The sequence below is a fragment of the Streptococcus ferus DSM 20646 genome (assembly GCF_000372425.1).
GTDB lineage: Bacteria > Bacillota > Bacilli > Lactobacillales > Streptococcaceae > Streptococcus > Streptococcus ferus.
Map to the genome: position 1 here is coordinate 172861 of NZ_AQVD01000003.1, position 57191 is coordinate 230051.

At 42.9% G+C, this 57191-nt stretch carries 60 protein-coding genes and 1 other RNA gene (2 of these 61 only partly in view); 55 read left to right on the forward strand and 6 right to left on the reverse strand.

What is annotated here, in order from left to right:
- Nucleotides 1-285: the 3' end of an adenylosuccinate synthase gene (locus A3GY_RS0106160; protein ID WP_026161956.1), read on the forward strand. 1008 nt of this gene lie to the left of the window's left edge; the window shows 285 of its 1293 coding nt (coding positions 1009-1293); the start codon falls outside the window, past its left edge; its stop codon occupies nucleotides 283-285.
- A gap of 69 nt (nucleotides 286-354) precedes the next feature.
- Here A3GY_RS0106160 and mprF read toward each other — a convergent pair whose 3' ends face one another.
- Nucleotides 355-2901 (reverse strand): bifunctional lysylphosphatidylglycerol flippase/synthetase MprF, encoded by a 2547-nt coding sequence (mprF, locus tag A3GY_RS0106165; protein ID WP_018030543.1) that lies wholly within the window; start codon nucleotides 2899-2901, stop codon nucleotides 355-357.
- A gap of 334 nt (nucleotides 2902-3235) precedes the next feature.
- Here mprF and A3GY_RS0106170 point away from each other — a divergent pair, with 334 nt between their 5' ends.
- From A3GY_RS0106170 to A3GY_RS0106395, 45 genes are all read left to right on the forward strand, one after another.
- A complete protein-coding gene (locus A3GY_RS0106170; protein ID WP_018030544.1) occupies nucleotides 3236-4810 on the forward strand; it encodes a PTS sugar transporter subunit IIC in 1575 nt (524 codons plus the stop codon).
- Nucleotides 4811-4850: 40 nt separating this feature from the next.
- Nucleotides 4851-5129, forward strand: coding sequence for a PTS sugar transporter subunit IIB (locus A3GY_RS0106175; protein ID WP_018030545.1), 279 nt, complete (start codon nucleotides 4851-4853; stop codon nucleotides 5127-5129).
- Between the two features lie 66 nt (nucleotides 5130-5195).
- Nucleotides 5196-5681: a PTS sugar transporter subunit IIA gene (locus tag A3GY_RS0106180; protein ID WP_018030546.1), complete on the forward strand. Its 486-nt coding sequence runs from the start codon at nucleotides 5196-5198 to the stop codon at nucleotides 5679-5681.
- Between the two features lie 35 nt (nucleotides 5682-5716).
- Nucleotides 5717-6382, forward strand: a complete 666-nt coding sequence (locus A3GY_RS0106185; RefSeq protein ID WP_018030547.1) for a 3-keto-L-gulonate-6-phosphate decarboxylase UlaD — start codon at nucleotides 5717-5719, stop codon at nucleotides 6380-6382.
- A gap of 3 nt (nucleotides 6383-6385) precedes the next feature.
- Nucleotides 6386-7249, forward strand: a complete 864-nt coding sequence (locus tag A3GY_RS0106190; protein ID WP_018030548.1) for an L-ribulose-5-phosphate 3-epimerase — start codon at nucleotides 6386-6388, stop codon at nucleotides 7247-7249.
- A 2-nt stretch (nucleotides 7250-7251) separates the two neighbouring features.
- Entirely contained in the window at nucleotides 7252-7968 is a 717-nt protein-coding gene (locus tag A3GY_RS0106195) for an L-ribulose-5-phosphate 4-epimerase (RefSeq protein WP_018030549.1), read from the forward strand.
- An 87-nt stretch (nucleotides 7969-8055) separates the two neighbouring features.
- The gene (locus A3GY_RS0106200) at nucleotides 8056-9744 is read left to right on the forward strand and encodes a BglG family transcription antiterminator (protein ID WP_018030550.1); all 1689 of its coding nucleotides are present in this window, start codon (nucleotides 8056-8058) and stop codon (nucleotides 9742-9744) included.
- A gap of 129 nt (nucleotides 9745-9873) precedes the next feature.
- Nucleotides 9874-10965, forward strand: a complete 1092-nt coding sequence (gene ulaG / locus A3GY_RS0106205) for an L-ascorbate 6-phosphate lactonase (protein ID WP_018030551.1) — start codon at nucleotides 9874-9876, stop codon at nucleotides 10963-10965.
- 203 nt (nucleotides 10966-11168) lie between these two features.
- Nucleotides 11169-13145 (forward strand): transketolase, encoded by a 1977-nt coding sequence (gene tkt / locus A3GY_RS0106210; protein ID WP_018030552.1) that lies wholly within the window; start codon nucleotides 11169-11171, stop codon nucleotides 13143-13145.
- Nucleotides 13146-13292: 147 nt separating this feature from the next.
- The gene (locus A3GY_RS0106215; protein WP_018030553.1) at nucleotides 13293-13784 is read left to right on the forward strand and encodes an FMN-binding protein; all 492 of its coding nucleotides are present in this window, start codon (nucleotides 13293-13295) and stop codon (nucleotides 13782-13784) included.
- Nucleotides 13781-14548 (forward strand): FAD:protein FMN transferase, encoded by a 768-nt coding sequence (locus A3GY_RS0106220; protein WP_018030554.1) that lies wholly within the window; start codon nucleotides 13781-13783, stop codon nucleotides 14546-14548. Before A3GY_RS0106215 ends, A3GY_RS0106220 begins: the two co-directional genes overlap by 4 nt.
- Nucleotides 14548-15831 carry a ferric reductase-like transmembrane domain-containing protein gene (locus tag A3GY_RS0106225; protein WP_018030555.1) on the forward strand — a complete coding sequence of 428 codons (1284 nt, stop codon included), beginning with the start codon at nucleotides 14548-14550 and terminating at the stop codon, nucleotides 15829-15831. The genes A3GY_RS0106220 and A3GY_RS0106225 overlap by 1 nt, the downstream gene beginning before the upstream one ends.
- Nucleotides 15832-15918: 87 nt before the next feature.
- The gene (polA, locus tag A3GY_RS0106230; RefSeq protein WP_026161957.1) at nucleotides 15919-18555 is read left to right on the forward strand and encodes a DNA polymerase I; all 2637 of its coding nucleotides are present in this window, start codon (nucleotides 15919-15921) and stop codon (nucleotides 18553-18555) included.
- 183 nt (nucleotides 18556-18738) lie between these two features.
- Entirely contained in the window at nucleotides 18739-19449 is a 711-nt protein-coding gene (gene deoC / locus A3GY_RS0106235; protein WP_018030557.1) for a deoxyribose-phosphate aldolase, read from the forward strand.
- Nucleotides 19450-19460: 11 nt separating this feature from the next.
- Nucleotides 19461-19901: a CoA-binding protein gene (locus A3GY_RS0106240; RefSeq protein WP_018030558.1), complete on the forward strand. Its 441-nt coding sequence runs from the start codon at nucleotides 19461-19463 to the stop codon at nucleotides 19899-19901.
- Between the two features lie 118 nt (nucleotides 19902-20019).
- A complete protein-coding gene (gene tgt / locus A3GY_RS0106245) occupies nucleotides 20020-21162 on the forward strand; it encodes a tRNA guanosine(34) transglycosylase Tgt (protein ID WP_018030559.1) in 1143 nt (380 codons plus the stop codon).
- A complete protein-coding gene (locus A3GY_RS0106250) occupies nucleotides 21162-21722 on the forward strand; it encodes a nucleotidyltransferase family protein (protein WP_018030560.1) in 561 nt (186 codons plus the stop codon). The genes tgt and A3GY_RS0106250 overlap by 1 nt, the downstream gene beginning before the upstream one ends.
- Before the next feature lie 93 nt (nucleotides 21723-21815).
- A complete protein-coding gene (locus A3GY_RS0106255) occupies nucleotides 21816-22592 on the forward strand; it encodes an MBL fold metallo-hydrolase (RefSeq protein ID WP_018030561.1) in 777 nt (258 codons plus the stop codon).
- Nucleotides 22592-23062, forward strand: a complete 471-nt coding sequence (gene tadA / locus A3GY_RS0106260) for a tRNA adenosine(34) deaminase TadA (RefSeq protein WP_018030562.1) — start codon at nucleotides 22592-22594, stop codon at nucleotides 23060-23062. Before A3GY_RS0106255 ends, tadA begins: the two co-directional genes overlap by 1 nt.
- A 117-nt stretch (nucleotides 23063-23179) precedes the next feature.
- An RNA gene (ffs, locus tag A3GY_RS10085) (signal recognition particle sRNA small type) lies at nucleotides 23180-23265 on the forward strand.
- 119 nt (nucleotides 23266-23384) lie between these two features.
- Nucleotides 23385-24281, forward strand: coding sequence for a helix-turn-helix domain-containing protein (locus tag A3GY_RS0106270; protein ID WP_018030564.1), 897 nt, complete (start codon nucleotides 23385-23387; stop codon nucleotides 24279-24281).
- A 350-nt stretch (nucleotides 24282-24631) separates the two neighbouring features.
- Nucleotides 24632-25477, forward strand: a complete 846-nt coding sequence (locus A3GY_RS0106275) for an ABC transporter ATP-binding protein (RefSeq protein WP_018030565.1) — start codon at nucleotides 24632-24634, stop codon at nucleotides 25475-25477.
- Nucleotides 25470-26183, forward strand: coding sequence for an ABC transporter permease (locus A3GY_RS0106280; RefSeq protein WP_018030566.1), 714 nt, complete (start codon nucleotides 25470-25472; stop codon nucleotides 26181-26183). Before A3GY_RS0106275 ends, A3GY_RS0106280 begins: the two co-directional genes overlap by 8 nt.
- A 265-nt stretch (nucleotides 26184-26448) precedes the next feature.
- A complete protein-coding gene (locus tag A3GY_RS0106285) occupies nucleotides 26449-27594 on the forward strand; it encodes a hypothetical protein (RefSeq protein WP_018030567.1) in 1146 nt (381 codons plus the stop codon).
- Nucleotides 27587-28327: a methyltransferase domain-containing protein gene (locus A3GY_RS0106290; RefSeq protein WP_018030568.1), complete on the forward strand. Its 741-nt coding sequence runs from the start codon at nucleotides 27587-27589 to the stop codon at nucleotides 28325-28327. The genes A3GY_RS0106285 and A3GY_RS0106290 overlap by 8 nt, the downstream gene beginning before the upstream one ends.
- The gene (locus tag A3GY_RS0106295; RefSeq protein ID WP_018030569.1) at nucleotides 28317-29024 is read left to right on the forward strand and encodes an SDR family NAD(P)-dependent oxidoreductase; all 708 of its coding nucleotides are present in this window, start codon (nucleotides 28317-28319) and stop codon (nucleotides 29022-29024) included. Before A3GY_RS0106290 ends, A3GY_RS0106295 begins: the two co-directional genes overlap by 11 nt.
- Nucleotides 29025-29036: 12 nt before the next feature.
- Nucleotides 29037-29945, forward strand: a complete 909-nt coding sequence (locus A3GY_RS0106300; protein WP_018030570.1) for a hypothetical protein — start codon at nucleotides 29037-29039, stop codon at nucleotides 29943-29945.
- A 13-nt stretch (nucleotides 29946-29958) separates the two neighbouring features.
- Complete coding sequence (locus A3GY_RS0106305; protein ID WP_018030571.1) at nucleotides 29959-31191, forward strand: aminotransferase class III-fold pyridoxal phosphate-dependent enzyme; 1233 nt, start codon at nucleotides 29959-29961, stop codon at nucleotides 31189-31191.
- Between the two features lie 367 nt (nucleotides 31192-31558).
- The gene (locus A3GY_RS0106315; protein ID WP_018030573.1) at nucleotides 31559-31756 is read left to right on the forward strand and encodes a hypothetical protein; all 198 of its coding nucleotides are present in this window, start codon (nucleotides 31559-31561) and stop codon (nucleotides 31754-31756) included.
- 34 nt (nucleotides 31757-31790) lie between these two features.
- Nucleotides 31791-31934 carry a hypothetical protein gene (locus tag A3GY_RS10380; RefSeq protein ID WP_018030574.1) on the forward strand — a complete coding sequence of 48 codons (144 nt, stop codon included), beginning with the start codon at nucleotides 31791-31793 and terminating at the stop codon, nucleotides 31932-31934.
- A gap of 12 nt (nucleotides 31935-31946) precedes the next feature.
- The gene (locus A3GY_RS10385) at nucleotides 31947-32096 is read left to right on the forward strand and encodes a hypothetical protein (RefSeq protein WP_018030575.1); all 150 of its coding nucleotides are present in this window, start codon (nucleotides 31947-31949) and stop codon (nucleotides 32094-32096) included.
- Nucleotides 32097-32108: 12 nt separating this feature from the next.
- On the forward strand, nucleotides 32109-32255 hold the full coding sequence (locus A3GY_RS10390) for a hypothetical protein (RefSeq protein ID WP_018030576.1): 147 nt from the start codon (nucleotides 32109-32111) through the stop codon (nucleotides 32253-32255).
- Between the two features lie 2 nt (nucleotides 32256-32257).
- Nucleotides 32258-32482: a helix-turn-helix transcriptional regulator gene (locus A3GY_RS10090; protein WP_026161959.1), complete on the forward strand. Its 225-nt coding sequence runs from the start codon at nucleotides 32258-32260 to the stop codon at nucleotides 32480-32482.
- Between the two features lie 262 nt (nucleotides 32483-32744).
- The gene (locus A3GY_RS0106340; protein WP_026161960.1) at nucleotides 32745-34094 is read left to right on the forward strand and encodes a glucose-6-phosphate isomerase; all 1350 of its coding nucleotides are present in this window, start codon (nucleotides 32745-32747) and stop codon (nucleotides 34092-34094) included.
- A gap of 185 nt (nucleotides 34095-34279) precedes the next feature.
- Nucleotides 34280-35080 carry an SDR family oxidoreductase gene (locus tag A3GY_RS0106345; RefSeq protein WP_018030578.1) on the forward strand — a complete coding sequence of 267 codons (801 nt, stop codon included), beginning with the start codon at nucleotides 34280-34282 and terminating at the stop codon, nucleotides 35078-35080.
- An 18-nt stretch (nucleotides 35081-35098) separates the two neighbouring features.
- On the forward strand, nucleotides 35099-36964 hold the full coding sequence (locus tag A3GY_RS0106350) for a BglG family transcription antiterminator (protein WP_018030579.1): 1866 nt from the start codon (nucleotides 35099-35101) through the stop codon (nucleotides 36962-36964).
- A complete protein-coding gene (locus A3GY_RS0106355; RefSeq protein WP_018030580.1) occupies nucleotides 36961-37455 on the forward strand; it encodes a transcriptional regulator GutM in 495 nt (164 codons plus the stop codon). Before A3GY_RS0106350 ends, A3GY_RS0106355 begins: the two co-directional genes overlap by 4 nt.
- On the forward strand, nucleotides 37452-37994 hold the full coding sequence (gene srlA / locus A3GY_RS0106360) for a PTS glucitol/sorbitol transporter subunit IIC (protein WP_018030581.1): 543 nt from the start codon (nucleotides 37452-37454) through the stop codon (nucleotides 37992-37994). Before A3GY_RS0106355 ends, srlA begins: the two co-directional genes overlap by 4 nt.
- A 13-nt stretch (nucleotides 37995-38007) precedes the next feature.
- Complete coding sequence (srlE, locus tag A3GY_RS0106365) at nucleotides 38008-39000, forward strand: PTS glucitol/sorbitol transporter subunit IIB (RefSeq protein ID WP_018030582.1); 993 nt, start codon at nucleotides 38008-38010, stop codon at nucleotides 38998-39000.
- A gap of 14 nt (nucleotides 39001-39014) precedes the next feature.
- Nucleotides 39015-39380 carry a PTS glucitol/sorbitol transporter subunit IIA gene (locus A3GY_RS0106370; protein ID WP_018030583.1) on the forward strand — a complete coding sequence of 122 codons (366 nt, stop codon included), beginning with the start codon at nucleotides 39015-39017 and terminating at the stop codon, nucleotides 39378-39380.
- A 134-nt stretch (nucleotides 39381-39514) separates the two neighbouring features.
- On the forward strand, nucleotides 39515-40213 hold the full coding sequence (dapD, locus tag A3GY_RS0106375) for a 2,3,4,5-tetrahydropyridine-2,6-dicarboxylate N-acetyltransferase (protein ID WP_018030584.1): 699 nt from the start codon (nucleotides 39515-39517) through the stop codon (nucleotides 40211-40213).
- An 82-nt stretch (nucleotides 40214-40295) separates the two neighbouring features.
- Complete coding sequence (locus A3GY_RS0106380; RefSeq protein WP_026161961.1) at nucleotides 40296-41426, forward strand: N-acetyldiaminopimelate deacetylase; 1131 nt, start codon at nucleotides 40296-40298, stop codon at nucleotides 41424-41426.
- A 96-nt stretch (nucleotides 41427-41522) separates the two neighbouring features.
- Complete coding sequence (locus tag A3GY_RS0106385) at nucleotides 41523-41936, forward strand: cupin domain-containing protein (protein WP_018030586.1); 414 nt, start codon at nucleotides 41523-41525, stop codon at nucleotides 41934-41936.
- Between the two features lie 441 nt (nucleotides 41937-42377).
- Nucleotides 42378-42905, forward strand: a complete 528-nt coding sequence (locus A3GY_RS0106390) for a 5-formyltetrahydrofolate cyclo-ligase (protein WP_018030587.1) — start codon at nucleotides 42378-42380, stop codon at nucleotides 42903-42905.
- Entirely contained in the window at nucleotides 42898-43569 is a 672-nt protein-coding gene (locus A3GY_RS0106395) for a rhomboid family intramembrane serine protease (protein ID WP_018030588.1), read from the forward strand. The genes A3GY_RS0106390 and A3GY_RS0106395 overlap by 8 nt, the downstream gene beginning before the upstream one ends.
- 30 nt (nucleotides 43570-43599) lie before the next feature.
- Here the strand turns inward: A3GY_RS0106395 and galU are convergent, their stop codons facing one another.
- Nucleotides 43600-44505, reverse strand: a complete 906-nt coding sequence (galU, locus tag A3GY_RS0106400) for a UTP--glucose-1-phosphate uridylyltransferase GalU (protein ID WP_018030589.1) — start codon at nucleotides 44503-44505, stop codon at nucleotides 43600-43602.
- Entirely contained in the window at nucleotides 44495-45526 is a 1032-nt protein-coding gene (locus A3GY_RS0106405; RefSeq protein WP_018030590.1) for an NAD(P)H-dependent glycerol-3-phosphate dehydrogenase, read from the reverse strand. The genes galU and A3GY_RS0106405 overlap by 11 nt, the downstream gene beginning before the upstream one ends.
- Nucleotides 45527-45704: 178 nt before the next feature.
- Between A3GY_RS0106405 and A3GY_RS0106410 the strand changes: the two genes are divergently transcribed.
- Together A3GY_RS0106410 and A3GY_RS0106415 are read left to right on the forward strand one after the other, a co-directional pair.
- Complete coding sequence (locus A3GY_RS0106410; protein ID WP_018030591.1) at nucleotides 45705-47411, forward strand: ABC transporter ATP-binding protein; 1707 nt, start codon at nucleotides 45705-45707, stop codon at nucleotides 47409-47411.
- Between the two features lie 4 nt (nucleotides 47412-47415).
- The gene (locus tag A3GY_RS0106415) at nucleotides 47416-49212 is read left to right on the forward strand and encodes an ABC transporter ATP-binding protein (protein WP_018030592.1); all 1797 of its coding nucleotides are present in this window, start codon (nucleotides 47416-47418) and stop codon (nucleotides 49210-49212) included.
- A gap of 69 nt (nucleotides 49213-49281) precedes the next feature.
- Here the strand turns inward: A3GY_RS0106415 and A3GY_RS0106420 are convergent, their stop codons facing one another.
- The 3 genes from A3GY_RS0106420 to A3GY_RS0106430 all read right to left on the reverse strand — a co-directional run bounded on the left by A3GY_RS0106420 (nucleotide 49282) and on the right by A3GY_RS0106430 (nucleotide 51988).
- Nucleotides 49282-50073, reverse strand: coding sequence for a formate/nitrite transporter family protein (locus A3GY_RS0106420; protein WP_018030593.1), 792 nt, complete (start codon nucleotides 50071-50073; stop codon nucleotides 49282-49284).
- A 71-nt stretch (nucleotides 50074-50144) separates the two neighbouring features.
- A complete protein-coding gene (locus tag A3GY_RS0106425) occupies nucleotides 50145-51371 on the reverse strand; it encodes an NAD(P)H-dependent oxidoreductase (protein ID WP_018030594.1) in 1227 nt (408 codons plus the stop codon).
- A gap of 11 nt (nucleotides 51372-51382) precedes the next feature.
- Nucleotides 51383-51988 carry an NADPH-dependent FMN reductase gene (locus A3GY_RS0106430; protein WP_018030595.1) on the reverse strand — a complete coding sequence of 202 codons (606 nt, stop codon included), beginning with the start codon at nucleotides 51986-51988 and terminating at the stop codon, nucleotides 51383-51385.
- A 167-nt stretch (nucleotides 51989-52155) separates the two neighbouring features.
- On the opposite strand from A3GY_RS0106430, the gene A3GY_RS0106435 reads away from it, so the two are divergent.
- The 7 genes from A3GY_RS0106435 to A3GY_RS0106465 all read left to right on the forward strand — a co-directional run.
- Nucleotides 52156-52515, forward strand: coding sequence for a YbaN family protein (locus A3GY_RS0106435; protein ID WP_018030596.1), 360 nt, complete (start codon nucleotides 52156-52158; stop codon nucleotides 52513-52515).
- Between the two features lie 62 nt (nucleotides 52516-52577).
- Entirely contained in the window at nucleotides 52578-53024 is a 447-nt protein-coding gene (locus tag A3GY_RS0106440) for a dUTP diphosphatase (RefSeq protein ID WP_018030597.1), read from the forward strand.
- A 6-nt stretch (nucleotides 53025-53030) separates the two neighbouring features.
- Nucleotides 53031-53525: an isochorismatase family protein gene (locus A3GY_RS0106445; protein WP_018030598.1), complete on the forward strand. Its 495-nt coding sequence runs from the start codon at nucleotides 53031-53033 to the stop codon at nucleotides 53523-53525.
- Nucleotides 53498-54667, forward strand: coding sequence for a macrolide family glycosyltransferase (locus A3GY_RS0106450; protein ID WP_040803918.1), 1170 nt, complete (start codon nucleotides 53498-53500; stop codon nucleotides 54665-54667). Before A3GY_RS0106445 ends, A3GY_RS0106450 begins: the two co-directional genes overlap by 28 nt.
- Before the next feature lie 11 nt (nucleotides 54668-54678).
- A complete protein-coding gene (gene radA / locus A3GY_RS0106455; RefSeq protein ID WP_051048381.1) occupies nucleotides 54679-56043 on the forward strand; it encodes a DNA repair protein RadA in 1365 nt (454 codons plus the stop codon).
- 90 nt (nucleotides 56044-56133) lie between these two features.
- Entirely contained in the window at nucleotides 56134-56628 is a 495-nt protein-coding gene (locus tag A3GY_RS0106460) for a beta-class carbonic anhydrase (protein ID WP_018030601.1), read from the forward strand.
- Nucleotides 56629-56723: 95 nt separating this feature from the next.
- Nucleotides 56724-57191, forward strand: the 5' portion of a protein-coding gene (locus A3GY_RS0106465) for a TIGR00266 family protein (protein WP_018030602.1). It continues 240 nt past the right edge of the window; the window shows 468 of its 708 coding nt (coding positions 1-468); it begins with the start codon at nucleotides 56724-56726; the stop codon falls past the right edge of the window.

Below are 57191 nucleotides of genomic sequence, written 5' to 3' on the forward strand. Positions count from 1 at the left end.
CTTGACACGGTTAAAATCTGTGTGGCCTACGATTTAGATGGGAAAAGGATAGACCATTACCCAGCCAGCCTTGAGCAGCTTAAGCGCTGTAAGCCGATTTATGAAGAATTACCAGGTTGGCAGGAAGATATTACAGGAGTACGCAGCCTAGATGCTCTTCCAGAAAATGCTCGCAACTATGTTCGTCGGATTGGTGAACTGGTTGGGGTTCGCATTTCCACCTTCTCAGTAGGACCCGGCCGTGATCAGACCAATATCTTAGAGTCTGTCTGGGCCAATAGTTAAAACATTTTAAAACAGACCGTCAGCTGACGGTCTGTTTTTTGTGATAAGAGAAATTGACTGCAGCCTCTTCTAAGAGGATCTTCTTTTTTTGTTAAACAGTTTGGTATCCAGTAAGAAAATGCCCAAGATGGCGTAGAGCAGCCAAGAGGATTTGGCAACAGAGACATAGCGTTCCTCCCAAATCGGGTTGAATTTCTTTTTGTACTGGTGCAGTCCTTCAAAGGAATAAAAATGGGTTCCGAAATTGTAGAGCAGATAGGCCAGCCGTTCGTGGAGGAAACTTTCCTTGACTTGCCCAACCCCCCACAAGGGTGCCATTCCAAGGTCAAAGTAGGCCAGTCCTTCTTCCTTAAAATGGATAAAAAGAGATAAGAAGAGGTAGTCCATGACCCCATTTGGAATTTTTTTGGCATCGTAGCGCATCAAGTCGATGGAGACGATACCGTTCTGGTGATTGGGCATAATATTGGCAAAGGCAACAATTTCCTGTTCCTTATTTTTAACCAGCGCCAGCGGTGCCTCTTGGAAATAGTCTCTATCAAAGAAACCGAGTGAGAATCTTTTTTCCTGTCTTTTTTCCAGCCATTTGTTTGAAATAGTCTCTAGTTCATCTAATAAGACTTTCGAGTGAGGCTGAGGACTTATTTCAAAGGTGAATCCTTCTTTTTGAACACGGTTGAGAGCGTTTCGGAAAGGCTTGTATTTATTACCTTTAAGATGGAAGCTATCTAAATCAACTAGGGCATTTTCCCCCACTTTCATGAATTCAAAGCCATATTCATGCAAAAAGAGGGTCATATCTTTGCCGATACTGTAAAAGACGAGGTCATAATTGAGGCGATCAGCAGCTTCAATGAAGGCTCTTGTAGCATTTTTAAAGGTTTCCGGATTTCCAGCCGGCTCTCCCATGACAACAGCCTTGTTATTGATAGTTGAAAATTGGAAGGCTGCCTTGTCAAGTCCCTCCTCCTGATACCAGAAGAGACGCTTGTTTTTTATAAAGGCGAGTCCGCTGTCGGCGCTGCCGCCATATTCGCTCAATAAACGCTGGTAGCGATCGTGCTCAAAAGTCTCACCCAATAAAGTTTTACCACCGTAGAGATACCTAACCAGACAGGCATAGGCTAGGGTGACCAAGCTGGTCGCCAGCAGGATATGTTTCCACGTCAAAAAGTAACGAGAGAAGCCAAGGTGCTGATTCATTTCATAGGCTCGGTATGGGAAAATCAGACTGGCAAGGGTGAATAAGATAAAGAGCATGGAGGAAATCAAGATGATATCTTTGGTGCGTCCTTCCCAGGAATAGATAAATTGGGCTTTATAGAGGTGTGTTCGGATAAGGACAGTCCCCAATCCAAGTAAGACAATAGCGAGTGACCATTGCCAACTGATAGATCCAGTATTAATGTACACAAGGGTTGCTGCCAGACCCAAAAACATAAGAGAATAAGCCCTCTTAACCCCATTAGCAATGGCTCTGGCCAGCAGGATAAAGCAAACCCCGATTAAAAGCCCTGGGAATTGCCAGATAAGCTGTTTTTGTAAGGGACCAAAACCGTCTAGCCAGCTGAGATGAGAGATCTTTTCAAAAAAGAGGGTTGAAAAGACAAGTGAGATTCCCAGCCACCTAACAGCGTGTATCATGACACTGTGTAGACTGCTTGAGAGGAGCTCCCTAGGAGCCCCTTGATACCTTTGATTAATCTGATGTCCAAGATGGCGGACAAAGAAATAAATACCGGCAAAGAATGGCAGAATATAATAAGCCAGACGATAGAGTAAGAGCCAGGCAACGACTGTTTCTTTGGGCAAGCCTTCGGCAGCAAAGCCGGTAAACAAGACCAGTTCAAAACTTCCCAACCCGCCAGGGATTAGTGACACAATCCCTGCAGCACAGGCGATACTAAAGAGGGGTAGCGTTTTATAGAAGGGCAAATCAATTCCCATCAGATAGCCAATGATGATAAAAGCAAGCGCCGCACAAGTCCATTCAAAGAGGGAGACAAGACCAAGCTGCAGCCGGATTTTTGCGGGCATATTGCCAAAGTAGTGATTGTTTTTTCTGCCGGAAAACCAATAAATCAGAGGGAAATAAAGGGTTGATGCCAAAAGGATGATATCGTAAAAACGGACACTCCTTGTGACGGGAAAGATCGAAACCAATCCTAGGGAAACAAGGCTGATAAAGGACAGCCCTGAAATAAGATAGGGCAGAAAACGGGTAACTTCCTGCAATTCCCTTTCTTCCTCGCCTTTTTTGCCGTAAAAGGCAAGTCGCAGGCCAATGTCAATAATTCCCCCAAAACCAGTCAGATTATTAAAGGTATTGATACACCAGCTGGTCTGCAGAATATAGGATTTGCTGTGGTTGGTTTTTAGAATCCTGTTGACAATGAAATCATATCCTGTGGTTGGAAAGACGGCCAGCGTGCCGACTAAAAAAATCAGAAAGATATTAAGCCAAGAAATACCTTGCAGCACCTGCCCCAACTCTTTGACCGATATGGTTTGTTTCAGGTGCATTAACTCAACAATGATTAAGACCACGATTGAGGTGAAAAAAATGACCTTAATGATAGGCATAAAAGCCTTCAGTTTCTCAATAATCGTTTTCAAAATAGCCTCCTTATCAAAGAATAAATTCGAAAAATAGAGTGCTAAACGGTTAATCTGCGCACTATCCGTTTTTCAGCTCTTTTTTCCTAAAATCTTGAAAATGATTGAGCTGTTTTTCAGAACAATGCTATTATACCTAAAAATGCAACCGTTTGCCATAATTGTTTTAAAGTTTCATTAAACAAGGGCGACGGAGAATTTTGAACAGATCCTAAAGGATAGTCCAATAGTGAACACTCTTCTGTGTGATTATTGGTCTTTTTGTTCCCTCTTAGGGGGCTTATAATGAATTTGTAGTGAAACCATTCAAATTTTTAAGAAAAGAGGGAAACAAATGAACATTCTTCTCAATGTGCTTAATTGGTTCTCGCAAAATATTTTGCAGAAACCAGCTTTTTTCGTCGGCTTAATTGTGCTGATAGGGTATCTTCTGCTCAAAAAACCTCTGCACGATGTTTTTGCCGGCTTTATCAAAGCAACCGTCGGCTATATGATTTTAGATGTTGCTTCAGCCGGTTTGGTCAATACTTTTCGTCCGGTACTGGTAGCCCTCAATTACAAGTTTAAGGTTGGAGCAGCAGTTATTGATCCTTACTTTGGACTGACGGCAGCCAACACTAAAATTGCAGAGAAATTTCCGGATTTCATCAGTGTAGCGACCTCTGCTCTGCTTGTTGGTTTCTTTGTCAATATCCTACTAGTAGCTCTTCGAAAGGTAACCAAAATTCGGACTTTGTTTATTACCGGTCATATTATGGTACAGCAAGCTGCTACCGTTAGTTTGATGGTAATTGCCTTGATACCTTTTTTCCGGATGTCGCTTTTAAGCGGTATTCTTGCCGTTGGCATTATTTGTGGACTCTACTGGGCAGTCAGTTCAAATATGACGGTGGAACCAACGCAGAGGCTGACGGGCGGTGGCGGTTTTGCAATCGGCCATCAACAGCAGTTCGCCATCTGGTTTGCGGATAAGATTGCTCCAAAACTTGGTAAAAAAGAGGAAAATCTCGACAATATTAAATTACCAGCTTTCTTAAATATTTTTCACGATACAGTTGTTGCATCAGCAACCCTGATGTTAATCTTCTTTGGTGCTATCCTAGCTATTCTAGGGCCAGATATTATGGCAATGAAGCAATTCCTCTTTGATGGTTCTGGGAATCCTCTCCCAGTTGCCGGCGCTGTTATTGATGCCGTTAAGGGGACTCTGACGCTTGAATCAGGGGAGGTTTTTAACAAGGGTTACTATAGCGTTATTGCCAATGGCGCGATCTTTGATGCAACGAAACAGGCTTTTCCAATGTATGTCCTCCAGACGGCTTTAACTTTCTCTGTTTACCTCTTTATTTTGATGCAGGGGGTACGGATGTTCGTCGCTGAGCTGACAAATGCCTTCCAAGGGATCTCTAATAAGTTACTGCCAGGTTCATTTCCAGCGGTGGATGTGGCAGCATCCTACGGTTTTGGCTCCCCCAGTGCGGTCCTCTTCGGGTTTGCAGCAGGTCTTATCGGTCAGTTAATCACGATTGTTTTACTGATTGTTTTCAAAAATCCGGTGCTTATTATTACAGGATTTGTGCCTGTCTTCTTTGACAATGCTGCTATTGCGGTTTATGCCGATAAACGGGGAGGCTGGAAAGCTGCTTTGCTTCTCTCCTTCCTTTCAGGGATTCTTCAAGTTGCGCTAGGAGCTGTAGCAGTCAGTCTTTTAGGTCTGGCCAACTATGGTGGTTATCATGGCAATATTGATTTTGAGTTTCCATGGGTACCGTTTGCTTATTTATTCAAGTATCTTGGTGTTATTGGCTATGGCTTAGTGGCGGTCTTCTTACTGGCTATTCCTCAGATTCAGTTTGCTAAAGCAAAAGACAAAGAAGCCTACTATCGAGGAGAAGTTCAGTCTGATTAATTTGAGTGATTAAAATCTTTTAAAACAGGAGGAAATTAAAATGGTTAAAGTACTTACAGCTTGCGGTAACGGTATGGGTTCGTCAATGGTAATCAAAATGAAAGTGGAAAATGCCCTCCGCCAATTGGGAGTGGCAAATATCGAGTCTGCTTCCTGTTCAGTTGGTGAAGCGAAGGGACTGGCTTCGGGATATGATATTGTTGTTGCTTCAAAGCATCTTATCCCAGAATTAGAGGGCAGAACAACTGGTCATTTGGTTGGTCTTGATAATCTGATGGATGATAATGAAATCAAAACAAAATTGCAGGCAATTTTATAAGGAAAAGTGGGTGCTTTCAAAACCTTGAAGGCGCTCGCTCTTTAAGATAGGAAAGGATAAGACATAATGAACCTAGCAAGAGCTTTTAAAGAAAATCACTCGATCCGTCTTGGCCTGACGGCTAGGGATTGGAAAGAAGCTATCAAATTATCGGTTGTTCCCTTAATTGAGTCAGGGGCAGTTAAAGAAGTGTATTATGATGCGATCATTGAATCAACAGAAGAATATGGACCTTATTATATTCTCATGCCTGGAATGGCTATGCCACACGCACGCCCAGAGGCAGGTGTCCTGAGAGATGCTTTTTCTTTAGTAACCTTGACAGAGCCTGTGATTTTTCCTGATGGAAAAGAAGTGAGTGTTCTGCTTGCTTTGGCCGCAACCAGCGCAGATATTCATACCTCTGTCGCTATTCCGCAAATTATTGCCCTTTTCGAGTTGGAAAATATTATCCAGCGCTTAGTGAAAGCTGAAAACGAAGAAGCTGTCATGGCCCTAGTTGAAGAATCTAAAAGCAGCCCTTACTTGGAGGGCTTGGATTTAGACAGTTAATGGATTGCAGAGATACAGAAAGAAGGAAAGATAAGATGGCAAAACATGTACCAAATCTACAAGTTGCACTAGATCATTCAGATTTAAAAGGTGCTGTATCGGCAGCTGTTTCAGTAGGCAAGGAGGTTGATGTGATTGAAGCTGGGACAGTCTGCCTGCTGCAAGTCGGCAGCGAATTGGTCGAGGTCCTTCGCAGCCTTTTCCCAGATAAAATTATTGTGGCAGACACGAAATGTGCTGATGCTGGGGGGACGGTTGCTAAGAACAATGCGAGCCGTGGCGCTGACTGGATGACCTGTATCTGCTGTGCTACGATTCCAACCATGGCGGCAGCCCGCAAGGCTATCGAAGAAGTGCGCGGAGACCGCGGTGAAGTTCAAATTGAACTCTACGGTGACTGGACTTACGAACAAGCACAGCAGTGGCTGGATGCCGGTATTTCACAAGCCATCTACCATCAATCACGTGATGCCCTTCTTGCGGGGGAGACGTGGGGAGAAAAAGACCTTAACAAGGTTAGAAAATTGATTGAGATGGGCTTTCGTGTGTCTGTAACAGGCGGGCTCAGTGTTGAGACGTTAAAACTCTTTGAAGGAGTGGATGTTTTTACCTTTATTGCTGGCCGCGGTATCACAGAAGCTGCTGATCCAGCTGCAGCAGCGCGTGCATTTAAAGACGAAATTAGACGCATTTGGGGGTAGGCTATGACTCGTCCAATTGGTATCTATGAAAAGGCAACACCCAAACATTTCACATGGTTAGAACGTCTCAACTTTGCCAAAGACATGGGCTTTGATTTTGTGGAATTGTCTATTGATGAGAGCGATGAGCGTTTGGCGCGTTTGGAGTGGTCTAAGGCAGAACGTTTGGAACTGGTCAAGGCTATTTTTGAGACAGGTGTGCGCATTCCGACCATCACCTTTAGTGGGCATCGTCGTTACCCGATGGGCTCCAATGATTCTGTGAAAGAGGCCAGAGCGCTGGACATGATGGAAAAATGTATTGAATTTGCGCAGGATATCGGTGTCCGCAACATCCAGTTGGCTGGCTATGACGTTTATTATGAAGAAAAATCACCGGAAACACGTGCCCGTTTTATTAAAAATTTACGCCAGGCCTGTACTTGGGCTGAGGAGGCGCAGGTGATTTTATCGGTTGAGATCATGGATGATCCTTTTATCAATTCTATTGAGAAATACTTGGCTATTGAAAAAGAAATTGACTCTCCTTATCTCTTTGTCTATCCAGATACGGGAAATATTTCCGCTTGGGGCAATGACCTCTGGAGTGAATTTTATATTGGACACAAGTCGATTGCAGCGCTGCATTTAAAAGACACTTATGCGGTGACAGAAAAGTGTCGCGGTCAATTTCGCGATGTTCCCTTTGGTCAGGGTTGTGTGGATTGGGAAGCCATGTTTGGTGTTCTCAAGAAAACGCATTATAATGGGCCATTCTTAATTGAAATGTGGTCCGAAAATTGTCAAACAGTAGAAGAAACAAGGGCTGCTATCAAAGAAGCGCAAGATTTCCTCTACCCTTTAATTGAGAAAGCGGGGTTGAATTAAACATGGTAAAGTCATTAACAGAAATGCGCAGGCGTGTCTGTGATGCCAATAAATCACTTCCAGCATATGGACTCGTCAAATTTACTTGGGGGAATGTCTCCGAGGTAGATCGTGAAGCAGGACTTCTTGTGATTAAACCGTCCGGTGTTGACTATGATCAATTAACCCCTGAAAATATGGTGGTGACCGATCTTGACGGCAATATTGTTGAGGGTGAGCTTAACCCGTCATCTGATCTGCCAACCCACGTTGAACTTTATAAGGCTTGGCCAGAAATTGGCGGTATTGTTCATACGCACTCCACAGAGGCTGTTGGCTGGGCACAGGCTGGTCGAGATATTCCTTTCTATGGAACAACGCATGCGGATTATTTTTATGGGCCGGTACCCTGTGCCCGCTCATTGACAGCGGATGAAGTTAATGCTGCTTACGAAAAAGAAACTGGTACGGTAATCATTGAAGAATTTACCAACCGCGGTCTTGATCCAGTAGCTGTTCCTGCTATTGTTGTCCGTAATCATGGTCCATTTACTTGGGGTAAAGATCCAGCACAGGCAGTTTACCACGCGGTTGTGCTTGAAGAAGTGGCAAAAATGAATCGTTTTACGGAACAAATTAACCCACGGGTTGATTCAGCGCCTAAGTACATTATGGATAAACACTATCTTCGTAAACATGGTCCAAATGCTTACTATGGTCAGAAAGGCAGCGACCATTAACATCAAAAAAGAGGGTGCGGCTGGCATCCTTTTTTGGCAGAAGTCTGTGCTATAATGGGAGGACACCCACATTTCAAAGGAGAAAAAATGATTATTCTCGATCGAAATAGTTATGATTTGCTTTCTTACGTGATTAAACTAGATAAACCAGAGACGGTTATGGCCATTTCGAGAGTTTTAGGACAGTCAAGGCGAAAGGTTTACTACCATTTGGATAAAATTAATGAAGCACTCCCAGCAAAGGTGCCTAAAATTATCAGCTATCCTAGAGTTGGTATTCTGTTGTCTGACTGTCAAAAAGAAGCTTGTCGAGATTTGCTGGCTGATTTGGATGATTATTCGTATGTCATGAGCGTGGCTGAACGGATGTTGCTGTCTGTACTCTATATCGCCATTTCAGACAAGCGGGTGACCATCGAAAAGTTAATGAAACTAAATGATGTTTCTCGCAATACCATCCTAAATGATCTCAATGATATTCGTCAGTCTTTGGATGAAGAACCTCTCAATATTACGCTTCAAGTTACTAAATCGCGCGGCTATTATCTGGAGTGCCATCCGCTGACGAAAATACAATTTTTAAATAAGCTGCTTCATGACACTTACCGCAATCATACAACTAATTTTGTGCTGCTCATTCGAAGCAAATTGGCGCAGTTTGCAGATACGTCTCTCTATTTTTCAGAGGCTTTGCTTGATTTTCTCACCCAACAACTGCAAAGTTCCCCAAAAATCCTCGGGAAGAAAATCAACCCTAAAGATATTCAGTTAATGGCAGAAACCTTACCCTATCATCTCTTGGGTTACCGCAATTTACACCTATCTGAGACAGAAAAAATGGACTTGCGGCGAGAATTTTATTTAATTCGTCAGCGAAAAGAGTTTGAATTTGCTCAAGATATTGTGGCTAAACTTGAGAAAAAGTTTACGTTTGTCTTAGATGATATTGAAACGTCTTTAATGACAGTGCTGCTCTTATCTTACCGTAAAGATAAGGACAGTCACTTAGAGAGCCATGATTATGATGAGATGCGAAAGACGATCAAAACGTTTGTTTCTTACTTGGAGACCACTTATCAAATTCGCTTTAAACACAGACAAAGTTTGCTTAACCAGCTCCTTACCCATTGCAAAGCGCTGATTTTTCGAAAAACCTTTGGGATTTTGGCAAACAATCCCTTGACCGAACAGATTAAAGAGAAATATGCTGCTATTTTTAATATGATGAAATCTTCCGTTGGCATTCTGGAGGAAGCTTGGTATATCAAGATGAATGACGACGATATTGCTTACCTTGCCGTTCATATTGGGGGAGAACTGCGACACAATGAAGGTAAACCAACGGCACCGGCAAAGCTTGTTTTGGTAAGCGATGACGGTATAGGAATGCAAAAACTCTTAATCCAGCAATGTCAGAAATATCTGCCTCATAGTAACATTGAAGCAGTGCTGACAACGGAACAGTTTTTAAGTGTTCGAGATATCCTTGATGCCAATCTCATTCTGTCAACCAATGACCACTTAGAGACAGACTTCCCTGCCCTTTTTGTGCATTCTATTTTGACGGATGATGATATCATCAAACTTATCCGCTTCGCGAAACAACACAGCCAATCTGGCCATGATGACTTTACGCAGAAACTAGAACACTTTATTCACCAGTATGTCAAAGATGAAAAGGACTGCTATGTTCTTAAAAATAAAATTGAACGCCTTATTAATGAAGAACTTTTGTATGATAGAGAGTTAGGGGTGGATGATGGTGCTGCTGGATAGGTTTCAATAGATCCCCCTAACAGCCCAACTGTGAACACAGGGATGTGTTTTATTTGGTCTTTTCTATTCGTATACCTGCTATTATACTGATAATGTAAACGATTATCAAAATAGCAGGAGGATAGCTGAATGGCAACTATTAAAGACATCACCCGTGAATCTTGGATTCTGTCAACTTTCCCAGAATGGGGAACTTGGCTAAATGAGGAAATTGAAGAGACCCGAGTTCCAGAAAATAATTTTTCCATGTGGTGGTTAGGCAACTGTGGTATTTGGATTAAAACGCCAGGCGGTGCCAATGTGGTTATGGATCTTTGGTCCAGCCGTGGAAAATCCACCAAAAAAGTCAAAGACATGGTTCGCGGCCATCAGATGGCCAATATGGCTGGTGTCCGTAAGCTACAGCCTAACTTGCGTGTCCAGCCGATGGTGATTGATCCATTTGCGATTAAGGAATTAGACTACTATCTTGTGTCCCACTTTCATAGCGATCATATTGATATCAATACGGCTGCTGCCATTATCAATAATCCAGAACTGGAGCATGTGAAATTTGTCGGCCCTTATGAATGTGGAGAAATTTGGAAGAAATGGGGAGTTCCTGAAGACAGGATTATCGTGATTCAGCCTGGGGAGTCTTTTGCCTTTAAAGACATTAAAGTAACAGCTGTTGAGTCCTTTGACCGTACCTGCTTGGTGACCCTTCCTGTTCAAGGTGCTGAGGATCAAGAGGGTGAATTAAAAGGACTTGCTGTGACAGATGAAGAGATGGCGCGTAAAGCGGTGAATTATATCTTTGAGACACCAGGGGGAACGGTTTATCATGGCGCCGATTCTCATTTTTCAAATTATTTTGCCAAGCACGGTAAGGACTTCGATATTGATGTAGCCATTAATAATTACGGAGATAACCCAGTCGGTATCCAAGATAAAATGACGTCTATTGATCTTCTTCGGATGGCAGAAAATCTCCGTGCCAAAGTGATTATCCCTGTTCATTATGATATTTGGTCGAATTTTATGGCGTCAACAGATGAAATCCTTACTCTGTGGAAAATGCGCAAGGAGCGTCTTCAATATCAATTCCATCCGTTCATCTGGGAGGTTGGAGGCCAGTATACTTATCCGCAAGACAAGGATAGAATAGAGTATCATCATCCTCGCGGGTTTGAGGATTGTTTTGATCACGATTCCAATATTCAGTTTAAAGCTCTGCTCTAGCCACCAGAGGAAAAATCCCTGTTTTGGTACTGACCAGTCGATATCCGCATGTCTTTTTCTGAGCTGCGGATATTTTTAAAACATTTTCGGCGCTGATTAGCAAATGAGCAAGCTGCAGTTGAAAGGAATGCTTTCTGCCTGTCTTCTGGAACAAGCCCGTCTTTTATGCTAAAATAGAACTAGTAACTAAAAAGGAGAAAAATATGTCAGAGTTGTCCATTAATGCCATTCGTTTCCTAGGTGTGGATGCCATTGAAAAATCAAAATCAGGTCATCCTGGGATTGTTATGGGGGCAGCCCCAATGGCTTATAGTCTCTATAGCCAGCATCTCAGGATCAATCCTAAAGATCCTCATTGGATTAACCGCGACCGCTTTATTTTATCGGCAGGTCACGGGTCTATGTTGCTTTATGCCCTTCTGCATTTATCTGGTTTTGAAGAGATGACCCTTGATGAGATTAAGAATTTCCGTCAATGGGGCTCTAAAACACCAGGACATCCCGAGTTTGGCCATACAGCCGGTGTTGATGGAACAACAGGACCCTTGGGTCAGGGGATTTCAACGGCTGTTGGTTTTGCGCAGGCAGAGCGCTATCTAGCGGCAAAATACAATAAGGAAAACTTCACGATTTTTGACCACTATACCTATGTTATCTGTGGTGACGGCGATTTGATGGAGGGAGTCTCCGGTGAAGCAGCTTCTTATGCTGGCCAGCAAAAACTGGACAAGTTAATCGTTCTTTATGATTCAAATGACATTAACCTAGATGGTCCAACGTCTGAAACCTTTACAGAAAATGTACGTGCGCGCTACGAGGCCTACGGCTGGCAAACACAATTGGTTGAAGACGGTACCGATGTGGCTGCCATTTCTAGAGCTATCGAAGCAGCAAAACAGTCAGGCCAGCCATCCCTGATTGAGGTTAAAACCGTCATTGGTTTTGGTTCGCCTAATAAGGCAGGGTCAAATGCAGCGCATGGAGCCCCGCTTGGTCCAGACGAAGCAGCTGCAACTCGGAAGGCGCTTGGCTGGGATTACGCACCTTTTGAAATTCCGCAAGCGGTCTACGACGATTTTAGAGAGCAGGTGGCTGATCGTGGTCAGTCTGCCTATGCGTCTTGGCAGCAGCTTGTTGCAGACTATCAAGCTGCTTACCCAGAGCTGGCCCGTGAGGTAGATGCGATCATTGCAAGTCGTGATGCCGTTGAGATTAAGGAAGCGGACTTTCCTGTCTATGACAATGGCTTTTCACAAGCAACACGCAATTCAAGTCAAGATGCTATCAATGCGGCAGCAGCTGTTCTACCGAACTTTTTAGGCGGTTCTGCCGACTTGGCGCATTCTAACATGACTTTGATTAAGGAGGATGGCCTGCAAGATGCGGAGCATCCGCTGAATCGTAATATCCAATTCGGTGTCCGCGAGTTTGCCATGGGAGCGATTTTAAACGGTATGGCTCTTCATGGAGGACTTCGCGTTTACGGCGGTACTTTCTTTGTTTTCTCTGATTATCTGAAAGCAGCTATCCGCCTGTCTGCCCTCCAAGGTTTGCCAGTAACTTATGTCTTTACACATGATTCCATTGCGGTTGGTGAAGACGGTCCAACTCATGAGCCAATCGAACACTTGGCTGGTTTGCGGGCAATCCCGAACCTGACAGTGATTCGTCCGGCAGATGCGCGTGAGACGCAGGCGGCTTGGTATGAGGCGCTGACCAGCAAGGACCGTCCGACAGCTCTTGTTTTGACCCGCCAAAATCTTGAGGTTGAAGAAGGCTCTAGCTTTACAGCAGTTTCCAAAGGAGCTTACGTGACTTATGAGACCGGTCCAGATTTTGATACGATTCTATTAGCTTCCGGATCAGAAGTTAATCTGGCGGTCAAGGCAGCTAAGGCTTTGGCTCAAAAAGGCGGAAAAATCCGAGTTGTCTCTGTACCATCAACAGAACTCTTTGACCAGCAAGAAGAAAGCTACAAAGAAGAAATCTTACCGAATAAAATTCGCCGCCGTTTAGCAATTGAAATGGCAGCCAGTCAGCCGTGGTATAAGTATGTCGGTCTTGATGGCAAGGTGATGGGCATTGACCGTTTTGGTGCATCGGCACCCGCTGCGGAAGTCATTGACAATTACGGCTTTACGGTTGATCAAATCATACAGTTGGTAGACAGTTTATCATGATTTCCTGAAAAAGGATTGCTTGAGCAATCCTTTTTTTCTATGGACTGCTAAATGCCAGCTAAATCAGTTGTCTGCCAAAAAGTTTTAAGTTAATATTAAGCTAGCTCAATTATCCTAAGCTTAGTAAAAAAGAAATGAGAGATGATTATGAAGCGCAAAAAAATAGTAGGCTTGTTAATTGCCTTTGTAGCAGCAATGGCGGCCTTAATCAATGGCTATCTTCTGTTTTTCAGAAACAACAGTCAAAAGGAGGTTTCAACCAATACCAGTCAAGAGAGCAGCAGTTCTAGTTCGAGCACCACGGCAGCTTCTAGTACAAGGTCTGACAGCTCCTCGTCTGATTTAAAAGACGGAACGTATACCGGAGCTTCCACCAGTACCAAGTGGGGAGATGTGCAGGTACAAATTACTGTTAAATCTGGTAAAATTACGGCTATTGATGTCCTAAAATCGCCCGATACTGAGAATAAATCCATAATGATCAATGAAGAGGCGTTGCCAACTTATAAAAGTGAGGCACTTGCGGCTCAAAGTGCTGAGATCGATCAAGTATCAGGCGCAACGGAGACCTATAATGGCTTTACGGGCTCTCTTCAAAGTGCCATTACACAGGCAGAGACAGGAACTAGCACTTCATGACCGATCATCATAAACAGCACCGCCTGATTAAGGCAATGACCTTACCATTTACAGTTTCGCTGGCGATTACAGATAAGGAGCTGGGAAATCGTCTTTTAGATCAGCAGACCCCCTTGATTGAGCAGGAGTTGAAACGGATCGAAGAGGACTATTCTGCCTTTAAAGAAACCTCATTGGTTTCCCGTTTTCAGACTGGTGATAAATCGCCTTTGCTGACTAATCCTGAGTTTCAGTCGATTTACGCCAGTGTCAGTGCTGCTAAATTAGAGACAGGCGGTCTTTTTGACCCCTATTATCAGGGAGTTTATGACCCGACAGGCTATGTCAAGGGCTGGGCTGTTGAGAAGTGTTTCAAAGACTACCTGACGCCTCTTCTGAGATATGAGGAGGTCTTAGGGATTTGTCTCAACGGCGGTGGGGATATGCAGTTTGCTTCTAAGGCGTTCAGTGATTTTTACTGGACGATTGGGATTGAGCACCCCGATCAGTTGGATAGCCTCTGTGCTCGTTTTGAAATAGCGAATGGTGCGGTCGCAACCTCTGGTTTCAGCAAGCGCGGCCGCCATGTCTTGCAAAGGAAGGACAGCCAACTGAAGCAGGTCAGTATCATAGGACAGGACCTTTCCGTTGCCGATGTTTGGGCAACAGCGGGATTGGCTGCAAGAGCTCAGGAACTGAATCAGCTGATCAAGATGCACTCGCTTAGCGGTGTTTACGTTACAGATGCTGAAACCGTATTTTTTGAACATGGAGAATTAAAATAATGTTAAAGAAACATTCCTATGCCCTAGGTCTGGTGTGGCTGGTTGCCATTTTTGTGCTGCCCATGCCTTTCCTTTATACATTAAGCAGTGGCTTGCCAGCTATCTACAACAGGATGGCCTTGCCCATTATGCTAGGTGTTATTGCTTATGTCTGGATGCTGTTAGTTATCTATATTGGAACTAAGCCCAAATGGTTAGACCGCTTAATTGGTCTTCCTCATGCTTATATGCTGCATGGCATCTTGAGTTTGGCAGCTCTTGTTCTTGCTTTTTTTCATAAGGAAGGCAGCCCTTCTTCCGGTTTAATTAAGCTAACCGGAGATTATGCCTTTAATCTCTTTTTGGGACTGGCTCTTTATTCAATGATTTTTATGGCCGGCTGGCTGACCAGTCGGGTGCCATTCTTGGAACGTCTTAAAAAACGTCTGGAGCGCCTATTTAAGCATGAAATTTCGGTGTGGCTGCACCGCCTTAATCTTTTGGCAACACTTTTAATCTTTATTCATGTTCAGCTGATTGATTACATTGTCGCCATTAAGCCGTTTATGCTGCTGTTTTGGCTGGCTAGTGTCGGAGTCGTAGCTTCTTATTTGTGGGCGAAATTCAAACCGAAATCGGAAGGTATCCGAGCACGGCTGGTTGGAAACCATGCCATTGCTGAAAATATTCGTGAATTGGTTATTCGTTTGCCTGAGAAAGCCAAGCTCCAGCTCAGATCAGGTGACTATGTCTTTATCTCCTTTCCGCATCTGAAAGGAATGGGAGAGCCCCATCCTTTCTCACTGGTTAATAGCCCAAAGACGGGAGATCCGCTGATTCTGGCCATTAGGGGAGACGGGGATTTTACCCGCGCCTTAGCCAATATTCAGCAGCCGACAGATGTGTATGTGGATGGTGGCTTTGGTCTTTATCAGTCAGTCATTGACGATAATCAGGCCAAAGAGTTGATGATTGTGGGCGGAGGAATTGGTGTTGTCCCGCTCCTGTCAGTGGTTGAAGGCAATCCGGATTTAAAAACGCAGTTTTTCTACACCATCAAAGAGGGCTCATCCTTTATCTATGCCGATAAATTCAGAGAATGGGATAAGCGGCCACAATTTACGTCCCATCGTCAGGTTGGTCGGTTTAGTGATGCCTATATCCTGGAACATCTTCCTGAAGAAAGAGAAAACTTGGTCGTTCTTCTGGGAGGGCCAATCAGTATGGGCCGGCATTGGCAAAAGATTTTCAAGGAAGCCGGTTTAAGGTCGGATCAAATTTACTTTGAAGAATTTTCTTGGTAGGAAGCGTGAGTAAGCTGGAGAGATCTCTCCGGCTTTTTCTTAGCCTTTCCCAAGAGCTTTTTAGGCAGCCTGTGTTATAATAGTCTCATGACAAACAAGAAGAAATTATTATTGATTGACGGTTCTTCCGTTGCTTTCCGTGCCTTTTTTGCGCTTTACCAGCAGCTTGATCGCTTTAAAAATAAGTCAGGGCTCCATACCAATGCTATTTATGGTTTCCACCTGATGTTGGATCATATTATGAAACGCGTTGAGCCTACTCATATTTTAGTAGCTTTTGATGCGGGCAAGACCACCTTCCGAACAGAAATGTTTAAGGATTACAAGGCAGGCCGCGCTAAAACACCTGATGAATTTCGAGAGCAGCTGCCTCACATTCGTGAGATGCTGACGGCTCTTGGAGTGCCTTTCTATGATTTAGAGAATTATGAGGCAGATGACATCATCGGTACTTTGGACAAGATGGCTGAGGACGGCGACCAGTACGAGGTGACCATTGTCAGCGGCGACAAAGATTTGATTCAGCTGACGGACAGCAATACAGTCGTTGAAATCTCTAAAAAAGGTGTGGCAGAATTTGAAGAATTTACCCCTACCTATCTCATGGAAAAAATGGGGCTGACACCAGAGCAGTTTATTGATTTAAAGGCTTTGATGGGAGATAAGTCGGATAATATTCCTGGGGTCACTAAAATTGGGGAAAAAACAGGCCTAAAACTGCTGCACGAGTACGGCAGTCTTCAAGGAATTTACGATCATATTGACAGCTTTAAGGCTTCCAAGATGAAAGAAAATCTCATCAATGACCGAGAGCAGGCTTTCTTATCCAAAACCTTGGCGACCATCAACACTCAGGCGCCGATTACTATCGGTCTGGATGATATTGTTTATCACGGGCCTCAACTGGAAACATTGGCGCAGTTCTATGATGAGATGGATTTCAAACAGCTCCGTTCTCAGATGGATATGCCGAAAGAAAGCCAGTCCTTTGAGGTCAGTTATCAGGAAGTTGAACAAGTCACACCGGCTATGTTTACAGAGGATGACTTTTTCTACTTTGAAATCCTCAATGACAACTACCATGTGGCGCCGATTATTGGTTTTGCCTGGGGAAACAGCGACACCATCTACGCCAGCACAGATTTAAGTCTGTTGAAACAAGAGGCGTTCAAAGAGGCCTTGACCAAGCCAATCAAAACCTATGATTTTAAGCGGACCAAAGTGTTATTGAGCCATCTGAATCAGGAGCTCCCATCAGCCCGATTTGACAGCCGTCTGGCAAAATACTTGCTGTCAACCGTTGAGAACAATGAACTATCGACGATTGCCAGACTTTATACCGACCTGCCTCTTCCAGCAGATGATGAGGTGTATGGCAAGGGCGCTAAGCGGGCAATTCCGGATAAGGATACCTTGCTGGCCCATCTGGCGAAAAAGGTCAGTGTCCTTTTAGCCAGTGAAGAGCCGATGAGAGAGGCCCTGTCTGCCAATAATCAGGATGCGCTTCTTTTTGAAATGGAGCTGCCTTTGGCCAATGTCTTAGCCAAGATGGAAATTGCAGGCATTTCGGTTCAAAAAGAAAGTCTCAAGGAGATGCAGTCGGAAAATGAAGCTGTTCTGGAGCGGCTGACCAAGGACATCTACGAACTGGCAGGTGAAAGTTTTAACATCAATTCCCCCAAGCAACTAGGCCAGATTCTTTTCGAAAAACTCCAGCTGCCTTTATGGGCCACGAAAAAAACGAAAACAGGCTATTCAACAGCTGTCGATGTGTTGGAAAAACTGGCGCCCATATCGCCTCTGGTGTCTAAAATTTTGGAATACCGCCAGATTGCTAAATTGCAGTCAACCTATGTAATTGGCCTGCAGGATTATATTCTGGATGACGGCAAAATCCATACCCGCTACGTTCAGGATTTGACTCAGACAGGGCGCCTGTCAAGTATTGACCCGAACTTGCAGAATATCCCAGTCCGTCTGGAACAGGGACGCTTGATTCGCAAAGCTTTTGTTCCAGAATGGCAAGACAGTCTGCTCTTAAGTTCCGATTATTCACAAATCGAACTGCGGGTTCTAGCTCATATCTCAGGAGATCAACACCTGATTGCTGCTTTCAGAGAAGGTGCCGATATTCATACCTCAACTGCCATGCGTGTTTTTGGGATTGACAAGCCAGAAGAGGTCACGCCCAATGACCGCCGTAATGCTAAGGCAGTCAACTTTGGAATTGTCTATGGCATTTCGGACTACGGTCTCTCGAATAATCTAGGGATTACGCGCAAACAGGCCAAAACCTATATTGATACTTACTTTGAACGCTATCCGGGCATCAAAAATTATATGGAAAGCGTTGTGCGTGAAGCAAGGGATAAGGGATATGTAGAGACCCTCTTTCATCGCCGCCGTGAATTGCCGGATATCAATTCCCGTAATTTCAATATTCGCTCCTTTGCTGAGCGGACTGCTATCAACTCCCCAATCCAGGGAAGTGCTGCTGATATTTTAAAAGTTGCCATGATTAATCTCGATAAGGCACTGACGAAAGAAGGTCTTCGAGCACGGATGCTGCTGCAAGTGCACGACGAGATTGTTCTTGAAGTACCGGAGGCAGAACTTGAACAAGTCAAAGCCCTCGTGACGAAAACCATGGAAAATGCTATTGAGTTAGCGGTGCCTTTAGTGGCAGATGAAAATGCCGGAGCGACTTGGTACGAAGCGAAATAAGAGAGGCATTCGAAACAAAGGTGTCAGGCGACTATTCGTTGATCGGGTCACTTATAGAAGCCGGCTGCTAATACAGGCCTATCCAATTGAGGAGGCGGGACAAGATCGACGGTCTAGAACATCATCGATTGTCTCCCTCTTTTTTGTTATAATAAGGGTGATGACGACTAAGGAGGAATTGTCATGGCAGCTTATACGATTGACCAGCTGGCTCAGCTAATTGACCATACAAATCTTAAAGCAGATACAAAGCCTGAAGCCATTAAACAACTTTGTCAGGAGGCCAAAGACTACCATTTTAAGATGGTGGCCGTCAACCAGGTCCAATCAGAACTTTGCGCTCAGGAATTAGCTGATACGGATATTCATGTGGGAGCAGCTATTGCCTTTCCCTTAGGGCAAACTTCTATCGCGGCCAAAGTATTTGAGACGCAGGATGCTATCGCCAAGGGAGCTCAGGAAATTGATTATGTCATCAATCTGACGCAGGCCAAGGCAGGAAATTTGGCCTACATCAAAGAAGAGATGGCAGCTCTTGTTTCAGTCTGCCGTCAAGCGCAGGTGATTTGTAAGGTTATCTTTGAGACGGCCTATCTGGAAAAAGAAGAAATCATCGCCATCGCGACAATTGCCAAAGAAGTAAAGCCTGATTTTATCAAGACCTCAACAGGTTTTGCGGCGACCGGTGCAAGAGCAGAAGATGTACGACTGATGAAAGAAACGGTCGGTGATGCCGTAAAAGTCAAGGCAGCTGGCGGCATCCGAGACTTAGAAACGCTGATAACCATGGTTCAAAACGGTGCAGAACGTATCGGAACTAGTGCAGGAATAGCGATTATTGAAGAGGCCAGATTTTATTTGACCAGACATAGGACAAATCAGATAAAGATATAAAGGAGACTGTGATGACCTATCATTTTCAAAATCCAGACCAGGAAACCCTTTTTAACTACATTAGAGACAGCAAGACTATTGCGGTTGTCGGTCTGTCTCAAAGAGAAGAAACGGCAGCCTATCGGGTCAGCCAAGTCATGCAGGAAGCCGGCTATACGATTATTCCGGTAAACCCTAAGCTCGCTGGAGAGAGGGTTCTTGGACAAAAAGTCTATGCTTCCTTGCAAGATATTTCGGTTCCGATTGATATTGTGGATGTTTTTCGGCGCAGTGAGTTTTTACCGGATGTGGCCCGAGATTTTATTGAGACAGATGCCCGTATTTTTTGGGCGCAGCTAGGTCTTGAAAATGCAGAGGCAGAGGCAATTTTAAGAGAGGCCGGGCGTCAGCAGATTGTGATGGATAAGTGTCTCAAAGTTGAATATCAAAAGCTGCAGACATTAAATCGCTGATGCTCATGCGCCTACTGGAGTGTTGAGCTTTGGGGCTTGTCAGAGATGACAAGCCCGATTTTTTTTGGTAGACTGGATAAGCATTACCCACGATTTAACGTGTGATAAGGAGAAAATCATGACCGATTCGCCGATTCAGTATCGATTAATCAAAAAAGAAAAACACACAGGAGCCCGCTTGGGAGAAATCATCACCCCTCACGGGACCTTCCCAACACCAATGTTCATGCCGGTTGGCACCCAAGCAACAGTCAAAACTCAGTCCCCCGAAGAGCTCAAGGAGATGGGATCAGGGATTATCTTAGCCAATACCTACCATCTTTGGCTGCGGCCAGGAGATGACTTGGTGGCTAAAGCGGGAGGGCTTCACCAGTTTATGAACTGGGATCAGCCTATTTTGACGGATTCGGGTGGATTTCAGGTCTATTCTCTGGCTGAAAAACGCAATATTACGGAAGAGGGAGTTACCTTTAAAAATCATCTGAACGGTGCCAAGATGTTTCTGACACCAGAAAAAGCCATCTCAATTCAGAACAATCTGGGATCCGACATTATGATGTCCTTTGACGAATGTCCACAGTTTTACCAGCCTTATGACTATGTGAAAAAGTCTATTGAAAGGACCAGCCGCTGGGCAGAACGCGGTCTTAAAGCCCATCGCCGCCCGCATGATCAAGGCCTTTTTGGGATTGTTCAAGGGGCTGGGTTTGAAGATTTGCGTCGGCAGTCAGCTCGAGATCTGGTTGGTATGGATTTTCCAGGTTACTCTATCGGCGGCTTAGCGGTCGGCGAAAGCCATGAGGAAATGAATGCTGTTTTGGATTTTACAACGCCTTTACTGCCAGAAGATAAACCGCGTTACCTGATGGGGGTTGGTGCCCCAGACAGTCTGATTGATGGGGTTATCCGCGGTATTGATATGTTTGACTGTGTTCTGCCGACACGGATTGCCCGCAATGGAACCTGTATGACCAGCGAAGGCCGTTTGGTTGTTAAAAATGCACAGTACGAAGAAGACTTTAGCCCCTTGGATCATGACTGTGACTGTTATACCTGCCGCAACTACACCCGTGCCTATATCCGCCATCTGATTAAGGCTGACGAAACCTTTGGTCTGCGTTTGACCAGCTATCACAACCTTTATTTCTTAATCAATCTCATGAAAAAGGTTCGTCAAGCGATTATGGATGACAATCTTTTAGAATTCCGTGAGGATTTCTTAGAGCGATACGGATACAACCGAACTAACAGGAATTTCTGATGAACGAAGCGCAATTGAAAGCCTTATTGTTGGCAGATGAGGACATCTATCAGATTTTAAGAATCATCAGAGGGCTTAAACTGTCTGATACCTGGCTCTGTGCAGGAACGCTCCGTAACTTTGTCTGGAACCATCTGAGTGGCAAATCAGCTTTTGACAAGGAAACGGATATTGATGTGATTTTTTTCGATCAGACGCTGTCTTATGACGAAACCTTGGCAATAGAGAAAAGTTTGAAAACAGCTTATCCAGCTTATCGCTGGGAACTGAAAAATCAGGCGCATATGCATTGTCACAGTCCCAATACCAAGCCTTATCTCAACTCCTGCGATGCGGTGTCCAAGTACCCTGAAAGGTGTACGGCTCTTTCTGCCCGACTGAATCATGATGGGAACTTAGAACTTTTTCTCCCTTATGGCTTGGAGGAGGTCACCCAGCTGACCATTAGACCGACCCCGCATTTTCTAGAAGACGAAGAGCGGATGGCTCTTTACCATCAGCGGATCGCTAAAAAGAACTGGCAGGAAAAGTGGCCTCAACTGAAAGTTGTTAGTCAATAATAGGGGCTGATAGCTAAGGATTTGCCTCAAAAATCTCAGCTGGCCTCTTTTTTGCTATAATAAAACCAAATCAGGTGAAAGAAGGTGTTTGCTATGAAATTAACAACATTGGGCTGCTGGGGAGCCTATCCCTATCAAGATGAGGGGACAACTTCCTATCTGCTGACAGGCAAGGATGGCTTTCAGCTTTTGATTGATGCAGGAAGCCGCGCCCTTAATGAACTCGAAAAAGAAATGAGTCCTCTGGATTTAGATGCGGTTATTATTTCCCACTACCATCCAGATCACGTCGCTGATTTGGGTGTGTTGCGCCACTATTTTCAACTTTATCCCAAGCATCTCTGGGAGCCTAAGGTTCTGCCGATTTATGGACATGATGAAGACCCTTATGAATTCAGCAAACTGACTCTTGAGGGGGTGTCGCAAGGTCTTGCGTATGATGTCAGTCAAGGCCAGCAGATTGGCCCCTTTGACATCACCTTTGTGAAAACGGTCCATCCTGTACCCTGTTATGCTTTTCGTATCATTGAGCGTGAGACAGGACAGGTCTTTGTTTTCACAGGTGATACGGGTTATTTTGATGGCTTGGATGAATTTGCCGCAGGTGCAGACCTCTTTTTAGCAGATGTCTATCTTTATGAAGGAAATGAAAATCATATCGCCCACTTAACAAGCAAGGAAGCGGGTCAGATTGCCCGTCAGGCAGGGGTTAAGAGACTAGTTCTGACCCATATGCCGCCAGTACCGCCAGCAGGTATTGCTCCAGACAATCATCTGGAAGTCTTAAGAAGCCAAACGGAAGTTTACTCAGGCGGTATTCCTGTGGAATTGGCTTCCCCCCATAAATCATGGGAAATTGGTGACTGCTGATGGCAGACTTCACTCAGGAAGAAAAAGAATTTTTCATGGCAGAAGCTCTGAAAGAAGCTCAAATTTCCCTTCAAAAAGAAGAAATTCCCATCGGTTGTGTCATTGTTAAGGATGGTCAGATTATCGGCCGCGGGCATAATGCGCGTGAGGAGCTGAATCAGGCGATTATGCATGCTGAGATCATGGCCATTAATGAAGCTAATATTGCAGAAGGGAATTGGCGCTTGCTGGATGCGACACTTTTTGTCACCATCGAGCCCTGTGTGATGTGCAGCGGTGCTATCGGCTTAGCCCGCCTCCCCAGAGTTATCTATGGGGCTCAAAATCCTAAATTTGGGGCCGCGGGCAGCCTTTATGATATCCTGACTGATCAGCGTCTCAACCACCGGGTGGCTGTTGAAAGAGGCATTCTTGAAAAAGAGTGTGCCCAAATCATGCAGGATTTTTTTAGGCACAGAAGATCCAAATGAAAACAGTCATCAAGCAGCAAGAGGACTTGCTACCAGCGCTCTGTCGCCTTTTAGGGCCTCTTTTTGGCAAAAGAAAAGGGCTTCAGTTGGCAGTTTTTTCAATTTATGCTATAATAAGTTCCGGAGCAACAGCTTTGCGTGAAGCGGGTCAGGGGAGGAATCCAGCAGCCCTAAGCGATGTAAGCTGTGTGCTCTTTTTTATGGCTGTTTAAAGCACCATATATGAGGAAACGTGCAATCTGTAACTATTAAAACGTTTTCAATTCTTTTATGTTTCCCAGCCTGTTTTATGTTAGAATGGTAGTATAAAGGTGGGGATTTTATGAGTATCAAGGAAACAATTGGGAAAAAAATCAGGGAAGAAAGAGAGAAGAAGGGATTCTCTCGAGAGCAGTTGTGTGGGGGCGAGGAAGAACTGACTGTTCGGCAGCTGGTTCGGATTGAGTTGGGGCAATCTCTGCCTTCGATTGTTAAACTAGAGTATATTGCTAAGGTTTTAGACACAGATTTATCGGTTCTTCTGGCTGGAGAAAATATTACTATCCCAGATGAGTACTTCACGATGAAATACCAACTTTTTAAGTTTCCAACATACGGGGATAAGGAGCGGTTGGCTCAGAAAGCACAGATGATTGAAGATATTTATGAAAAATACTTTGATTGTTTGCCTGAGGAAGAACTCTATACTTTGGAATTGTCTGACAACACACTAGATTATATTTCAACAGGAAAGACAGCAGCAGCGGAAGATATCTTTGAAGATTTCTTTAAACAGTTATTTTTGAAAAAAAAATATACCTTTAACGATTTGTTGCTAGTTTCTTATTATGCTGTTCAGTGTCAAAACAAGGGTTATGAGGAAGAAGTCCTGAAGTCACTGGAGGCCACGGTCTTAAAACAAGATGTTTCAGGAGATGAGTACTATAATATTGAACTGTTAGGAACGTTAACCGCTATAGCAGGTGTGTATCTAGATCATGCTGAATATTCTCAATTAAAAATTTTAGCAGATAGAATGCATGACATTATTGCTGAAACACAGCAGCATAGCGCCAAACCGATAGCCCTTATTTACGATGCTAAATATTATCTTTATGCGGAAAATAATGTAGAAAAGGCCAAAGAATGTTATGATTTAGCGACCTTATTAGCACAAAATTTTGGAGATAATATTTTAGAAGCTAATCTCAGAGACGAAAGAAAAGCTGATCATATTTAAATAACGTAGAAAGAAGACCATGACATTGATGTCATGGTCTTCTTTTTTACTTTTTTCTATAATGAAGCCATAAAGTTTGAAAGTGATTCATATTGATGCAAGACTTTCAACTTTGGGCAGTCAGTAAGTCCTCAGTAGTGACATTGATGTCATGGTCAAATATGGCTGCCAGACTTATAATAAAATCGTAAAATGTGAAAGGATGATAGAAAATGAAGTGGCTAAGATTTTTAGTAACAGTAGTTGCGACTTAGATGTTATTTGGTTTAAGTTAAAAAACTTCTAATTAGTCTGTTGCTTGACGGATTAATGGATCAGGAATAAGGCATTGTTGAGAAAGGAAAATAATCATGCGAGAGAAAGCAATTGATGCTAGGCATATCAGTAAGAAGTTTGGGAAGGCTCTTGCTTTGGATGATGTTAGTTTTACGATTGACGAAGGTGAGATTTTTGGTTTTCTAGGACCTTCTGGTTCTGGGAAAACGACAACCATTAATATTTTGACTGGTCAGATGCCATCTGATAATGGTCATGCTGTCATTATAGGAAAGAGTTCTCAGGATTTGTCATCTGATCAATTAGAAAAAATCGGGCTTGTGAGTGATACGAGCGGTTTTTATGAAAAAATGACTCTCTATAACAACCTTCTCTTTTATAGTAAATTCTATGGTATTAAAAAATCACGGGTTGATGACTTGTTAAAAAAAGTTGGTTTGTATGATAGCAGAAATAAGGTTGCTGAAAAATTATCGACAGGAATGAAGCAGCGGATGCTTCTGGTCAGAGCTCTTATTAATCGACCTAAGGTTCTTTTTCTTGATGAACCAACTTCTGGTTTGGATCCTGCGACATCACGGACAATCCATGAGTTGATTCTGGAGCTAAAAGCAGCAGGAACAACTATTTTTCTGACAACTCATGATATGAATGAAGCAACGCTTTTATGCGATAATCTCGCTTTGCTTAATAAGGGGAGATTGGTTGAGGAAGGAAAACCTGCTGACCTTATTCAGAAGTATAATGTGGACAAACAAGTGACCATTCATTATCTTGATGGGCATCAGAAGGTTGTTGCATTTGATGATTTAGAATCAGCTTTAGCAGATAATCTGGGGGATGTTGTTTCAATTCACTCTTGCGAACCGACTCTGGAAGATATTTTCATAACATTAACAGGAGGGAAATTAAATGTTTAAGCGAATGTCAGCCTTGCTGTGGCTGCGTCTCCAAATTATTTTTTCAAATAAAAGTATCTTACTCCAAATTTTGATGCCTTTTGCATTTGTGTACTTTTATAAATATCTGTTGGATACACAAGGAAACGGAGGAGAGCAGCAAGCTTTGGCGCTCCTAGCAATTTGCCTGCCATTTTCTTTGGTGATGGCCGTGGGAAATCCGATTACTGTAATCTTATCGGAAGAAAAAGAAAAGCGAAACTTACGAACACTCTTGATGAGTGGTGTGAAAGGATATGAATATCTTGCATCAACCTTAGTTTTGCCATTTTTCCTGACTCTGATTATTATGGGAACGGTACCGTTGATTTTGGGAATTTCGATTGATAACCTTCTCAACTATAGTGTGATTATTTTGTTAACCTCTATTGTTATTATTTTACTCTATCTTTTCTTAGGTCTTGTGACTAGGAGTCAGGTTGAAGCCCAGATTATTAGTATTCCTGCGATGCTTTTGGTGGCGTTTTTACCTATGGTAGCCAATTTGGATAAGAGTGTGGCTAAAGTTGTTGATTATAGCTTTATGGGGCTATTTACAGAATATGTGACCAAGTGGGAAGGGTTTTCATGGGGAGAAACCATCCAAACCTCCCTTTCTCTAGTCAGCTGGGTTATTCTTTTAATCATTTGTAATTTTCTGGTTATTGCGAAAAAGAATCGTATTTAATCTGTTTGAAAAGGAGGTGATGACATGCTTTCAGTTATCATAATGCCAGGTATCTGGCTTGCAAAATGGCTTTTTTAATTAAACGGGCGTATATCTGGAAAGGAGTCTTTTATGAACGGTATCTTAGATTGGTTTATTAATCACAGAATTTACATTATCTGCTAGTAACTGTCTTGTAAGTCGATATTACTTAGTAGGAAGGAATCATAATAAAAGCACGTTTTGTTGTGATTCCTTGATACTAAGACATTAGATTGGAGAAAGAATGATTGGTTTAAACTTTGTATATGAAAGAGATGAGTTGCTCTATTCTTTAGACCTGCATGTTGAATTGGAAAATCAGTTTAGTCTTGATTATTTAGATTTTGATAATCAGAGTTTTGAAGATGTTATAGACTATATGGAATTTTTGGAATTTGATCGGTACATCTTTGTTGCTCTTGAAGAAAGTACCCGTTTGCAACGTTTGGTGACCTACTTGTCGGATAAGGTGGATTATCCCGTTCGTATCCTTGAAATGGGTGATTTGGAAAAACTATTATCCGATGAAAAAGTGCTCAGTGTGCAAAAAGCCATAGAAAATCATAGCGGTTATCAACGCTTAACGGCTTTAAAGACAGAACAAGTCTTTGAAAACGGTCGCAGGGCCTTTATGAGTGCTGTATACCCTAATTTGACAAAGGGCTTATTAAAGCATTTACGAGTTGATCGGTTGGATACATTTTTGGCTGAAAATCAAGGTCTGCTACTTCATTTTGCAATCAATAGTGCGATTTATTCAGACACTTATTTGAATGATTCGAGCAGTCCTCTTATTATTAAATCATCTGTTGACTTTAGTAGAACGGAAACTTTTACCAAAGTAACGGCAGCGGAATTAAAGGATGCTCTGGAACAATTCTTAAAATCTGGCCGTCTGACACTGGCAAATCATATCTTGGACTATGGTATTTTAGCGGGAATATCAACATTTAATTCTTTGGTCTTTGAGGATGGCAAGTTCTATCTTGACTCGGCTACAAATATACCAATTGGCAGCTCCGGTGAGACTTACCAGAAACTCTTTAATGAAGCCAGTATGACATTAACAAGGCAGGCAATAGAAGGCATTTCTGAGGTTTGCCACTTATTTCCTCTTTTAATTGCTATTAATCATAGTTATGGTGATTTAGAGTTTATCACACCTTACAATACTTACCGCCTTGCGGCAATTGAACAAAGTACTGCTCCTTTAAGCTGGATAGCGTTTAAGAATTCAGACCATAGTTTTGCCTTTAACCTTCAAAATGGCCGTCTTTTTAGGATTAACCAAGTGGTTCTTGAAAAATTTGAGTATATCATTAAAAATTGCCTTGACGAGAAGGACACAGTAACGCAAGAAGTTGTGGAGGTTTTAGAAGCTTATGCCTAATGATTTGATTCATAAAAAATTTCAAAGACGATCTAATCAACTAGAGATTGTTGATAACCTATATGATGATGCGACCTTCTCGGAATATTACCGACTGGTTATTGATCAGGACAGTCTTTTAGAAAATGATCTGGATATTTATAAGCGTTACTTTGATAAGACGGTGTCCGTTTTAGAAATTGGTAGTGGTACTGGCCGTATTTTTAATCACTTGTTTCAAGAAGGATATGATATTTATGGCATAGAACCTTCTGCAGAAATGTCTAAGTATATTGATGAAAACGGTCGGGACAGAGTCTATCCCTTAACCTTGCAGGAGGCTGAATACCTGCCCAAGCGTGATATTGAAGTGATTATTATTCCGGCGACCTCGGTGTCTTTATTCAGCCTTTCCGATTTGGAACGTTTTTTAGAGTATGTTAAGCAACAGCAGCCCTCTATTAAACGGATTATCTTTGATTTTTTAAAAGAGGATTTCTTTATCGATTCTATGGATATTATTCAGAGTCATACACTTGGGTTAGGAAAGTTTTATTATGTGAATTTCTTTGATAGGTCAGGGGAGAGAATTGTTTACAATCTTGTTAATTCTGAAAAACTGGGTATTTCCGTCAAATACGCTTACTCACATGCAAGTGTGCAAACTCTTTTTGAGAAGTTGGGAATGGCGTTTAATGTCATCCTTGACTCCGATCGTTATACCATGATTGAAGGAGTGTTTAATGGGCACTAATAATTTACTACTCATTGGTTCAGAAAGTCATGTCTGTCAAGACTATGTGACCAGATATAAAGATCATTATGATCACATTGTCGGTATTGATTTTCCAGCAGAGTCCAGTTTAGAGCACTATCTATCCGTTGATTTTCGTGATGATAGGGCCTATGAAGAAATAGAACGATTTTTGGCTGATCTAGATAAAAAATTTTCGCAAGTTGTTTTTGCAGCAGGAGTCAATCCTATGAATGACGTCTTTGGAGTAACGATAAGGGATTGGGATACCACTTTTGATGTCAATGTCAAGGCAGCCCTCTTTTCTCTAAAAGCAGCCTATGATTACTTTAGTTATCAAACAGCTCTTGTTTTAATCGCATCACAAAATGGTGTTGTTGCCCATAGTCAGCGAATTGATTACGGCACGTCTAAAAGCGCCTTGATACATTTAGCTAAAAACCTATCGGTTGATTACGCTAAAATCAATGACAAAGATCTTCGTGTCAATACAATATCTCCTTCTTATATCAAGACAGAAGATAATAAAGACTTATTGGATTCCTATTTCGGAAAGCGTTTATTAGCAAGAATTCCTTATCGGAGGTTTGTCTCTCTTGAAGACGTCAGTCATTCTCTACATTTTCTTCTTGGAGAAGGCAGTCAATCGATCAGAGGGCAAAATCTGATTTTGGATTATGGCTATACTATTGTTTAGAAAGGAGATGGCATGGTTCAAACGATTGAAGAGCTTCACCATATTCAATACAGTATCTATGGGGATAAGCGGTGGCTTTATAATGTCAGAAACGACAGGATGATTGTGTCGAAGCAGCCTTTGGAAAATTATTTGGGAGAAATCAATCATTCTTCTAATCCCTTGTATGATTTTTATCATTCCCCCTATAAACGTGGGACAATGACAAACTTTCATATATTGAGAATTATTTTGGACAGTTCAAAAATTGATTTTTTCCATAAAATCGTATTGTTTTTGATCAACAGGTATTCGATGATTACGATGCTGACACTGAGTATTCTGTATTTGCCACGGTTTGCTGAGTATTTGCAGCAATCGACGGAACAGTTTTCCTTAAGCCAGTTTTCAGCAGGTGAACTGATTATGATTTATCTTGCAGTGGTGGGACTTGTTCTACCCTTGCACGAGTACGCCCATTTTTCAGTCTATTATAAATACTTTAAACCTCCTAAAGTGACCTTTGGTTTTTCGATACGCTATTTTTCAATGCCGGTCTTCTTTATAAAAGTACCCTTTTATAAATTACTATCAGACAAGAAAAAAAATGAATTGATATTAGCAGGCATCAAATGTCAAGTCGCAATTTGGTTCTTCTTGAGTGTGATCCATATGATATATCCTTCTCATTTTGTCAGTGGTCTGCTGTTGGTAAATCTAGGGCTAATTGTCACCAACCTCTTGCCTTTTTTGAAATTAGATGGTTATTGGTATCTGAGTAATCTCTTAAAAGTAGATGACTACATGACCTATTTTAAAAATATGTTTTCCAAAAAAGCAGCTCCTCGTATTGATATCTTGATACTAGGAATTCTAAACTATATCCTAATCGCACTGTCTATCTGGGGGATTGCTTGCGACATTATCACATTTTTTATCTGACAAGGAGAAAACGATGCAACATTATGCTCTTTTAAACGGCGCTTATACGAATGAGACGCTCTATAATCTTAAGCCTGTTCGAGCAGAAGGGACTTACTTATATAACAAGCAAAACCGGAAGTATTTAGATCTCAGAAGCGGTCTTTGGAACACTTCCTTGGGTTATGAAAAAGTATTATATCAGCAGGTTTCAGATAAATTTACGCAAATATTAGAACAAAGACTGCCCTATATTGATATTCATTCTTTTCAGCATGATAGCTATGATGAAGTCGCCCAAAAATTATTACAACTTACAGGGAAAGCATTTAAGAGAGTTATTTACACTAACTCAGGTTCTGAGAATACAGAGTTAGCTTTGAAAATTGCGGACTATCTCAATAAAAAGTCATCTAAAAATCGTATTCTAGCCTTTAAAGACTCCTATCACGGGACTTTCTTTGGAGGGGTTTCTGTCAGCGGTATCGATCAAGAAATCAATACCTCATTTTATCCCAAATACGGAGACGTCACTTTTCTTGACTACCCTAAAAATACAGAGGATGAGAGACGGATACTGGATGAATTGGAGGGGATTGCTGGACGGTACGATGTCATGGTTATAGAACCTATTCTAGCTTCTGCTGGTGTTTACTATGCGAGCATAGATTTTTTCAATAAACTGTTGCAGATACTGAGAGAAAATCAGGTGATTACAGTTTTCGATGAAGTAGCAACTGGTTTTTTTAAAACAGGGATGCCTTTCTTTTTCCAACATTTATCAGAGGTTCCGGATTTGCTGTGTCTGAGTAAGGCCTTAAACAATGGCATTACAGCATTTGGTTGTATCTGTGTTAAGGAAGAACTGGATGACAAGCTACAAAAGTCAACCAGAACTAAAGAGCATTTTTCAACTCAAAACGGAAATTTATTAGGGATGGTTTCAGCAGATACTGTTTTAGACTATTATCTAAAGGAAAAAAACTCTATTGAAGATAGTGTTAAATGTATCTCAAAGAGTGTTCAGGATATTTTCGATGCACAAAGTATACACTATCGCAATATCGGAGTTATGACGTCCGTGCGAACAGCTCCAGGTCATGCGATCCAGCTTGTGAAAGAATTGGAGAAACTTGGCATCCTTGTCTATCTCTATATCAATGATGATGAGGAGGGTCTTTCTATCATGCCCCCGTTTACCATTGATAAAGCTGTCTTGGAAAAGACGTTGACAATGATTGCCAAAAAAGTGTTAAAGCACCAATAAAAGGTGACATCTTATTGAAAGGAGGTGAGGAAATGGAGAAAGAGCTTATCACATTTGAAGAAGTGGATTCTAAAGAGTTCAATGGCTGGGCTGAAATCGGGATTGCTTTTGGAACAGGTGTAGTAATTGGCGGTGCTATTGTACTGACTTAATCAATCTTAATTGAATTGTTTCTCTAAACGACTGTGATTTCGGCAATAGCCGGTCCTCAGGATAAATGTTATTGAGGGAACTAGAAACAAATTTCAGAGATTGTAACTCTCAGCTATTGGCTATTTTCATAGCAGATGATGATTTGAATGCTATGGCAATAGTTAGCTTAATGTCTAAATGACATCTATCGAATCAAATGAAGGAGGAAAAATCTGTGAAAGACTCAAAAAACAGCAGTCTCATCAAGTTACAGAGCGTCTTTCTGACAATTTCTTTGCTAGGAACACTGGCAATTATTTTGGCGGAAAGTAGATTACTGGTTTCTCTGATTATCATGGTTGTTATTATTATCTTAGCGTTTACGAATATGCTATGGCTTCGACAGCTAGATAATAAGGTGAACAATCGGTGATAGTCATTAAAAAGTAGAAAGGTTAGAAATTAAGATGGAATTACAAAATAATCAAGTCTTGGTTTTTGAAGAAGTAGAAACTGCTGAGCTGAACGGCAACGCTAGAGATGCCGTTACTGGTTTCGGCGTTGGAATTGGTATTGTCGCTGCAGCAGCGGGCATTGTAGCCTTAACTTAAAGGAGGAATATTATGGAATTGACAAATAGTTTTACGAAAGAACTGGTTTTTGAAGAAGTAGAAACTGCTGAGCTGAACGGCAACGCCAGAGATGCCATTGAAGGTTTCGGCGTTGGGATTGGTATTGTTGCAGCAGCAGCAGGTATTGTAGCCCTAACTTAAAGGAGGAATATTATGGAATTGACAGATAACCTGATGAACGAATTAACATTTGAAGAAGTTACAACAGATGAACTTTATGGAGACGGCTGGTTCGTCGGTGGTGTCGCTGGCGGTGTTGTAGTCGGTGGAGCTATCTGGGCCGGTGTTGTTCTGACCTAAAAATGAGTATTACTGGTAGTTACATTCGTCCATTGAGACGGAAATACCATACCTCTCAAGAGGAGCTAAGCCAACTGCTAGGTGTGAGTAGGCAAACCATTAGTTCCTTGGAAAATGGTCACTCCTGTCCTTCTTTGACATTAGCTTATGACTTATCAAAGGTATTTAATTGTCGTATAGAAGATTTATTTATTTTTGATGATTTGGCAATTTTTGAGGAGGATTAGGAGTTGTCATCCTATGATGACGGCAGATCTCATTAAAATAAAATGATACAAAAAGAGCTAAGCGGATTAGTTCTTTTTATATGGTTTCGGATAATAAGAACTATCAGATGGAGTAACCGTGTTTTTATATCTCATTTGCTCCCAAAATCTTATGTAAACGCAACCGTTTGCTCTATTTTGCAAATAAAATCACAAAATCATTGAAAAAAGCTATGGAAAAGAGTAAGATAGAGATACGACTGTATTTAGGAGGTTGTTAATGATGTCGCATATTAAATTCGATTATTCAAAAGTACTTGACAAATTTGTTGCACCGCACGAACTTGACTATCTGCAAGGGCAGGTAACGGTTGCAGACCAAGCCCTTCGTGAAGGCTCTGGCCCTGGCGGTGAAATGACAGGCTGGCTTAATTTGCCAGAAAACTATGACCGAGAAGAATTCGCCCGCATTAAAAAGGCTGCTGCTAAAATTCAGGCAGATAGTGATGTTCTGGTTGTGATTGGTATTGGCGGTTCATACTTGGGCGCGCGTGCTGCGATTGACTTTTTAAACAGCTCTTTTGTAAATCTTGAAAGCAAAGAAGAGCGTAAGGCACCGCAGATTCTCTATGCAGGGAACTCCATTTCTTCTAACTATTTAGCTGATTTGGTTGATTATGTTGCAGACAAGGATTTCTCTGTCAATGTTATTTCCAAATCAGGAACAACGACAGAACCAGCCATTGCTTTCCGTGTGTTCAAAGAACTGTTGGTTAAAAAGTACGGACAGGAAGAAGCCAACAAGCGTATTTATGCGACGACAGACCGTGTCAAAGGTGCTGTTAAAGTAGAAGCAGATGCTAATAACTGGGAAACCTTTGTTGTTCCAGACAGTGTCGGCGGCCGTTTCACGGTCTTGACAGCTGTCGGTCTTTTGCCGATTGCTGCTTCCGGAGCAGATCTCGATCAGCTGATGGCCGGTGCTAATGCTGCTCGCCAGGCTTATGCTTCAGACAAAATCGCTGACAATGAAGCCTACCAGTATGCAGCTATCCGTAATATCCTCTATCGTAAGGGTTATGTGACTGAAATTTTGGCCAACTATGAGCCGTCTCTTCAATACTTTAGCGAATGGTGGAAACAGTTGGCAGGGGAATCTGAGGGGAAAGACCAAAAAGGAATCTACCCAACCTCAGCCAACTTCTCAACAGACCTCCACTCTTTGGGACAGTTTATCCAAGAAGGCACACGTAATCTTTTTGAGACCGTTATCCGAGTTGATAAACCGCGTCAAAACATCTTGGTTCCAGAAGAAGCTGAAGACCTTGACGGACTTGGCTATCTCCAAGGTAAAGATGTTGACTATGTCAATAAAAAAGCAACAGATGGGGTTTTGCTTGCCCATACGGATGGCGGTGTGCCAAACACCTTCCTGACAATCCCTGAACAAGATGAGTTCACACTTGGCTATGTGATTTACTTTTTTGAATTAGCGATTGGTCTCTCAGGCTATCTCAACGGGGTCAACCCATTTGATCAACCGGGGGTAGAAGCCTATAAGAAAAATATGTTTGCCCTGCTTGGCAAACCAGGCTTTGAAGAACTCGGAGCTGAATTGAACGCGCGGTTGTAATGACAGATGGGTTCTTAAAATAGCGATTAAATGAAAAGATTTGGTTCTGCTTGGTGTGGAATCAAGTTTTTTTATTATTAGGGTAATTAGTCTACAATTTTTGCAATCACGCCTAAAAAGTCTGTCTTAATTTTATGGTGTAAGCGCTTTATAATAAAAGCATACCAAACAAAGGAGTGAAGGAAATGAAAGACTGGTTGAATATTCGAGGAAAAACAGTTGTTGTTACGGGCGCTTCATCGGGGATTGGGAAAGCTATCGTCGAAGAATTGCTGGCCTTAGAGGTTAATGTGGCTAACTTTGACCTCTCAGATAATGGTTTACAGCATGACAACCTATTTTTTGTTCAGGTTGATGTAACGTCTCGTCAGGAAGTTGAGTCTGGCGTTGAGGCTGTTCTGAAAAGGTTTGGAACCATTGATGGTCTTGTTAACAATGCAGGGATTAACCTGCCTCGTCTGTTAGTAGATCCTAAAAATCCACATGGGCCCTATGAACTGGATGAAAACACTTTTGAAAGAATCACCATGATTAATCAGAAAGGTCTCTATCTGGTTAGTCAGGCAGTAGCCAGGATTCTGGTAGCTAAAAATGCAGGTGTTATTATTAACATGGCTTCTGAAGCGGGTCTGGAAGGTTCTGAAGGGCAGAGTGCTTATGCAGCTACTAAAGCAGCCGTTTACAGTTACACCCGTTCATGGGCTAAAGAGCTTGGCAAGTATGGTGTTCGTGTGGTTGGGATTGCTCCTGGGATTATGGAGGCAACAGGTCTTCGTACCTTGGCCTATGAGGAAGCTTTGGCTTATACGCGAGGAAAGACCGTAGCTGATATTCGTGCAGGCTATGCTTCAACCAGTACAACTCCGCTTGGCAGAAGCGGAAAACTGAGTGAGGTGGCAGACCTTACCGCCTATTACCTATCTGATCGTTCTAGTTACATTACTGGCATAACGACTAATGTGGCAGGAGGTAAAACGAGAGGGTAGTCTTACAAAGGAGTAAATGTGACACAAATCGATCGTTGGTATCAAATTTTAAATCAGTTGCAAATGATGCCAGAAAAAGCTAAGAAGGAGTTACAGACGGAACTAGGGATCAGCCGTCAGACTCTAGACACTAGTATTGAACAACTTAATGATCTCTTGAAGGATGTGGCTAAGGTAGATGAGCAAGAGAGTCGTTTGCGGTTGATTGTCAGTGATTATGAACACTTTGAAGATGTTTTATTAGGGAGTTTGAAAAAAGAAAGTGATTTCAATGCGCCTAGTAAACGAATTAGTTATATCTTAAAACGCCTGATTGATGCGGATGAAAGTTTGCTGATTGACGATTTAGCTGATGAGATGATGGTTAGCAGAGGAACCATTAATAAGGACCTAAAAGTTGCTAAAGAGATTGCTAATCGCTATGACATTGCTATCATTGGTAGACCCAATAAGGGGCTTAGAGCTGAAGGTAGTGAATTTAATAAGCGTCTCCTCTATATCAATCAGGTTTATGACTATTTTGAAGTGGACAATGTTAGCGAGACTTTGGTGGCAGTTGTTACCAGTCTTTCTAAGCTTTACCATTTGCCTCGACATACCCAAATTCTTTTATTAAAGACTTTATCGACGATGATTGGGCGGCTTTCTGCTAAGCAATTTCTTGATCAGATCAATTTGCCTTTAGCGATTGTCGGTCAGGCAAATCCACTTTTGGAAGATATCCTGTATTGCCTTGAATCTGATTTGGAAATGACCCTAAGTCAAGCTGAACGAGATTTTCTGAGCTTATCGCTGAATTTACAGTACCACCAAGGTTTGCAAGGTGAGGGCTTATCTGAGGAACGATTGCAAACAATCTACCAAAAGATTATGTCTCAAATTCATCAGGAGGTGATTGTTACATTCAATGAAGAAGAGCTTTTCAAAGAATTGGAAGAGCATCTCAAATTTATGATCAACCGCCTGATTTTCAGGAATCAAATATCAGATATTTTTCAAGGAGAGTTAAGAGATAAATACCCCTTCGCCTATCGATTATCGGAAATTTCGGCAAAGGTGCTGGAAGCACAATTAGGTGTTAAGGTGGATGAGACTGAAATCAGTTATCTAGCACTTTACTTTGAAATGTTTCTTAAAGGAGCGGAAGTCGAGGAGGCCATTAAGCCTAAAATTGCTGTCGTTTGCAATACCGGCAGAGGGACAGCCAACATGATTCAACAGCAACTGCGTAAGGTACTAGGAGACCATGTTGAGATCGATCAGTATGCGGAGGAAACTTTTAATCTTCAAACCGTGAAAGATTACTTCGCAGTATTTACGACTTTTCCCCTTCGTTTTCAGCAAGAAGAGGTTCCGGTGATTCATCTGACCCACTTGTTCAATGAGAACTGGCTGATGGAAGAATGGCAAAAGGTGCAGAGACATCACCAAAAGCAAATGGATAAGACAAAGGCCCTATTGATGCGTCTGGGTCCTCAGGACAGTTACGAAGCTTATCTTCAGCAAATGATTGACTCCTTGGAGAATTTACAGTTTGTAGATGTGGATTTTCGGTATAGAATTTTTGAGAGAGAAGCTAGACAGACAAGTTTGTTTGGGCAAAATATCGCATTTCCCCATACGATCAACAAAGGAAGTCCGGATATTGTTCTGGGACTAGGTTTGCTAGAGGAACCTCTGTGGATTGAAGGAGAAAGTTTGGAATTCATCTTCTTACTGGCAATACCGGAGGTTCTTGGGGACGGTATGGAAGAAGATTTGCTTGATGTCTATGATGTGATTTTCAAATTTAGCAACGACACTCAGATGAAAGACACTTTGAGAAATATTCCGGATCAAGACAGATTGATAGAATGGTTAAAAGAAGGGAAGGTTTTGCAATGAATTCTATTTATATCCTCGGAATGGTTGTTATCTGCGCCTATGTTATACAGATTAGTTTTGGTTTGCAGCAACTTAAACACTTTAATCATGTTTTTTCTGAGTTGAGGCAAAAAGGCAGGGTAGCCATCGGCAGGCGCTCTGGCAAGATCAAAGCAGGGACCATTGTCATGTTTGCAATCGACGATAAAGGTAAGGTATTAGATGCTAGAAAAATGCAAGGAATAACTGTTCTGGCTAAATTTAAACCTATGCCGGATTATATCGGAGAAGACATTCATTATTTTGACGGCTATAATCCCCTGGTGCGGCGAGAAAATAAATTACTGCAGATTGCTATTGAAGATGCCAGAGAGCTATTTTTACGTATCGAAGCGGGCAACTATAGGGATGTTCCGAAGTCAGCCCCTACCTTTGATATCAGCTCGCAGCTTAACTTATTGTTTGCACATGTCAAATTATATATCAAAAATCATAAAAGGAGTTCGTTATGAATTATATTACACAATTTGCAGAAGCTTTCATGAAGCTCTTTCAGTTGGGTGGAGATACCTTTGTGTCATGGATGACAGGAATTGTCCCAGTGGTTCTGATGCTGCTAGTTGCTATGAATACCTTGATTGCCCTATTGGGTGAAGAAAAGGTTAACAAACTGGCTCAGATTTCAGCTAAAAATCCAATCAGCCGCTACATGATTTTACCTTTCATTTCAGCCTTTATGCTGGGAAATCCAATGGCAATCAGCATGGGACGGTTTATGCCAGAGTATTATAAACCAAGTTATGTGGCAGCTCAAATGCAGTTCTGCCATACTTCAAATGGTGTTTTCCCCCACATTAATCCCGGAGAGCTCTTTGTGTGGATGGGAATTGCGACAGGAATCAAAACGCTTGGCTTAAGTCAAATGGACCTGGCTATCCGTTACCTGCTGGTCGGTCTCCTCATGAATTTCATTGGCGGCTGGGTAACGGACTTTACGACAGCCTATGTTGCCAAGCAGCAAGGTGTGACCCTAAGCAAAACACTTGATTAGAAAGGAAAAGATGATGACTTATAAGAGTATTAAAGTAGTAAAAGGAACAGGTGGGTTTGGCGGTCCTTTGATCATAACGCCAACGGCTGAAAAGCATAAGTTCATCTATATTACTGGCGGTGGTGAAAAGCCTGATATAGTCGATAAAATTGCAAAATTAACAGGAATGGAGGCGGTCAATGGCTTTAAGACATCTATTCCCGATGAAGAGATTGCTTTAGCTATTGTTGATTGCGGAGGAACTCTTCGTTGCGGTATTTATCCTAAAAAAGGCATTCCCACTATCAATATTATTCCCACAGGAAAAAGCGGGCCGTTAGCACAATACATTACAGAAGAAATTTATGTTTCAAATGTAGGTGTGGATCAAATCCTACTTGCAGATGAAAGCGAAGCTAATCAGATGTTAGAAACATCAGTTCAGGAAAGCAAGCCCAGCTATGATACCTCTAAAAAAATTACAGAACAGCGTGCAGAAACAAGTTTAATTGCCAAGATTGGTATGGGAGCCGGTAAAGTAGTTGCCACTTTTAATCAGGCGGCACGTGAGGCTATTCAGACAATGCTGAATACCATTATCCCATTTATGGCTTTTGTTTCTCTCCTGATTGGTTTTATTCAAGGATCAGGTATCGGTAAAGTTTTAGCAAACCTGATGGTTCCCTTAGCAGGCAATGTTTGGGGCTTAGTGCTGATTGGTTTTATTTGTTCTTTGCCGTTTTTATCCCCTCTGCTTGGCCCTGGTGCTGTTATTAGTCAAATCATCGGAACTCTAATTGGTGTCGAAATTGGGAAGGGGAATATTCCACCGCAAATGGCGCTCCCTGCCTTATTTGCCATCAACACTCAAAATGGATGTGACTTTATTCCGGTTGCACTTGGTTTATCAGAAGCTAAATCAGAAACGGTTGAGGTCGGTGTGCCTTCAGTTCTTTACTCTCGTTTCTTGAATGGGGTTCCCCGTGTTGTCGTTGCATGGTTGGCTAGCTTTGGACTTTATAGCTGAAAAAAGGAGAGATAATGGAAAAAATATTTGATACCACCGTTATTGCAATCGGACCAGAAGCACCTGCTATGATTAGTGATGCGAATATGCTCATCCTTTTTGGAGCTGAGGCGCCGGAAGATTTAGCAGAGTATTGTTACAAGATTGATAATAAAGACCTGTCAGGCCAAATAGCCAAAGGAGGACAGTTGAAAGTGGGGGAACACATTTACCCCATTACGGCAGTTGGTGCAGTCGTTGATCAAAACCTTAAAGCTCTAGGTCACATCACAATCTCTTTAGATGGCTCTTCTGAAGAATCTCTGCCAGGAACACTTCATGTTCAGGGAGATAATAATCTGACAATTAGTGAAGGAACAAGGATTCAGATTTTGACATAACAATATTAGTACAAAAAGTTATAGACAGTAACTGTTTCTATAACTTTTTCTTTGGAATGGTCTAAATGGGTCAACTTCTCTGAATTTTCTGATATAATAGTAGGTAATTACTTTGGAATTGGAGATAGAGATAGATGACAGCAACAAAAATGTCTGCACAGGAAATTATTGCTTTTATTGGAAATGCTGAGAAGAAGACGAATGTCAAGGTGACGTTTGAGGGACAGCTGGCAGCAGAAGTGCCTGAAAATGTCCTCAAATTGGGCAATAGCCTTTTTGGAGATTGGAAAGATGTCCAACCTCTTTTGTCAGGCCTAACTGAGAATAAGGATTATGTCGTGGAGCAGGATGGCCGTAATTCAGCAGTTCCTTTACTTGATAAACGTTATCTTAATGCTCGGATTGAGCCAGGGGCGATTATCCGTGATCAGGTCACTATTGAGGACAATGCTGTTGTAATGATGGGGGCTGTTATCAATATCGGTGCCGAGATCGGCAGCGGAACCATGATTGATATGGGAGCTATTCTTGGCGGTCGTGCAACTGTCGGTAAAAACAGTCATATCGGTGCGGGAGCTGTTCTAGCTGGTGTGATTGAGCCTGCTTCGGCAGAGCCTGTTCGTGTTGGGGACAATGTTCTTGTGGGGGCTAATGCTGTTGTCATTGAAGGAGTGCAAATCGGCAATGGTTCTGTCGTTGCAGCAGGTGCTATTGTCACTCAAGATGTTCCGGAAAATGTTGTTGTGGCGGGAGTTCCTGCACGTGTCATCAAGACAATTGATGAAAAAACACAGCAAAAGACAGCCCTTGAGGATGCACTTCGCAACCTTTAAGCGTCCTGTCTAAAGAAAGCAGCAATAGGATATAAAAGCTTGTGACTCTCACAAGCTTTTCGGCCAAACAGAAGGACTAATGATGACGCTTGATTTGATTGCTACTCGCCGTGACCTGCACCAAATCCCTGAGATTGGTTTGCAAGAATATAAGACTCAGGCCTATCTCTTGGATAAAATTGCAGAGATAACCGCTAACAAAGACTTTATTGAACAAAAGACATGGCGTACAGGTATTCTCGTTTATTTAAAGGGGAGTGCGCCTGAGAAAACGATTGGCTGGCGGACAGATATTGATGGTCTCCCGATTACAGAAGAAACCGGTCTTGACTTTGCCAGCCAGCACCAAGGCCAGATGCATGCCTGTGGGCATGATTGTCATATGACAGTTGCCTTGGGGCTTTTGGATGTTTTGTCCCAAAAACAGCCTCGGCATAACCTGCTCTTTCTCTTTCAGCCTGCTGAGGAAAATCTTGCTGGGGGGAAACTGATGTACGAAGAGGGGGCTTTTGGCGATTGGCTGCCGGATGAGTTTTACGGGCTTCATGTTCGGCCGGACTTAAAAGTCGGTGATATTGCCACCAATCGCTCCACCCTTTTTGCGGGCACCTGTGAGGTTAAGATTACTTTCAAAGGAAAGGGAGGTCATGCCGCCTTTCCTCACGAAGCTAACGATGCTTTAGTAGCTGCGGCTTATTTTGTCACTCAGGTACAGACGGTGGTCAGCCGCAATGTTGATCCCATCCAGGGCGGTGTTGTAACCTTTGGCCACATGCAGGCAGGGACTACTAACAATGTCATCTCTGAAACCGCTTTTCTGCATGGGACGATTCGGACGCTGACTCAGGAGATGAGTCAGCACATTCAGGCTCGTGTTCGTCAGGTTGCTGAAGGTGTTGCCCAATCTTTCGGAATGTCTGTCGAGGTGGATTTGATCCAACAGGGCTATCTGCCGGTTGAAAATAATCCTGAACTGGCAGACCAGTTGATGGCTTTCTTTGAAGCCGAGGCCGATGTTCATCTGATTGATTGTTTGCCGGCCATGACAGGAGAAGACTTCGGTTATCTATTGCAGCAGGTTCCCGGAGTGATGTTCTGGTTGGGAGTCGATAGCCCTTATGCGCTTCATCATCCTAAAATGAGTCCCAAAGAAGAAGCCTTATCGTTTGCAGTGGCTAAGATTTCCAAATTCTTAGCCAGCAGATTGGCCTAAGGGCGTTGCCAAGTCAGACTGACCTGTCTGACTTTTTGCTTTACTTCTCTTTTGAAAAGGCATACAATGAGGGTAAGAATAAAGGAGGTCAGAGGTATGGTAAAAGACCATGGTAAAGAACCCTTGGTGCTGGACATTGAGGCTACAACCAAGGATAACGAGAACTATCGGACAACCTTGTGGACAGGCGATAAGATTCAGCTGACGGTTATGTCAATCAAACCCGGTGATGACATTGGTTTAGAGGTTCATCATGGGATTGAACAGTTCCTGCGGATTGAATCAGGAACAGGTGTCTGCAAAATGGGTCCAAGTGAGCAAGAACTGACGTTTGAACAGGCAGTAAAGGCAGATGATGCGATTTTTGTTCCGGCAGATTTTTGGCATAATGTTGAAAACACAGGAGATGTGCCTCTAAAACTATACACCATCTACGGTGGACCGGACCATGTGGCTGGAACCGTACATCCGACACATGACGATGCCAGAAACGACCCCAACGAGCATTAAGCTAGTGAATCTTAGGTTTGATGATTGAGACTGACTTGCGCTGATAAGAGCAGGTCAGTCTTTTTGGGGAAAAGCAAAAGCCCGTTGAGGCGTCTGAGGCTCTGCCATCTCACAAAAAAAGCAACCGATGGACGATCGGCTGCTAAAAAGGGGAGGGCGTCTGAGTTTCCTCAAACGCCCAGGAGATTTATGAAAAAGGGAAATAAGATAGGAAAGTCTATTTCCCTCCGCCACTTGGGGAAGTGGCTTAGGATAATCTTATTATAACATAGCTTTTTTAAAAAGCAAACATTATGCTCATTTATTTCATTCTTTTTTTGGAAAAATTTAATTTGATCATCAAATCATATGACTATGTGGGAATAAGACCTCATTTTCTAATGATGAAGTGATAAAAAGCTAGAAATAGGAAAAAAAGAGCAATCGTGATATGATAGAAGCATGACCAAAAAAGAGCAGCGTACAGCCATGATTAAGCGCTTGAAAAATCAAGACCAACAGCGAAAAGACGCAAGTGACCAGATATTATGTCACCAACTAACTCAGTTAGAAAGCTATCAAAATGCAGACACCATTGCCACCTATCTGGCTCTGCCTTTTGAATTTAATACACAGCTGCTGATTGAGCAGGCGCAAAAAGATGGCAAAACCCTTCTTGTTCCTAAGACCTACTCCGAAGGGAGGATGATCTTTGTCGTCTATGACAAAACGGATTTAGCCTTGACGAAATTTGGTCTTCTGGAACCTCAGAGTGAACGTGAAGTGCCTAAAGAAAGCATCGATTTGATTCATGTTCCAGGTCTCATCTTTAACTCTGAAGGTTACCGAATCGGCTATGGCGCTGGTTACTATGATCGCTATCTGTCAGACTATTCAGGCAGAACGGTGTCCACCATCTATGCTTGTCAGCAAGGAGCATTTGTTCCGTCGGCCCACGATATTTCTGTAGAGAAGGTACTTTATGATTAAAATGATGAAACAATACCCGACAACCCTATTTTTACTGTCCATAACCAGCCTGGTGTTTTTGGCCATGCAGTTTTTCTATATGGGAAATGCCAGCACAGCTCCTATTATTTACCAATTTGGCGGTATGTATGGTCAGGCCCTGAGGCTTGATCCCAGTCAGATTTGGCGGCTGATAACGCCTATTTTTGTTCATATTGGCTGGGAACATTTTTTATTTAATGGGATAACCCTTTATTTTCTGGGGCAAGTCGCGGAGAGCATCTGGGGATCTTGGAAATTTTTGGCCATTTATATTTTGTCAGGTATTATGGGAAATCTCTTTACCTTTTTCCTGACACCAGATGTGGTAGCAGCTGGGGCTTCAACGTCAATCTTTGGTCTGTTTACAGCTCTTGTAGTGGCTGGCCATTTTAGCGGCAATCCTTATCTGAGACAGCTGGGACAGACTTATCAAGCCTTAATTGTCATCAACTTACTCTTCAATCTCTTTACTCCTGGGATCAGTATGGTTGGCCATCTGGGAGGGATTGTCGGCGGTCTGCTCTGTGCTTTCTTTTTGCCGAACGACAGTAGCAAGAGGGCATTTAAACCATGGTATGCTCCCTTAAGCCTAACGCTTTATAGCTTCTTTATTCTGGCACTTCTCTTTAACCTCTATTATTAAGCTAAAAGGTTCTCCATAAGGAGAACCTTTTTAGTTATCAGAAGTGCCGCTGAGCTTTTTGCCGAGGTCAATAATATATTGTTTTAGGTCATCTTTGACTTGTGGGTGATTGAGGCCATATTCGATAGAAGTTTTCATATAGCCAAATTTATCGCCGACATCAAAACGCTGGCCGCTAAATTCTCTGGCAAAGACACGCTGGGTTTTATTGAGGGTATCGATGGCATCTGTTAATTGGATTTCATCGCCGGCACCTGGTGCTTGATTTTCAAGAATACCAAAAATTTCAGGGGTTAAAAGGTAGCGTCCGATGATGGCTAAATCACTTGGTGCTTGGTCTGGGCTAGGTTTTTCCACAAAGGTTTCGACGCTGTAAAGTCCGTCAATTCCTTCTCCTTGAGGAGCAATCACACCGTAAGCCGAAACTTCTTCATGAGGGACCGGCATGACAGCAATGGTTGAGGCATGTGTCTTTTCATAATCATTGATGAGTTGCTGGGTTAGAGGGATACTGTTGTCATTGATATCCATTAAATCATCCCCCAGCATCACCATAAAGGGTTCATTGCCCACAAAGGCCTTGGCCTGAAGGACCGCATCCCCCAGTCCGCGAGGGTGGCTTTGGCGGATGAAATGAAGGTTGATTCCGGTTGTTTCATCGACTAGTTTTAGCAAGTCATTTTTCTTTTTGACTTTGAGGTTATATTCCAGTTCAAAGTTGGAATCAAAGTGGTCTTCAATGGAACGTTTTGATTTTCCTGTGACAACGAGGATGTCTTCAATTCCAGATTTTAAAGCTTCTTCAACGATAAACTGAATCGTTGGTTTATCCACAATTGGCAGCATCTCTTTGGCTAAGGCCTTGGTGGCAGGCAAGAAACGGGTTCCCAGACCGGCAGCTGGGATAACAGCTTTTTTAACTTTTTTAGTCGGCATCTGCAGTACTCCATTCATTTTCTGATTTAAATTCGGTAGACATCATGTCCAGAATAGCTGTTTTGACATCTTTTCCTTCATAAATAGTTTGGTAGATGGCCGTTGTGATAGGCATATAGACACCCAGCTCTTGGGAGAGTTCGTAGGCGACCTTGGTGGTGGAAAGGCCTTCAATGACCATTCCCATATTTTTTTCGACATCCTCTAACTTCTCGCCGCGTCCGAGGGCATCACCAGCCCGCCAATTGCGGGAATGTACAGAGGTTCCTGTTACAATCAAATCACCAACGCCAGACAGGCCGCTGTAGGTTAAAGGGTTAGCCCCCATCTTAACTCCCAGACGGGTGATTTCGGCCAAACCGCGTGTGATGACAGCGGCCTTGGCATTATCACCGTAGCCCATGCCGTGAAGAGCTCCGGCCCCGACGGCAATAATGTTTTTAAGAGCCCCGGCAGTTTCAACCCCGATAACGTCCGAATTAGTATAGAGACGGAAATAACGATTGCTGAATAATTGCTGCACATACTTGGCGGCTTCTAAGTCTTTAGAAGCTGCGGTAATAAGGGTGATGTCACGGACAATGGTTTCTTCAGCATGGCTGGGACCTGAGACAACAACAATCTCACTGCGAAGATCAGCTGGGATTTCTTCCTCGAGAATGGTTGAAAGCCTCTCGTGAGTACCTGGCTCAAGTCCTTTAGAGGCGTGCATAATTATAACTTTGTGGTCTAAGGTTTCGGCAACCTGTTTAGCCACTAGTCTTGTGACCTTAGTCGGCACAACGAAAAGGACTGCGTCAACACCAGCCAATGCCTCACCTAAGTCTTTATAGGCTTTGATGTTTTCATCGAGGACAATATCCTTAAAATAGCGCTTGTTGGTGTGTTGTTCATTGATTTCGTCAATTTGATCAGGGATATTTCCCCAGATACGAACCTCGTGGCCATTGTCATTCAAGACTTGAGAAAGGGCCGTGCCCCAAGAGCCGGGTCCTAAAACAGCGATGGTTTGTTTTATCATTTGTTTCTCCTCTATTGAACATAGAAAGTCATTCTCATTATATCATAAAGTGCTTTCATTTGTCTGTTTCGATTTGTTTCAGAGGCCAGAATAATTGACTTATCAAGAGAATTTGATAGAATAGTAGCTGACTTGAATCCCAGACTTTGCTGGGTTTTTTATTGTTTAAGGAGAAATTATGTTAATCAAAGCCATTATGCGTTATAAATGGTATGCCCTTGCTTCCATCCTGATGATCAGTCTGGTAGTAGGCAGCGCCTTGCTGCAGCCGCGTTATTTGAAGGATGTCCTTGCGGCGGTACTAGAAAATGACCAAGATAAGATTTATCAGATTGGTATCTGGCTCCTAGTTATTGCCGGTGTCGGTTTAATCGCCGGTGCTCTCAATACGGTACTGGCTGCCAAGATTTCCCAAGGGGTATCAGCAGATATCCGTGAACAGACTTTTCGGAAGATACAGTCCTTCTCTTATGCCAATATCGAGGAATTTAATGCCGGCAATCTAGTGGTTAGGATGACAAATGATGTGAACCAAATTCAAAACTTGGTGATGATGCTCTTCCAAGTCCTTCTGCGCCTGCCGATTCTCTTTTTAGGTTCCTTTATTCTGGCCATTAACACGTTGCCAGAATTGTGGTGGGTTATTGTCGGCATGGTGGTTCTGATTTTCTTGATTGTCATGGTGACTATGGGGGTTATGGGGCCTCGCTTTGCTATTTTCCAAAAACTTCTGGATAAGATCAATGCGATTGCCAAGGAAAACTTGCGGGGCGTCCGTGTTGTGAAATCCTTTGTCCAGGAAAAGAGCCAATATGCAAAATTCAAAACAGTTTCCAATGAACTTTTGGGTTTGAACCTCTTTATCGGCTATGGCTTTGCCTTTATGCAGCCTGCACTAATGTTTGTTGCCTTCTTTGCCATGTATACGGCCATTTATACGGTATCAGACCTAGCCAAAACAGATCCAATGGTCATCGGAAAAGTTGCCTCCTTTATGACTTATATGATGCAGATCATCTTCTCCATCATTATGGTTGGCTTTATGGGAATGCAGGCCAGTCGTGCCTTTATTTCCTTAAGTCGTTTGAAGGAAGTGCTTGATACGGAACCTGCCATGACATTTGAAGGGACAGCAGATGAGGACTTGTCAGGAGACATTATCTTTGACCATGTGACCTTCACCTATCCTAAGGATGATGAGGCTACGCTGAAAGAGGTCAGCTTTAATATTGAATCAGGTCAGATGATTGGTGTGGTTGGTGCGACAGGGTCTGGGAAATCAACGCTGGCACAGTTGATTCCGCGTCTCTTTGATCCTCAAGAGGGTCGCATTATGATTGGCGGCAGAGACTTAAAAACGCTGAGCCGTGACACCTTGAGACAAACCGTTTCGATTGTCCTGCAAAAGGCCATTCTTTTCAGCGGAACGATTGCTGATAATTTGCGTCAGGGTCAGGCTGGAGCTGATGTTGCTGCCATGGAGCGGGCGGCTGGTATTGCTCAGGCCAAGGAGTTCATTGATCGTCTGTCTGATACTTATGACAGCGAGGTTGAAGAACGGGGCAATAACTTCTCCGGAGGACAGAAGCAACGAATGTCAATTGCGCGAGGGGTTATTGGGGATCCTAAAATTCTGATTTTGGACGATTCCACTTCGGCTCTTGATGCTCGCTCAGAAAAGCTGGTTCAAGAAGCGCTTAACCATGATTTGAAAGATACGACAACCATTATTATTGCGCAAAAGATTTCATCTGTTGTCCATGCCGATAAGATTTTGGTTTTGGATGAAGGCCGCTTAATCGGCCAGGGCAGCCATGCTGAGCTGGTGGCTACCAATGCTGTCTACCGTGAAATTTACGAAACACAAAAAGGAAAGGAGGAGTAGTGAGATGAAGACCCTAAGATTTTTCTGGTTCTATTTTAAAAAATACAAATTGTCTTTCACTGTTATTGCCCTGATGATTATACTGGCGACCTATCTTCAGGTCAAAGCCCCGGTTTATCTGGGTCAGGCCTTAACAGAACTGGCAGAATGGGCTGGCAAGTACGCCAAGGCTAAGGCTGTCAGTCAGGCGACAGGTACTAAAATGGTTCTGCCTAAGCTGACCGCTTTCAACAGCGTTATGTTTAAGCTCCTTCTGGCGTACAGTTTTACAGCTTTAGCGACCCTTGTCTACTCTCTCCTCTTTAGCCGTATTATCAGCTACTCGACCAACCAAATGCGGAAAGGCCTTTTTGGGAAATTGGAACGCATGACGGTTGCTTACTTTGACCAGCACAAGGATGGGGATATTTTATCACGTTTTACCAGTGACTTGGACAATATCCAGAACTCTCTCAATCAAAGTTTTGTCGGGGTTCTGACCAATATCGCCCTCTACATTGGCTTGGTCTGGATTATGTTTGCAGAGAATGTGAAGTTGGCGCTTGTCACAGTAGCCTCAACGCCTCTGGCTTTTATCTTTCTGATTTTTATCGTGAGAATGGCTAGAAAATACACCGATTTGCAGCAAAAAGAGGTTTCCCAGCTCAATGCCTATATGGATGAGAAAATTTCGGGCCAAAAAGCTATTATTGTGCAAGGTCTTGAAGAGGAAACGGTGGCAGGCTTTATGGAGCACAATGAACGTGTCCGCAAAGCAACCTTTAAAGGCCGTCTTTTTGGAGGCCTCCTCTTTCCTGTCATGAATGGGATGAGTCTTCTTAATACGGCTATCGTCATCTTTGTGGGGTCAACCTTGGCCCTAAATGACAAATCCCTATCAACAGCGGCCGCGCTCGGTCTGGTCGTCACTTTTGTTCAATATTCACAGCAATACTATCAGCCTGTCATGCAGGTGGCCGCTTCTTGGGCGGAACTCCAATTGGCCTTCACAGGTGCTGGTCGTATTCAGGAAATCTTTGATCAGCCGGAAGAAATCCGTCCTCAAAATGCCCCTCGGTTTACCGAACTTAAGGAAGGTGTGGAGATTAAAGGAATTGATTTTGGCTATCTTCCAGGCAAGCAAGTTCTGTCAAATGTTTCGATTTCGGCTCCAAAAGGCAAGATGATTGCTGTCGTTGGTCCTACCGGTTCAGGTAAGACAACTATCATGAACTTAATCAATCGTTTTTATGACGTGGATGCTGGCTCCATCACCTTTGATGGACGTGATATCCGTGACTATGATTTGGACAGCCTGCGTGCAAAGACTGGGATTGTCTTGCAAGAGTCGGTTTTATTCAGCGGAACGATTGCTGACAACATCAAATTTGGAAATCCAGATGCCAGTCAGGAGATGGTAGAAACGGCTGCGCGGGCAACCCATATCCATGAGTTCATTGAGAGCCTGCCGGACAAATACGAGACAGTCGTTTCAGATGACGAAAATATCTTTTCAACTGGGCAGAAACAGCTGCTTTCCATCGCCAGAACCCTCTTGACAGATCCGCAAGTCCTTATCTTGGATGAAGCGACCTCTAATGTGGACACGGTGACGGAGAGCAAGCTACAGCTTGCGATGGAAACCATTATTGCCGGCCGGACCAGCTTTGTTATTGCTCACCGCCTTAAGACCATTTTGAATGCGGATGAGATCATTGTCCTTAAAGACGGCAAAGTAATCGAACAGGGCAATCACCGCCAGCTCTTGCAGGCGAAGGGCTTCTATTCTGAATTGTATCACAACCAGTTTGTCTTTGAATGAGACATTATTTGCAATTCTCAAAAGTCCACACGAAATTTCGTGTGGACTTTTTACTATGGATGGCAGTGACTAGGATTCAACGTGTTTAGTTTTTGTTTGATTAAGCCAGGCGTAGGCAATTCCGATGAAGAGTCCACCACCGACCCAGTTGCCAAAAAAGACAACAATCCATTGGCGCAAAACGTTAACGAGATTAAACCCTTTAATTTGTTCGACGGGGCTGAAAGCTGCCAACATAAAAGAGGCAAAGTTTGCAATTAAGTGCTCATTGATTAAAAAAACAAACATAAAGATAGCTGAAATAACAATAAAAAATTTAGCTACTTCTTCCTTGAGGAGCATATAGCCTAAAATGGCAATATTGACAAAGATATTGGCCGTAATCCCTTCAATGAAGTTCATCCAGTCGGTTTTAGCCAGTTTCAGCTGAACGGCATTTATAACGAAGCTTTTATCTGTCAACTGACTGAAAGAGAAGGACTGGTTGAAAAGCCAAGCTAAAATGATGGCTCCGACCAAATTGAACAGTGTACAGTAGAGCAAAATCAAGATGGTTTTTCGCCAGCTGATTTGTTTGTAGTAAGAGCCGGCGGTCAGATACATCATATTAGACGTCGCCAACTCCCCATTAAAAATCAAAACATAGACAAGTCCAATAGCAAAAATAAAGGTAAAGATAAAGCGTCCCAGAGAAGGGAACTGGGTTGAAATTACATCTGCCCCAATAATACCAACGGCTGTTGACATGGTTAGAAAAGCGCCGGCAAAGATAGATCTCAGGGCATAGCGAGCCAGACTTTCATCAAAAAGAGCTTCTTTTTTAGCACAAGCCGTAGTTATTTTTTCTTGAAATAAAGACATGGAGTACCTCTTTAAAATAGTGCATTCAGAATGAAAAAACGGGAGGGACAAACACTCCCGAAAATGTATGATTAGTGAGTCGAAGCACCAGAAGTCGCATCAGCAGAAACATCAGCTCCAGCCACAGTAGCTGAGGCGCCAGAAGTTGCATCGCTACTCGGTGCGACAGGTCCAACCTTGCCTCCGACAAGGTGCTGTCCAGTCATTTGTAAATACCAGTCTAACCAAGGTTTAAAATTGAAAATAATTTCATTGATTCCTGCAAAGGAACCGTCAGGATAATACATCGCTTGATAATTATGAGTATTAATAATTTCAGGTGGAGTGCCCGGGACAACGGTACGGACATACTCCTCATTGCCATTTCGGAGGCTGCCAACCACCCATTCCACATTCTTCATACGGCCAGCTGGCAAAGAATCATGGACAGTTGCTAAGCGATTTCCGACCTGCTCTCTGACGCGCTTTCCAAGCATAGTATTAGGTTCTTGGTGTTTATTATTATAGTAAAGAAACTGATTGTTATCATCAGAATAAGTCAGTTCAAAAGGCATAGCATTGAGAAACATATTGATTTGATCAACTGTCAAGAGCCCATTGTCAAGTTTGACATAGGTATCTCCTTCTACTGCATTAACTAGGTTTGCGGCTTTGTCAAGCCAGTCTGGGTCGTCTGGGTCAACCCCTTGGATAGTCGTAGCAATCGGCTTGGTGCAGTACAGATCTTCCGGTTCAATGGGTTTTGGTTTTTTCAATTGAGACACCACTTCAACATATTTGATAAAATTATCAAGACAGCTGCCAAGAAAATCAATTGTTCCTTGATTAGTGATATCACCATTGTTATCAAAAGCTTCTTTGGCGCGGCCCAGAAGAAATTCATTCCCAGGTAAGGTGTAGGCATTTACCCCAGGAGCTTCTAGAATTTTACGTAGGTGTACCTGAGCGCGTGAAGTCCCCTGATCATAGTAAGAGGCTCCAACAATCATGACAGGCTTATTTTCAAGTGGATGTAGCTTATAGGATAGCCATTCCAGAGTGCTCTTAAGGGCAGGGGTAATAGTGTGATTGTGTTCGGGTGTGGCGATAATGACACCATCTGCTCGAATAATTTTATTGTTGAGATAACGTAAACTAAAAGAGTCCGATTGATCATCATCTTGATTGAAAAGGGGGACATCCTTGATTTCGAGGATCTCTAGTTCGCATTTTATTTTAAAATGGCGCTGGATAAATTTAAGGAGCAGACGATTATAAGATTGGTCTGCATTTGAACCAACGATTCCGACAAATTTCATAGTTTTTCTCCTTATGTTAGACTTTCCCAATCAAAGTTTTCAGCTTCTTTGTGCAAGAGTTCTTGGGCATTGGATAATTTACCTGTGATTTTAACAAAGAGACGGAAATCATCAAAAATGGCATCTAGCTTTTGAATGGTTTCTAAATCAAAGAGATTGCCATCTTTATCAAAGGCTTGAAGTGAATGAGAGAGTAAGAACTCATCGGGCAAGACACTGGCCTTCAGCTCTGGTGCATTCAATATCTGGCGAAGTTGCAGCTGGGCACGCGAGGAACCCAAAGTTCCATAAGAGGCGCCGGTAATCATGACAGGTTTATTCAGCAGCGGAAAGATACCATAGGACAGCCAGGCTAAAGCGTTCATAAGTGAAGCGGGAATAGAGTGGTCATACTCCGGTGTGCCGATAATAACACCTTCAGCTTTTTCAATTTTAGCAGCCATTTTTAAAACACTATCTGGAAGCTGCCTGTCGGCTGGTTTGTTAAAAAGTGGCAAATCCTTAATTTCGAGCAATTCAATGTCGGCTTTGTCCGAAAAGTGCCTTTGAATATATTCCAAAAGTTTACGATTGGTAGATTCTGCGGAATTCGTTCCCACCAGTCCAATAAGCTTCATACTCGCTATCTCCTTTATTAATCACCTAAAAGTTAAAAGTAAATGGTTTCACAGATAATGATAACGCTTTACTTCTTATCTGTCAATTACTTCCTTGGCGGACCAATCAGCTCTTTCTGGCTGGTGGGATTTTAGTGATTTTGATACAATAGGGCATAGAGGTGAATATGAAGAAAATAGTATATTTATTCGTCGGCTTTGTAAGTCTGTTTTTGGGTCTGATTGGAATTTTTTTGCCAATTCTGCCAACAACTCCTTTTCTTTTGCTATCCGGCGTTTGTTTTGCGAAGAGCTCCCAGAGGGTTGAAAGATGGCTGAAAGGCACATCGCTATACCACTTCTATGTGGCTGATTATGCTGAAACAAAAACGATTTCTAAAGAACGGAAGAAAAAAATTATCTGGCAGATTTACCTTTTAATGGGCATATCAATCTATTTAGCACCCTTGTGGCCCATTAAAATAAGTCTACTGCTTCTAACCCTTTTTATTAATTATTATTTATTTAAAATTATTCCCGATAAGTAGCTAGCTTTTGTCAGCTCTTAACGAATAAAATGAAATGAGTCATGCAGAAATAGGAGAGTTTAATGTCTAAAATCCGCGGTTTTGAACTGGTCAGCCAGTTTACAGATGAAAACTTATTGCCCAAACGAGAAACGGCCCATGCAGCAGGCTATGATTTGAAGGTGGCGGTGGAAACCGCCATCACGCCGGGAGAGATTAAGATGGTGCCGACAGGCGTCAAGGCCTACATGCAGGCGGGTGAAGTCCTCTGCCTCTTTGACCGCTCCTCCAACCCCCGCAAAAAAGGTCTGGTCCTCATCAACTCTGTCGGTGTCATTGACGGGGATTATTATGGCAATCCAGCCAATGAAGGCCATATCTTTGCCCAGATGAAAAATATCACCGATGAACCAGTCATCCTAGAGGTCGGCGAGCGCATCGTCCAAGGGGTCTTTATGCCTTTCTTAGTCGTCGATGGCGATGAGGCGGACGGCGTGAGGACAGGCGGATTTGGCTCAACAGGAGTTTAGGACAAGATGGCAGAATATTTGTTAGTCATTGATATGCAGACAGACTATGTTGCCGATGGCAAGCTCTATAATCAGAACCAGCTAGTAACAGCAGTTAACCAAAAGATTGCCCATTACCCGAGTGATCGGGTTATCTACGTGGTCAATCGATTTTTTTGGGAGATAAATAAGGAGTCTAAAAAATTTGTAGATGGTCTATCCCTAGTATCTAATCAGGTTTTTGAAAAACGCCGTATATCTTGCTTTACCAATCACTATTTGAAGCGTTTTTTAGAAAAAAATCGTGCAAGAAGTCTGGAAATTGTTGGCGTTGATGGCAATGGCTGTGTCAATGGTTCTGTTCTCAATGCAGCTTCCCTAGGCTATCAAGTTGCTGTCGACTTAACCTGTTTGGGTGTTGCCAATCAAAAGAAATTTCAAAAAACACTCAGGAAGTGGGAGCGATATGGTGTCATAATTAAAGGAGAATCTTTATGTCCGCACGCCAACGAAAGATTTTAATGGTCAACTTGCCTTTTTCTGGTCATACCAATCCCACGCTTGAATTGGCAAGGGTCTTGGTTGGGCTTGGCCATCAGGTGGCTTATGTTCATGCACCAGAATGGCGTGGGAAAGTTGAACAAACAGGAGCACACTTTATCCCCTATGACAATTATCCGGATAACTTATCGGCTTCTCGTAAAGAACTTCGCAGTTTTTCAGCTGCTTACGATACCGTTTTTCGTGTCGGTAAAGATTTTGATTGTTTGATTTATGAAATGCTCTTTGTATCAGGCAAGGCATTGGCAGACCATTTAGGGATCCCGTCGTTTCGGCTTTTTTCAACCTTTGCGCTCAACGAACAAGTCATTTCCGATTTTGCGCAAACAGGCGGCGGGCAACTAACAGCCTTCTTTCGCTACAAACCTTTGCTGAACTTTTTATCCAGACGGTTGCAAAAGCGTTTTGGATGGTATTACCCTGATATTGTCAACGAAATAACCAGAAATAATCCAGCCCTCAACTTTACCTACACCGTCAGAGAATTTCAGCCTTATGCCGATGATTTTGATGCAGACAAGTATCAGTTTGTTGGTCCGTCAATCGGAGACAGGGGAGAAGCTGTCTTTGATTTTTCCGAAATGTCAGACCCCATCATCTATGTTTCTTTGGGCACTTTGCTCAATACCTCGGTCAATTTTTTCAAAACCTGTATTGAAGCCTTTAAGCATCAGCCGGTATCCGTCATCATGTCTATTGGAAAGACGATAAAAGTGGAACAATTGGGGGCTTTACCAGATAATGTCTTTGTCTATCCTTACGTCCCCCAACTGGAGATTCTGCAAAAAGCCTCACTGTTTATCACTCATGGAGGCATGAACAGTGTCAATGAATCCCTCTATTATGGCTGTCCCATGCTAGTGATACCGATGGGAAATGACCAGCCACGGGTTGCCCAGCAGGTGGTGGATTTGCATTTGGGAAAAATGGTGGCGCATAAAGGACTTACTGCAAAGCAACTAAGAGACAGTGCCTATTCTGTTTTGCAAGATGTTTCTTATCAGAAAAAACTAGAAGAATTTCAAAACTTATCTCAATCAGCTGGTGGCAATCAAGCCATTGCCCAGATGATTTTAAAGTCATTAGATAACCAACCGAAGTAAGGAGAATCATCATCGCTAAGAAAAAAACAAGTTTTGTTTGCCAGGAGTGCGGGTATAATTCCCCTAAATATTTGGGGCGCTGTCCTAATTGCTCTTCCTGGTCCTCATTCGTGGAAGAAGTTGAGGTTGCCGAAGTCAAGAATGCGCGGGTATCTCTAACCGGTGAAAAAACGAAACCCATTAAACTAAATCAGGTCACCTCTAGTCAGGTGGCTCGTACGAAAACGGATATGGAAGAATTCAACCGTGTGCTTGGTGGAGGTGTCGTTCCAGGATCCCTAGTCCTGATTGGCGGTGACCCTGGGATTGGCAAGTCAACCTTGCTTTTGCAAGTCTCTACCCAGTTGGCGGATAAAGGAACGGTTTTATATGTTTCCGGTGAGGAATCAGCAGAACAAATTAAGCTGCGGTCAGAACGTCTGGGAGATATTGACAATGCGTTTTATCTCTATGCTGAGACCAATATGCAGGCCATTCGGGCTGAAATTGAAAAATTACAGCCAGATTTCCTGATTATTGATTCGATACAGACCATTATGAGTCCCGAAATAACAAGTGTTCAGGGTTCTGTCAGTCAGGTCAGGGAAGTGACCGCCGAATTGATGCAGCTGGCCAAGACCAACAATATTGCGACTTTTATTGTCGGTCACGTGACCAAGGAAGGGACTTTGGCGGGTCCTCGTATGCTAGAGCATATGGTGGATACCGTTCTTTATTTTGAAGGGGAGCGTCAGCACACCTTTCGTATCCTACGGGCAGTCAAAAACCGTTTTGGATCGACCAATGAGATTGGTATTTTTGAGATGCAGTCTCAAGGTTTGGTCGAAGTCCTCAACCCCAGTCAGGTCTTTTTAGAGGAGCGGCTAGAAGGGGCAACTGGTTCAGCCATCGTCGTGACTATGGAGGGAAGCAGGCCGATTCTAGCTGAAGTCCAAGCTCTGGTCACACCGACAGTCTTTGGCAATGCCAAGCGGACGACAACGGGGCTTGATTTCAACCGTGCCAGTCTTATTATGGCTGTTCTTGAGAAGCGTTGCGGTCTCCTTCTGCAAAATCAGGATGCTTACCTCAAATCGGCCGGTGGGGTCAAATTAGATGAACCAGCTATTGATTTGGCTGTTGCGGTTGCTATTGCATCAAGCTATAAGGAGCAGCCAACCAATCCACAGGAGTGCTATATCGGAGAAATCGGGCTGACAGGAGAAATTCGTCGAGTCAATCGCTTGGAGCAAAGAATCAAAGAAGCCAGTAAACTAGGTTTTACCAAAATTTATGTTCCTAAAAATGCCCTCTCAGGTTTAGAAATTCCGAACAATACTCAAGTTATTGGTGCAGCTACAGTTGGTGAGGTTCTAAAGCATGTTTTCTCGACATAGAGGGATGCCTGTTTAGGACAGACGGCCTTAAAAGTGGTATGATGCTCTATAAGTGAACGCTTACCGCTTAATGATTGCAAAGGAGATTTTATGTCGTATTTTGAGAACTATTTAAACGCCAACAAGGCCTATGTGGACTTGCATGGCAATAAGCACTTGCCTCTGAAACCTAAAACAAGAGTGGCTATTTTAACCTGTATGGACTCCAGACTCCATGTGGCACCGGCCTTAGGTTTGGCTTTAGGGGATGCCCATATTTTGCGGAATGCAGGAGGGCGTGTCACAGATGATGTTATTCGGTCCTTAGTCATCTCCCAACAGCAGCTAGGGACGCGGGAAGTCGTGGTTATGCACCATACAGATTGCGGTGCCCAGACTTTTACCAATGACAGTTTTGCCCAGCAATTGCAGCGTGATTTGGGTGTTGACGTGGAAGGACAGGACTTCCTGCCCTTTGATGACATTGAAGCCAGCGTTCGCCATGATGTCAACTTGCTAAAGGCTTCTCCTTTAATCCCAGACGACATCGTAATTTCAGGAGCTGTCTACGATGTTGATACTGGCCGGATCACCGAAGTTAACTAAGCTAGGAAAAAGCGCTCTATCCTCTTTGGGCAGGACTTGCCCAGAAATCATGAAAACGCTATAATAAAAGAAAAAGAAAAGTGAGGATTATACTCATGGCGGATAATCGGATGAAGTATACGATTAGTAGCGGTCAGTTTCCCTTTGTTGAGATTGAATTGGAAGCGGGGGAATCAGCTTATGTTCAGCGAGGTTCTATGGTCTACCACACACCTGGTGTGTCACTCAACACTAAGTTGAACGCTAAAGGGGATGGTGTCGGTAAACTGCTTGGGGCTGTCGGACGTTCAATTGTGTCTGGAGAATCAGCCTTTATCACGCAGGCGATATCAAATGAACCCTTGGGACGTCTAGCGATTGCCCCATCAGTTCCTGGTCAGGTGATTACGCTGGAATTGGGGCAGAAGCAGTACCGACTAAACGATGGTGCTTTTCTGGCGCTTGACGGGTCAGCCTTTTATACCATGCAAAGACAGAGTGTCGGACGTGCGCTTTTTGGCGGTCAGGGCGGTTTCTTTGTCATGACGACTGAAGGTCAAGGCACTCTCTTAGCCAATGCTTTT

Coding starts and splice junctions, on each gene's coding strand:
- A3GY_RS0106170 (WP_018030544.1), top strand. CDS start 3,236: ATGAACATTCTTCTCAATGTGCTTAATTGGTTCTCGCAAAATATTTTG.
- A3GY_RS0106175 (WP_018030545.1), top strand. CDS start 4,851: ATGGTTAAAGTACTTACAGCTTGCGGTAACGGTATGGGTTCGTCAATG.
- A3GY_RS0106180 (WP_018030546.1), top strand. CDS start 5,196: ATGAACCTAGCAAGAGCTTTTAAAGAAAATCACTCGATCCGTCTTGGC.
- A3GY_RS0106185 (WP_018030547.1), top strand. CDS start 5,717: ATGGCAAAACATGTACCAAATCTACAAGTTGCACTAGATCATTCAGAT.
- A3GY_RS0106190 (WP_018030548.1), top strand. CDS start 6,386: ATGACTCGTCCAATTGGTATCTATGAAAAGGCAACACCCAAACATTTC.
- A3GY_RS0106195 (WP_018030549.1), top strand. CDS start 7,252: ATGGTAAAGTCATTAACAGAAATGCGCAGGCGTGTCTGTGATGCCAAT.
- A3GY_RS0106200 (WP_018030550.1), top strand. CDS start 8,056: ATGATTATTCTCGATCGAAATAGTTATGATTTGCTTTCTTACGTGATT.
- ulaG (WP_018030551.1), top strand. CDS start 9,874: ATGGCAACTATTAAAGACATCACCCGTGAATCTTGGATTCTGTCAACT.
- tkt (WP_018030552.1), top strand. CDS start 11,169: ATGTCAGAGTTGTCCATTAATGCCATTCGTTTCCTAGGTGTGGATGCC.
- A3GY_RS0106215 (WP_018030553.1), top strand. CDS start 13,293: ATGAAGCGCAAAAAAATAGTAGGCTTGTTAATTGCCTTTGTAGCAGCA.
- A3GY_RS0106220 (WP_018030554.1), top strand. CDS start 13,781: ATGACCGATCATCATAAACAGCACCGCCTGATTAAGGCAATGACCTTA.
- A3GY_RS0106225 (WP_018030555.1), top strand. CDS start 14,548: ATGTTAAAGAAACATTCCTATGCCCTAGGTCTGGTGTGGCTGGTTGCC.
- polA (WP_026161957.1), top strand. CDS start 15,919: ATGACAAACAAGAAGAAATTATTATTGATTGACGGTTCTTCCGTTGCT.
- deoC (WP_018030557.1), top strand. CDS start 18,739: ATGGCAGCTTATACGATTGACCAGCTGGCTCAGCTAATTGACCATACA.
- A3GY_RS0106240 (WP_018030558.1), top strand. CDS start 19,461: ATGACCTATCATTTTCAAAATCCAGACCAGGAAACCCTTTTTAACTAC.
- tgt (WP_018030559.1), top strand. CDS start 20,020: ATGACCGATTCGCCGATTCAGTATCGATTAATCAAAAAAGAAAAACAC.
- A3GY_RS0106250 (WP_018030560.1), top strand. CDS start 21,162: ATGAACGAAGCGCAATTGAAAGCCTTATTGTTGGCAGATGAGGACATC.
- A3GY_RS0106255 (WP_018030561.1), top strand. CDS start 21,816: ATGAAATTAACAACATTGGGCTGCTGGGGAGCCTATCCCTATCAAGAT.
- tadA (WP_018030562.1), top strand. CDS start 22,592: ATGGCAGACTTCACTCAGGAAGAAAAAGAATTTTTCATGGCAGAAGCT.
- A3GY_RS0106270 (WP_018030564.1), top strand. CDS start 23,385: ATGAGTATCAAGGAAACAATTGGGAAAAAAATCAGGGAAGAAAGAGAG.
- A3GY_RS0106275 (WP_018030565.1), top strand. CDS start 24,632: ATGCGAGAGAAAGCAATTGATGCTAGGCATATCAGTAAGAAGTTTGGG.
- A3GY_RS0106280 (WP_018030566.1), top strand. CDS start 25,470: ATGTTTAAGCGAATGTCAGCCTTGCTGTGGCTGCGTCTCCAAATTATT.
- A3GY_RS0106285 (WP_018030567.1), top strand. CDS start 26,449: ATGATTGGTTTAAACTTTGTATATGAAAGAGATGAGTTGCTCTATTCT.
- A3GY_RS0106290 (WP_018030568.1), top strand. CDS start 27,587: ATGCCTAATGATTTGATTCATAAAAAATTTCAAAGACGATCTAATCAA.
- A3GY_RS0106295 (WP_018030569.1), top strand. CDS start 28,317: ATGGGCACTAATAATTTACTACTCATTGGTTCAGAAAGTCATGTCTGT.
- A3GY_RS0106300 (WP_018030570.1), top strand. CDS start 29,037: ATGGTTCAAACGATTGAAGAGCTTCACCATATTCAATACAGTATCTAT.
- A3GY_RS0106305 (WP_018030571.1), top strand. CDS start 29,959: ATGCAACATTATGCTCTTTTAAACGGCGCTTATACGAATGAGACGCTC.
- A3GY_RS10380 (WP_018030574.1), top strand. CDS start 31,791: ATGGAATTACAAAATAATCAAGTCTTGGTTTTTGAAGAAGTAGAAACT.
- A3GY_RS10385 (WP_018030575.1), top strand. CDS start 31,947: ATGGAATTGACAAATAGTTTTACGAAAGAACTGGTTTTTGAAGAAGTA.
- A3GY_RS10390 (WP_018030576.1), top strand. CDS start 32,109: ATGGAATTGACAGATAACCTGATGAACGAATTAACATTTGAAGAAGTT.
- A3GY_RS10090 (WP_026161959.1), top strand. CDS start 32,258: ATGAGTATTACTGGTAGTTACATTCGTCCATTGAGACGGAAATACCAT.
- A3GY_RS0106340 (WP_026161960.1), top strand. CDS start 32,745: ATGTCGCATATTAAATTCGATTATTCAAAAGTACTTGACAAATTTGTT.
- A3GY_RS0106345 (WP_018030578.1), top strand. CDS start 34,280: ATGAAAGACTGGTTGAATATTCGAGGAAAAACAGTTGTTGTTACGGGC.
- A3GY_RS0106355 (WP_018030580.1), top strand. CDS start 36,961: ATGAATTCTATTTATATCCTCGGAATGGTTGTTATCTGCGCCTATGTT.
- srlA (WP_018030581.1), top strand. CDS start 37,452: ATGAATTATATTACACAATTTGCAGAAGCTTTCATGAAGCTCTTTCAG.
- srlE (WP_018030582.1), top strand. CDS start 38,008: ATGACTTATAAGAGTATTAAAGTAGTAAAAGGAACAGGTGGGTTTGGC.
- A3GY_RS0106370 (WP_018030583.1), top strand. CDS start 39,015: ATGGAAAAAATATTTGATACCACCGTTATTGCAATCGGACCAGAAGCA.
- dapD (WP_018030584.1), top strand. CDS start 39,515: ATGACAGCAACAAAAATGTCTGCACAGGAAATTATTGCTTTTATTGGA.
- A3GY_RS0106380 (WP_026161961.1), top strand. CDS start 40,296: ATGACGCTTGATTTGATTGCTACTCGCCGTGACCTGCACCAAATCCCT.
- A3GY_RS0106385 (WP_018030586.1), top strand. CDS start 41,523: ATGGTAAAAGACCATGGTAAAGAACCCTTGGTGCTGGACATTGAGGCT.
- A3GY_RS0106390 (WP_018030587.1), top strand. CDS start 42,378: ATGACCAAAAAAGAGCAGCGTACAGCCATGATTAAGCGCTTGAAAAAT.
- A3GY_RS0106395 (WP_018030588.1), top strand. CDS start 42,898: ATGATTAAAATGATGAAACAATACCCGACAACCCTATTTTTACTGTCC.
- galU (WP_018030589.1), bottom strand. CDS start 44,505: ATGCCGACTAAAAAAGTTAAAAAAGCTGTTATCCCAGCTGCCGGTCTG.
- A3GY_RS0106405 (WP_018030590.1), bottom strand. CDS start 45,526: ATGATAAAACAAACCATCGCTGTTTTAGGACCCGGCTCTTGGGGCACG.
- A3GY_RS0106410 (WP_018030591.1), top strand. CDS start 45,705: ATGTTAATCAAAGCCATTATGCGTTATAAATGGTATGCCCTTGCTTCC.
- A3GY_RS0106415 (WP_018030592.1), top strand. CDS start 47,416: ATGAAGACCCTAAGATTTTTCTGGTTCTATTTTAAAAAATACAAATTG.
- A3GY_RS0106420 (WP_018030593.1), bottom strand. CDS start 50,073: ATGTCTTTATTTCAAGAAAAAATAACTACGGCTTGTGCTAAAAAAGAA.
- A3GY_RS0106425 (WP_018030594.1), bottom strand. CDS start 51,371: ATGAAATTTGTCGGAATCGTTGGTTCAAATGCAGACCAATCTTATAAT.
- A3GY_RS0106430 (WP_018030595.1), bottom strand. CDS start 51,988: ATGAAGCTTATTGGACTGGTGGGAACGAATTCCGCAGAATCTACCAAT.
- A3GY_RS0106435 (WP_018030596.1), top strand. CDS start 52,156: ATGAAGAAAATAGTATATTTATTCGTCGGCTTTGTAAGTCTGTTTTTG.
- A3GY_RS0106440 (WP_018030597.1), top strand. CDS start 52,578: ATGTCTAAAATCCGCGGTTTTGAACTGGTCAGCCAGTTTACAGATGAA.
- A3GY_RS0106445 (WP_018030598.1), top strand. CDS start 53,031: ATGGCAGAATATTTGTTAGTCATTGATATGCAGACAGACTATGTTGCC.
- A3GY_RS0106450 (WP_040803918.1), top strand. CDS start 53,498: ATGTCCGCACGCCAACGAAAGATTTTAATGGTCAACTTGCCTTTTTCT.
- A3GY_RS0106460 (WP_018030601.1), top strand. CDS start 56,134: ATGTCGTATTTTGAGAACTATTTAAACGCCAACAAGGCCTATGTGGAC.